Genomic DNA, 57,671 nt, shown 5'->3' on the forward strand with positions numbered 1-57,671 from the left:
CCAGACAGAATTTTCAGAAAGGTTGATTTACCAGCACCATTGGCACCAATCAAACCATAGCAGTTACCAGGGGTGAATTTTATGTTTACATCTTCGAAGAGAGCGCGTTTTCCGTAGCGGAGTGTTACGCCGCTTGTGCTAATCATTACGCATTACCATCCTTTTCACTTTAGGGTTTCGGCTCATTATAGCATAAAATCAGTGCAAAAATCCCGTGAAATAGGCATTTAAGCTGATCTCTCTCCTGCGAAACTTATTCCAGCTGTTTTACAGCGACAACTTTTAAGGAGGAATTTTTTCAATTATTCCCCAGATGTGCGATTCTCCTTTTGTACGACCAGTGTTTCTCCATAACCGAGTATACGAATTCTTTCCTCCGAAATCGCGTGTTTAACTCGGGCCTTCTCCATGCGATCCAGCGCTTCCCGGGCGGTATCATCAGCAAGTCTGAAGGTACCGTAATGCATCGGAATCATGGTCTCCGCCCCTACATCTAGGAAAGCTTGTATGGCTTCCTCAGGATTTACATGCTGAGAGGTCATGAACCATTCCGGTTCATAGGCCCCAATCGGCATAAGCGCGATATCGATCTTATAACGGTTTCCGATCTCCTTAAAGCCTGGGAAATAACCGCTGTCCCCAGCGAAATAAAGATTTGGAGAAGACTTCTGATTTCCGGAGTCAGCGGGCTCCAAGATGTACCCACCCCAATGAGAAGTATTCGTATCCCATGGCGTTCTCCGCGTCCAGTGCTGAGTAGGAACAAAACTAAGCTTGATCTTACCTAGCTTAATCTCCTGCCACCATTCCATTTCCACACAGTTGTGGAACCCTTTGCGAAGCATTTTACGCTTCAGACCAACAGGAACTACAAGCGTTGTCCCTGCCCGATATAATTTACGGATAGAGGCGATATGCAAATGGTCATAATGAGAGTGCGAAATCAGAATCAGGTCAATCGGTGGCACTTCGCTAAGTGGAATCCCAGGTTGTCCCAGTCTTTTTTCAAAGCCTAGCCTTCTCGCCCAGATGGGATCTGTAATGATATTCATCCCTTCATATTGAAGGAAAAATGTTGAATGCCCAATCCACGTAATGGTATTCTCCAATCGATTCTCAGACAGATAAGATACTTTGGGCGGCGTATTCGGTACAACATAAGAATAGTCCTTCTTCTTGCGACGACGCTCCTCACGCCACTGGCGAAATTCCTTTAATGATTTATCGGTACTTACATTATCGACGTTATGGTAACGAGTTTTAGGCATACAACACCTCTTCTTCAGAAGTTTACCGGGCAATCCTAGCTTTTGCGAATATACTACAACTATATTGAACAGCAGCGTATTTTGCAAAATATACAAATAGCATGATAAAGGTTCGCCCTTTTATTCCTCACAATGGCAGACTTTAGCGAAATAATAGAAGAGTTCTTTTGGTTTCACGCCAGAAATGAGATAATATGTGTATAAAGTATGGCGGTGCATATACCGTTCAAGGGGGAGCTACGTATGAAGATTACTTTTATTGAACCGACTCCAAGTCCAAATACGATGAAGCTACATTTGGACGAAAGTTTAGAACTCGGAATTCGCAAGACCTATACGCCAGAAAGTGAGCGTTCCGCACCTGCTTGGGCACGTGAAATGTTAACGATACCGGGCGTTACTAGCATTTATCATGCCGCTGACTTTGCAGCACTTGAGCGCAAAGGCAACGCCGATTGGGCGGCCATTCTAAGGGAAGTTCAAAGCCGCTTCGGGAGCAACGAAGGATTAACTGGAGATTGGAGTCTGGCTGACGAGAATGCCGGTGCGCATTTTGGGGAAGCGCAAGTCTTCGTCCAATTGTTCCGCGGAATTCCGATGCAAATCCGCGTAAAAACAGGCGCGAATGAAGAGCGCATATCCTTAGCTAACCGCTTTACTAAAGCGGTTATGGATGTGGCTAGCGCCGTAATGATCAAAGAGCGCAAGCTCACCGATTACGGCGTGCGTTATGGCGAGCCCGCGGACATTGCGCGCGAGGTCGAGCAAGAAATCGAGGCAGCGTATCCGCAGGAACGCCTCGACTCCCTCGTGCAGCAAGCTATTGCGCACGGAGCCGAAGGTGAGTTCGTCGAGCAGAGACGAACTCGCACGCAGGATGAGCTGCTGCGAGACCTGAAGCATGAGGATTGGCGCGTGCGGTACGCCGCGCTCGAGGATCTTACACCGACGGCGGAGCTCCTGCCGGAGCTTAAGGCAGCGCTACACGATCCCAAGCTGCATATTCGCAGGCTTGCTGTCGTGTATCTAGGCGACCTTCGCACACCTGAGGCGATGGAGCTGCTCTATGAGGCGATGGCTGACAGCGCCCCAGCCGTAAGACGTACGGCTGGCGATACGCTATCCGACATCGGCGATCCTGCCGCCACGCCAGTGATGACGGCAGCACTAACGGATAAGAGCAAGCTTGTCCGCTGGCGCGCAGCTCGTTTTCTTTACGAAGTTGGCACATCTGAAGCTCAAGATGCGCTTACACTTGCAGCGGATGATCCAGAGTTCGAGGTTGGCCTTCAAGCCAAGATGGCGTTGGAGCGTATCGCCTCAGGTGAAGCCGCAGCAGGTACTGTATGGCAACAGATGTCAGAGCGCCGCCGTAATTAACACGGAAGTACCTGATTTTGTCATTGCTTTGAGAAGTAAACTTGCTTTATACTAATTCCTGTTGTTTATAAATGAATGAAGTAAAGATAGCCTCGTCATACTAAGATGAGGTAGAGGTCGCGGATATAAAAAGTACGCGTGTGGAGACGTTAGAGCCGTCTATGAATCACGCCGAAAGGAATATCCGCCGAAGCTTGTGCTGTAGCTCTTACAGCGGTGCAGGCTGGGGCCGTTGCCGAAAGGCACGGAACTGTCACATTGTACAGCCTGCGTAAGTAGCAGACTGCAGTGTGTTGCGCTATCTTCACAGGGAGTATGATGCGGAGCTGTATAGATGGAAGCCGCAGACATAGTTTGCGGCTTCTTTGCGTTTACAGAATTTGTATGTTTCGTACAGTTATCCATAACCTTCTGGAATCACGAAGTATACCTCCCGCATTGCGGGAGTAAGCAGCTCAGCGCTCCCCGTTCATGAACAGTAAGATTAGATCATAAGGAGTGTCATATTCATGCAGGGCAATCAGCACAACCCAGCGCAAGGCAACATGAATCAGCCTGCGCTTAAAAAATCGTTCAAAGCAAGACATTTGACCATGATCGCACTAGGCGGATCTATTGGGACGGGTCTGTTTCTAGCCAGTGGCGGCGCGATCGCTTCAGCAGGACCTGGTGGAGCCCTTCTGGCTTATACCGCTGTGGGGGTAATGGTTTATTTTCTCATGACTAGTCTTGGAGAGCTCGCCACCTATTTACCGGACTCCGGGTCCTTCAGTACCTACGGCACTCGTTTTGTCAGCCCCGGCTTTGGTTTCGCCATCGGTTGGAACTTCTGGTATAACTGGGCGGTTACGATTGCAGCAGAGCTATCAGCGGCTACCCTTATCATCAAATATTGGTTCCCGGACAGTCCTTCCTTCCTCTGGAGTCTGGTGTTCCTTCTACTGATGTTCGGTCTGAATTTCCTATCTGCTCGTGGCTATGGGGAATCAGAATATTGGTTTGCTATTATCAAAATCATTACCGTTATCGCCTTCCTTATTGTCGGGGTGCTCATGATATTCGGCATTATGGGTGGAAAAGCTGTAGGCTTCAGTAACTTCCAAATGGGGGGCAGTTCCTTCAACGGCGGCTTCTTTGCCTTCGTCGGGGTATTTATGGCAGCCGGATTCTCCTTCCAGGGTACCGAGCTAATCGGCGTTGCTGCGGGTGAGAGCGAGAATCCACGCCGCAACGTCCCCATTGCGATCCGCCAAGTATTCTGGCGTATATTAATCTTTTATATCCTTGCTATATTTGTAATCGGAATGTTGATTCCTTATACGAATCCAGATCTGCTGCGTGGTGGCATCGATGACATCGGAGTCAGTCCGTTTACGATCGTGTTCAATAAAGCCGGGCTTGCCATTGCTGCATCCGTAATGAATGCCGTCATTCTCAGCTCTGTACTGTCGGCAGGGAACTCTGGAATGTATGCTTCCACCCGTGTCCTGTATGCAATGGCTAAGGATGGAATGGCTCCACGCGCACTGGGCAAGCTTAATCGCCGTGGTGTCCCTGTTGGCGCTTTGCTAGTAACTACGGCTGTCGGAATGCTCGCCTTTCTTGCTTCATTCTTTGGTGATGGTGCCGTATATAACTGGCTACTGAACGCCTCTGGGATGTGCGGATTTATTAACTGGCTAGGCATTGCAGTCTGCCACTACCGCTTCAGACGTGCCTTTATAGCACAAGGCCATTCCCTAGATGAACTACCTTACCGGGCCAGATGGTTCCCATTCGGACCTATTTTTGCCTTAGCACTTTGTATTGTAGCTATACTCGGTCAGAATATGGGCGCCTTCACAGGTGGAACGATCGATTGGTATGGTATCGCCGTTTCTTATATCAGCTTACCGCTGTTTCTCTTAATCTGGTTCGGCTATCGCTGGTTCCGAAAGAGCAGTATTATTCCTTTGGATAAATGCGATCTTAGTACTCACCCAGAATAAAATGACTTGAAAAAGTGGCTGTTTTGAGCAATCTGAGTAGTAAAACATTGTTTGAATGCAAATGAAGGAGCCTAGCAGTCTGTCAACGCTTAGCTCCTTCATTTTTGGCGTTCACTACAGCTAAGCTATGTGAAAGTAATTAGGGAAAATCACCCTAAAGATAGATAAAAAGCTCTTAAACTGAATGGAATTAGGGGATTTCTCCCTAATAATTGGGTTGAGTTCTATATTTACCAACGAATCAGGTGAATATCAGGGGGATTTTCCCTAATTGTTATCAGCGCTTCAGATTATAGGCATCATTGAAGTAATACACAAAGAGATTCGCGAATAAGAACCCGTAAAAAAAACAAAAAGGGATGTCCCGCAGCCATTCAGGCTTATGGGATGTCCCTTTCTTATATCCTTCTATTCCCAAGTCACAAACACTTTGAGATCGCCCGTATTGTCAAAAGCAGAACTGGAGTAAGATACATCCTCTAGTCCAAGCTTATATAGCTCCTGCAGGTCATTCTTAAGCTGAGTTCCACTCCCATGATAGCGGAATAATATAGACACCTCACCGGAGGCCATTGCCTTATTCGCTAGCCGAGTCAGATCTCCTACCGAACGTACAATTAGCTCCTCGGCATATAGCTCATAATTGAGATCCTTCTGAAGCTTTTTATACACAGCTGCACTCTGTCCTCCACGCTCCACAAGTGCAGACAAGGTCTTATGATAGCCTACCGACGCTGCCGGATAGGATTTCGTCCAGCTATGATCCTGACGCATCTGTGCATCTGTCCTCATGTAGTACGCCGTACTAATAACGCCAGCCTTATCCGGTGTCGGGTCATCCCAAGTCGTGTCGAGATGATACCACCGTCCATCTAATAACACTAGATTCCAGGCATGCAACTGACTACGTCCTCCCGGCTGCTTTGCTGTACCCTCAACGATTTTATTCGTGAATCCAGCTTCCTTTAACAGCTTATAGGTCAACAGCGAATACCCTTGGCAAACGGCGCTGCCACTCTTCAATCCTTCATAAGCCGTATATTTACGATACGAAGTATCATATTTCAGATGAAGCACAACCCAATCGTGGATCGCCTTCACCTTCTGATGATTGTTCATGCCCGGCGTTATGATCTTCTTCAGCGCTGCCTTCACTTCTTTGTTCACAAAAGCCGTCTGCTCCAGCGTCTCCAAATATTTCACTTCCACCGTAACTTTTACAGAGCTTGCGCTTCCTCGATAAGTATATCCGTAGCTGTCTATAATGTAATACAAATAAGGGTCACTAGCCATCGCTTGATCCAGGGCCGCTTGTATTTTCGTTTTCAAATTTGAACCTTTGCTCTCATAAGTAAAAGTAATGGTCTCCCTTCGGTTGTTCATTGCACCCGTTAGCTTCTGCGCTACTTCATTTACAGAACGAAGGGTGGGTGAACTCGAAGCCGCATAAGCATGACCCCAGCCCCAATAAATCATCGGTGGAATAGCAGCGAATATAATCACTCCTCCCAGAATGATCTTTACTAATGTGAAGCGTTTTTTCCACATATATATTCCGTTCCTCCGGCTCCTATAGTCTTATAACGAACCCTACCATTTAATAGATAATGAGCGTTTAGGCAAAAAAAGACTGCTCCCTGTAGAATAATTCTACTCTGAGAACAGTCTATATGCTAGAACGATGTGTTTTATTCGCTTTGTGGTGTAATGATATAGGTCTCTCCTATTACGGTTTCAAATTCCATCTCTAGCCCTATTCGTGAACCATCAGAACTTTGAATGAGCAAAGGCTGGTGACTATAAATTCTGCAGATTTGACCATGAGTCGAGGTCAGCTCCGCCTTCATTAAGCGTCCTTCACGCCATTCTATATTTGTGATAAAGCCGCCACGTGCTACTAAGCCTTTCACACTACCTTCAGACCATTCTTCTGGAAGAGCCGGTAATAATTCAAGCCCTTCCTGATGACTCTGCAAGAGCATTTCAGCAATTCCGGCCGTAGTTCCGAAGTTACCGTCAATCTGAAATGGAGGGTGATTACCGAATAAATTCGGCAGACTTGAATCTTGCAAAATACGACGTAAACAGCTATACGCACTCCCTCCATCCTTCAAACGTGCATATAGATTAAGCAGCCAGGCTGCACTCCAGCCCGTGTGTCCACCCCCGCCTTCCAAGCGCTTCTTAAGCGTTAACGCTGCTGCCTCCGCTAGCTCTGGTGTGGAGGAAGGACTAATTACATTTCCGGGATATAAATCATACAAATGAGAGACATGGCGGTGCCCAGGCTCTTGTTCAGCAAAATCCTCACTCCATTCACGAATACGTCCGTCCGGTGCAATCCCAGGATGAGCGAGTCGTTCCTGTTTCTGACTCAGCTCCTGCCTCAGCTGGGCATCGGTATTCAAAATCTCAGCAGCCCGAATGCAATGCTTGAACAGCTCATCGATCAGCGATAAATCCATAGCTGAGCCAGCTGAAACACTGCATGGCGTGCCATCAGCAGTCAAGAATACATTCTCCGGTGACGTAGACAGACCCGTTGTCCATCTTCCATCTGGCAGCTCTACCAGCCAATCCAGACAAAATAATGCGGCTCCCTTTAACAAAGGAAAAGCTGTGTTGCGCAAATATTCCTCATCTGGACGGAAAGCGTAACGTTCCCATAAATGGCGAGAGAGCCAAACGCCTCCCATTGGCCAAAATGCCCACATCGCCTTGCCGTCTGACGGAGATGTCATACGCCACAAATCTGTATTATGATGCACCGTCCAGCCACGTGCGCCATAATGAATATTAGCTGTACGACTGCCAGCCACACTAAGTTCAGTAATAAAATCGATTAAAGGTTCATGGCATTCACCCAACCCGCATAACTCGGCTGGCCAATAATTCATTTCAGTGTTTATATTGGTCGTATAATTACTGTTCCATGGCGGCTGGAGATAGGGATTCCAGATCCCTTGCAGATTCAGAGCTTGTGTACCCGGCCGTGAGCCAGCAATCATCAGGTACCGGCCATACTGGAACAGCAGCGCTTCTAGCGCAGAATCTGCCTGCCCCTCCTGGTACCGTTTTAGTCGCTCATCCGTGGGAAGCTCTATCCGGGAGGACGAAGATGCAAGCGTCAACTCCACGCGGCGGAACAAGGACTGATGATCCTCTAGATGGCGCTGCTTCAGCTTCGCATATCCAGTAGAAGATAAAGCCAATTGCTCTAGGCACAACTCCGAAGGTAGCTTACCGCCGCTTCCTGGCATCCGGTCATACCCGGCAAAATCGGTTGCTGCAGCTAGACGGATCGTAATGGAGCGCGCACCTGAAACCGACAATATACCGTTCTCAGCTCTACAATTACCGCCATCTGTACGGATCTCCATTGCAGCGGCAAAACTTATGCCGAGACCCTCTTCGTATAATACAGCACGCGGATGATCTCCTACATAATTATCAGCAACATGCGACGGGGCACGACCGGTCATTATCAGCATACCGTCAGGAGTAATCTCTGGTCGAGAAGGATGCGGCGAAGTTAGAGCCACCGAGAAATCCGGTAGAATGCCCACACCCTTTCTCCCCTCTGCATGGATATGAATGACTATAAGTTCATCTGGTCTGCTGGCCAAAACTTCGCGCACAATCCTTACATCCCCAGCAGTATAGGATACCGTAGCAAGCGCTTGATTCAAATCAAGCTCTCTCTGATAATCCTCTATAGGACTACCAAGATTGAACTTCATTCGCAAGTCTCCGAGCGGTTGATAGGATTCAGTCCGTCTGCCTAACATCTTGGAATCTACCAGTGCTTCCGCTTTCTTGTATTCCCCCTCTGCCACTAAATGTTTGGCCGGAGCCAAATGACGCAGCGCCTCATAATTAGCTGTATCCCGTGGAAAGCCCGACCATAAGGTGTCTTCATTTAGTTGAATCAGTTCTTCTTCCGTTCCGCCAAAGACCATGCCGCCCAGACGGCCGTTACCGACTGGCATTGCCTCTTCCCATACAGCCGCAGGCTGCTTATACCAGAGATCATGCCGCCCAGTGTTCTTACCTTCTCCCACGTATATTCCTCCTATCCTGTAATTACAGATGAAAAGAAATCGGCGGAAAGCCCGGACTTTCGTTCGGACTTCCCGCCATCTTCATGCTTTTATTTTATTAGCCGCGATTCAGTAATTACTCATTCCAAAGTTTCACGCGTTGTTTAACCAGCTCTTCACGTAAATCTTCAGCTTTCGTCACGTCAGCTTTATCCAGTTCAGCCATATAAGCATCCCAAACTTTGTCGAAATCAGCTGGTTTGGACAAGATGGCTTCAGGAATCCGTTTCCAACTGATATCCTTCAGCTTGTTGTCGAGAACGACAATTTCACTATCCCCAGGAATCGTGATGTTCCATGCCGCGCCCCAAGGTTTAACTTTGAATTCATCTTCATTTGGGAAGAGGTCTTTCCAAGTTGTTGCTTTATAAGCAGCAAGTGTTTCTTTTTCAACTGCATTGTAGCCTACAGTTACTTGCTCAGGGAAACGAGTTGTATAGTAATTTCCAGTTGGGTCCAATACGCCGTCACCATAGTGAGCGCTAAGCAGAGCATAGTTTGATCCGACATTGCCAAGTCCTGTTTCTTTTTGGAAATTGGTAGTGTCATTATATTTGCGGTTGTTCACATCTTCAGGAATGACACGTTTGCCGTCAACTACGTTATAATGCTTACCTTCAATACCCCAGTTAACCAATACTTGACCTTCATCGGAAGCTAAGTAGTCCAAGAATTTAATTGCACGTACTGGATCTTTAGCATCTACACTGATCCCAATACCGTTACCACCCATAAAGCCTGTAGGCCAGAAGGAAGTTTCTTTGTACTCTTCAGACAGGGTTACTGGATAGTGCCCGTATCCTTGATCCAGCTTACCTTCAGCTTTCAATGCTCTTTCTCCATCGCCATAACCCCAGTCTTGGTCAATCAAACCAATAACACGGCCGGTAGCGATTTTAGCTTTGTACTGATCATACTTTTGAACGAAGCTTTCCGGGTCAAGCAATCCGATATCATTCATATGGTTGAGCCAGCGGAAATATTCTTTCTCAGCAGGACGACGGAAGTGATAAGTTACCTCTTGTGTGTCGATATCGATTGCATATTCACCATCATCAGGAGAGCCTGTAGTAGTGAATGCTGGGTTAGTTACTGTAATGTACATGTACCAATCATCTGCATTTAGGGTCAGACCGATGTTTTTGTTACCATTTTCATCGGTGGGATGTTTTTCCAGGTAAGCCTTGATTACGTTCTCATAATCTTGGACCGTTTTAATTACAGGATATCCCGCTTCTTTAACAGCACGATGCTGTAGTTCAAATCCGCCACCAGCATCAAAGTATTTGTTATCCACACCTGCATACGTAGGAATAGCATAAATCGCGTGGTCATCATCACTGTAGCGTGAGCGTTTCATGCCTTCTTCGCCTAATACTTTTTTGATGTTCGGAGCATATTTTTCAATCAGATCTGTCAGATCAAGCATTGCGCCTGCATCCACCAGCTTGCTTACGTCGGTCTTGGCACTGATCAGATCCGGATAATCACCGCTCGCTGCGATCAACGCTACTTTTTGAGCAGGGTCACCAACCGCGTATTCAGCATTCAAGGTAACTCCTGTTTTTTCCGTAATCACTTTACCAACTTCGTCTTGCATGCCTGTCCAGTTCGGGTTAGGGTCAGCACTGAAGAAAGTCATCGTGAGCGGAGAAGTATCCTCAACCGCATTGGCCGAATTAGCCGCATTACCCTTATTTGTTGCATTTTTAGCTACATCTCCAGCTGCGTTATTGCCGTTATTTCCACCACAACCTGCGAGCATGCCGAGCATCATAATAGAAGTGAGTGTAAGTGCAGTTGCTTTAGCTTTTATTTTTCTATTATTCCCCATTACATAAACCCTCCTTAAAATTGTTTATCTATCGTATCACAGATAAATCCTGTTAATACTTATCCCAAAACTTCCCACAGGAAAAGAAAACGGATACAAAACACAATTAAAGTGCAGGGGAGACTAAGCTCCCCTGTAGCTGTGATTAGCTCTTCACAGCGCCAAGTGTCATACCTTGAACAAAGTACTTCTGAATGAACGGATACACCAACAAAATTGGTACGGTTACGACAATCGTAATCGCCATCTTGATAGACTCTGGCGAGACCTGATTCGAAGCTAGAGAAGCAATGTTGGAGCGGTAATCGCCACCATTACCACTGGTTGTACTCTGCAGAACCTTCATCAGTTCATATTGCAATGTCGTCAGCTGAGGGCTTGAACCATTATACAAATACGTATCAAACCATGCATTCCATTGACCTACCGCCAGGAACAGCGCGATTGTTGCTAGAGCCGGCTTCATCAGCGGCAGGATGACACGCCAGTAAATGGTAAAATCATTCGCTCCATCCAGTTTCGCCGATTCCTGCAGTGCATACGGCAGACCGTCAATAAAGGAGCGGATAACGAAGACATTAAAAGCACTAACTAATCCAGGCAATACGTAGACTGCAAAGCTGTTCATCATGTGCAGATCCTTGATCAGCATGTATATTGGAATCATCCCTCCAGAGATATACATGGTCATCGCCAAGAATGTGGAGACGAACTTGCGGCCTGCAAAGTCAGGACGACTGATCGTAAATGCTAGCATCGAGGCACTGATCAGTCCGAACAAAGTACCGATGACTGTCCGCAAAGCGGATATTTTGAACCCGGTCATTAGCCCTGCGAAACTGAAGATTTTCAAGTAATTGTCCCAGGTAAATTCCCGGGGATAAATGGTGATACCGCCGCGCACACTATCCACTGAATCATTCAGCGAGATCGCAAGCACATTCAGAAACGGATAGATCGTGATTACAACCACGAACAGTACTACGAAGTACACTATGAAGTCAAAGATCCGGTCTGACCACGACTTTCCGGTAATAGCTGTGTTCCCCACTGTAACGCTCTCCTTTCATGAAAAGGGCAATATTGCAGCCACGATTGGTAGAAGGTCTTCTGTGTTACAGAAGGCTCTCTTTAGTTGTACGCTTGAAGATTCCATTAATCGTAAACAGTAGGATTACACTGATCACTGAGTTGAATATATTGATCGCGGTACCGTAGGAATATCTCGCCATGCCTAGTCCGTATTTCAGAGAGTACAGATCCAGCACCTGAGAATAATCGGTAACGAGGTTGTTTCCAAGCAAGAATTGCTTCTCAAAGCCGATATTCAGCAAATTACCAATCGACATAATGAGTAGCACTGTAATGGTCGGCCGGATACCTGGAAGGGTAATATGCCATACTTGGCGAAGCCTGCTGGCTCCGTCTACCCGGGCCGCTTCGTACAGTTCAGGTCCGATACCCGAGATAGCTGCAAGGTAGATAATCGCATTCCACCCGGTTTCTTTCCACACATCTGATAAAGTAACGATTCCCCAGAAGAGATGGCCCTGAGCCATGAACTGAATAGGTGAGTCTATAAATCCAATTGTTAACAAGAGATCGTTTACAAGACCATTTTCACTAGATAACATTTTAGTTACAATTCCCGCTGCAACCACCCAAGATACAAAGTGGGGCAAATACGAGACCGTCTGAGCAAATCGTTTAAAAAATCCGAGGCGAACTTCGTTTAGCAATATTGCAAACGTTATCGGAAAGATAAAGCCTGCGATGAGACCCATTCCACTCATCGCCAGCGTATTACGCAGCGCCAGAAGGAATTGCGAGTCACTGAACAGTGTCTTAAAGTGTTCAAAACCTACCCATTCTTGTTCAAAAAAGCCACGTGCGGGCTTGTACTTTTGAAAAGCCATCGTCCAGCCCCATAAGGGGAGATAACTGAAAACGAATGCCCAGATGACAAAAGGTATCGACATCATCCACAAATACTTTTGATTCTTAAAGCTTCTCCAAAACCGTCCTCCTGAAGCAGGCTTTTTGTTGCGCATTCGGGTGTCCGGCGGGATTTGAGCAGTTACTGTGTCCGCTTTCATAAAGCCCCTCCTCTCTATGTCATAATTCTAAAACTTTGTAAGCGATTGCAGTACCCTATAAATTCGACTTAAAATCAGGTGAAAATTAGAGATTTTTGTCCGGGGTGAATTCTCTTTTCGCTCATCGACACAGGGGGGCTAATGCTGCTGGCGTTTGCATTATTCTTTGGATTGGACTTCTGGAAACACTCAGCTGGATGTTAGTCGCTACGCGGAATATTTGGACTTCCGATCGCTGTTATCCTCAGATTTCCTGATATGAACCGCTTCTCGCGGTAGAAATCCGAGGATAAAGGCGAGCGCTCCGCTTCTACAGTTCCAAATATTCCTCTTCACTCCTTTTCCAGCAGATTTCATTGAACCGAAATCAAAAGAAAATGCATTATATCTCCGCCTGCATAAGCTTAACCAGGTATCTATTTAACTGCATTAATACTTCACCACGTACAATTGGTGGGAGTAGGGAAAACAAAAAAAGACCCGTGGACTGAAGTTCGGAAAACCAACTGAACTCAGCCACGGGTATAACAGACAAGACAAGAACACCACACCATCCTTAGATACTTTTTCGATAAGAAGTTGGTGAGATTCCTACATATTTACGGAACTTAGCGTTGAAATAATCAGGGTTCATATACCCTACCTTCTCGGCCACCTCGTATACTTTCATCCCTTGCGTCAGAAATTCCTTAGCCTTCTCAATCCGCACTTTGTCCACGTACGTATTAAAGTATTCCCCCGTCGTGTTCTTGAACATTTTGCCTAGATAAGCGCTGTTGTAACAAAACAACTCGGACAAGGTCTCTAGCTTTAGGTTTTCATTGTAGCGGCGGTTGATTATTTCTATGATCTTCTTTATTTCATTTCCACGCCCACTGGTCATCTGACCCGCAATTTCTTCGAGAAATGAGACAGCTTGATCCTGAAGATCAGATATATAATAACTTTGATATAACTCCCCTATTGGAGGGGAATGCTCTGCTGCATAGCTACGTATTTCCGGATACGTAGGCTCCAGACGGGCCAGCACAGTACTAAGGAGTCTCACAAAGGTCTCTTTAATTCGCAATTCGTCGCTGCCTGCAGATACAAGCTCAGCACAGATGGTCTGCACGATCGGTCGGATCGCACCAAGACTTCCTGTCTCTACCGCAAGCAGCAGACGACTCTCTGTCTCTTGCGCGTCTTCACTCTCCTCTTTCATCTCCACCAGAAACCCTGAAGGATCTGCACTGATGATGATCCCTTTCTTGAAGAAGAAGGCGCGTCTTATTAGTTCACGTGCTGAATTAAACGATTCTCCCGCCATTTCAGGCCGAGGTACTACTCCCCCCGTTACTGCAATGAAGTCGTAACCCTTTGGTTCTATCACTGCAGATAACCCCTCATATAATTCTTCCCGTTTGCTTGTACTCTGGTCCGGATCCTTCATGAGAATGCCCAAATACTGGGATAGCGTAAAGAAAGAAGCATTAGGATGATTACTAAAATACTGTTCCATTACTATTTTGATTCCCCGGAGATCCTCATCATTTGCACCAGCTGTTTTTCTTAACGCAATGAGAATGACTTCATAATTCCCCTGATCGAGTCCTAGCGCATCCGCATGTCTGCTAAGGTCCTCCTCCAGTTCTTCCTCTGAAGTTGGCTGCAGAAGCGCACGAAGTAAAGTTTCCCTATTGCGAGCGGGCTCCTCCTCATTCCAGTCACTGAACCGCTGCTCCTGCTCGATCGTTTCATGTAGCTGTTCCAGACATACGATCATCTCATCCTCATCCACTGGCTTCAGCAAATAACCGTCAATCCGATAACCAATCGCCCGCTTAGCATATTCAAAATCCGCATGACCACTTAGAATAAGCACATGACTTTCTGAGCCTTCTTTTCGAAGCTCACTAATCATTTCTAGACCATCCATTCCAGGCATACGAATATCAGCAACGATCAGCTCCGGGTAGAAGGTATGATACTTTTCAAGTGCTTGCAAGCCATTAGCTGCTGTAGCTACCACCGTATAACCGAGTCTCTCCCATGGGATTAGACTCCGTAGTCCTTCCCGCAGCTTCGGCTCATCATCGACAATCATCACTTTTATCATAGATTGTTGTCCTCCATTGGTATGCAGAAGAAAATAACCGTTCCTACATTAGGTTTACTCTCAATCGTTAGCCCATACTCTGCGCCATAAGATAGTTTTAGCCGGTCATGGACATTACGAAGGCCAATTCGCTCACCTTCACGCTCTTCCTGGCGCTCAAGGGTATTCTGTAATTCCTCCAGCTTAATTGGAGATATCCCCACTCCATTATCTGTAATCGTAAATTTAGCATGATCTCCAACTTGTATAACTTCCACCGTCACAAATGCTCCCTCCATCGTATTATCCAGTCCATGGATTACTGCGTTCTCGACAAGCGGCTGAATAAGGAGTGGAGGCATGTAAAGGGTTTCAACGGCAGGGTCTACGGTAAATTGATATTTCAACCTCTCCTCATAACGGAATTGCTGAATATCCAAGTAACAGCGTACCACTTCTAATTCCTGACTAAGCAAAACTTTACTTCGTCCTACCTCCAGGCTACTGCGCATCATTTTACCCAAAAGACGTACTACGCGAGCAATTTCCACTTGCCCTTTCATGTGAGCTTCCATTCGAATTGCTTCTAGTGCATTGAACAAGAAATGCGGGTTAATCTGGCTTGCCAGCATTTTGAATCGTATATCATTCTGTTTCTGTTCTAAAAGACGGTTCTGAGCATTGGATTCCTGTACCTCATACATCAAATCATTAACGCTACGCACCATGGAATTGAATTGACGAGCTAACAGGGCGATTTCATCCTTGCCATCAATTTTTAATGTCGTATCAAAATCTCCGGTACTGACTCGGTTAATATGTCTGCTTAAATGCAGCAATCGTCGTGAGAACAACGAAGAGAAGCTATATATAATTAAAAAGGCTAGAAGAACACTTATCGCAACTACAGTAATCGAAAGCTTAATCACTTGATTGGGTTCTTTCACAATACTTTCAATGGAAAAGACAGATATAATTCGTAGTGCATTTCGGCTAGATTGTGGTTTAAGCTCCTCGATCACAATTTTGGAGGCTTCACCATCTACTACTGCTTCATAGCTTCCACTCCCCTGGCCCAAGAGCTTGGTGTCAAAAGAAACATCCGCTAGCTTTTTACCTGTTCGATCTTTCCGGTTCGCTGCAATGATATTGTCCTGATCATCGACGATCATCGTATCGAAAGACTCCTGGCTTAGTATGGATGCAAGCTGCTGACTGTTCACATTAATAACGAGAACACCGATTTTGCTGGAGCCCTCCAGCTCGATTTTGCGAACAAGACTTAAATAATTCCGCTTATCACGCTCATCTTCGATATATTCCCAACCGACAAAGCTATCGTACCGCTGTGCTCTCTGATACCACTCACTCTCCTTAATTGCAGGAGAAGGATTGATCAGCTCCCAGTTGTTAAGCAGCGTCGCATTGTCAGTGTATAAACGAATGTTAGATATATCTTTATACAACCTAAGGTACTCACGCATATCCGAGTAATCGCGGTAAGCTTCCACCACATCATAAGTGCTAACATACTGACGAATGGCAAGTCTTTTTAACCGTGCATCATTACTCAATCGATATGCAATATCTTGAGATACACCGATGACTTCCTCCGTTCTTTTTTTTACCCGATCTACGTTGATTGAAGCTTGTTCCAGTGCGCTCTGAAACGCCATGGTTCTCATCTCAAACGTAAGATACCCGCCTACCAGTAATACCGGAAGTAACGTGGTGAGTAAAAAAGCAAGCAACAGCTTATTGCGGATTTTGATGTCATTCAACAGCCTAACCATCCATTGGAACATGGCCTTCCGCCCCCCGAAACCTTCACTACCTCATGCAGAGCTTATCTCTGCCTAGAGATACCCATACTTTACAGAAGAAAAATAAGTACGGCAACAACTTCATGTTCATAAAAAGGTCCTCCGCCATATGCGAAAGACCTTTTTTATCAGACATATCAAGCATAAACCTTCGGCGTCCTTATTTATTGGCGGTATGCTGCCAGCTTGTTATTCAGTTCACGGGTCTGACCGTAGACTTCCTGATAGAGGTTAAATAAGCCGTCATAGATTGCCGCTTGCTTCGGATCTGGTTTATATACATCCGCAGGACGGATGAAAGCTTCTGCACATGCACTAAGAGAAGTGAACCAGCCGCTACCGTAAGCTGCCAACATCGCTGCTCCCATAGCCGGACCTTGCTCACTTTCAAGCTTCACGATGGATGCATTGAAAATATCTGCTTGCATCTGGAGCCAGGCCTCATTTTTAGCCCCGCCACCGATCGCAATGATTTCTGTAATCTCTTTGCCTGAATCACGTACAATCTCGATAGATTCACGTAGCGAAAAGGTAATGCCTTCTAATACGGAACGTATAAAATGAGTCAAAGTATGCCCTGAATCCATACCAATAAAGCTTCCACGAATATTCGCATCTGGATGAGGTGTACGTTCCCCTACGATATAAGGTGTAAAGAGCAGTCCGCCGCTACCCGCTGGAATGGAGGACACTCCACTTAGCAATTCATCAAAGCTCTTGTCCGCCGCAAAGGTTTCTTTGAACCATGTAAGGCTATGCCCAGCCGCTAGAGTAACGCCCATAATATAGTAGGCATCCTTTTCACCATGGTTGAAGAAATGGACTTTGCCTTCGAGGTTTAAATCTTTATTGCTCTCATAGGAAAGGACCACACCCGATGTACCAATACTGCACATCGTCCGTCCTTCACCAAGGACACCCGCTCCGAGTGCGCCGCATGCATTATCCGCGCCACCAGCAAATACCTTTGTGGATGATAAAAGACCTGATGCTTCCGCAATATCCGGCAATAACGTTCCTGTCTGTTCAAAGGACTCTACCAGTCTAGGACAAAGGGAAATCGGCAGTTCAAAAGCTTCAGCAATTTCAGCACTCCAAGTTTTAGAACCTACATCTAATAGAAGCGTTCCTGCAGCATCGGAATAATCCATCGCATAATCACCGGTCAACCGGAGACGCACATAGTCTTTGGGCAACAGGAACTGGTGCGCTTGTGATAATACCTCAGGTTCATTCTCTTGTACCCATAGAATTTTAGGGAGTGTGAAGCCTTCCAGCGCACGGTTTCTAGCAACCTCAATAAGCTTTGCTCCGAGCGTCTTCTCTATTCTTCTGCACTGTGCAGTAGTACGTGTATCATTCCAAAGAATGGCCGGACGAAGCACTTGTCCGTCCTTATCGACCAGAACTAATCCGTGCATTTGCCCGGAGAAGCTAAGACCGTCAACTTGTGATGGGTCTATGCCTGATACTTCAATCAAGCGACGAAGACTGACTAGCGTGCCTTTTACCCAGTCCTCAGGATTTTGTTCGCTCCAGTTTGGCTGTGGTCTGCTTAGCGGGTAGGACTCGGAATGCTCAAAAGCCACCTTGCCTTGTGGGTCCACTAAAACAGTCTTCACTGCGCTAGTGCCCAAATCTACACCTATAACGTATTTCATTTTTGACCTCCTAAAAGTTTTGTGAGCATAGGCTTCATTGAATTACTTCGAACAAAACTCACTTCGTAAGCATCGGCTTTAGTTTTGTGAGCATAGGCTTCATTGAATTACTTCGAACAAAACTCGCTTCGTAAGCATCGGCTTTAGTTTTGTGAGCATAGGCTTCATTGAATTACTTCGAACAAAACTCGCTTCGTAAGCATCCGCTTAGATTTATGAGCGCTTACTACGTTGAACTATATCGAATAAAACTCGCTTCGTAAGCATCCACTTAGTTTTGTGAGCGTTTCTAGAATTTCTTTGAACAAAAAGGGGACTGCCGAAGAATGCTCTCTTCAGCAACCCCCGTTGCATTTGTTCATAATGCGCTCAAGGCGTATGCCTTAAGCTCCCTATAAGCACTACTCAGCCAAGATGTATTGGTTAAGTGTAGCTCTCAGGTATTCTTGACGTCCGGATTGGTTAGGACGTGGGTTCTCATTGTTCAAAGCATATTCAGCCAAAGAAGCCAGAGTTGCTTTGCCGGACACGATATCCGCACCAACACCTTCATTGAAGCTGCTGTAGCGTTTGTCGACGAAATCTTCGAATACGCGGTCTTCGATCAATTTAGCAGCTACTTTCAAGCCTTTTGCATAAGTATCCATACCAGCGATATGTGCTAAGAACAGATCCTCAGGCTCGAAGGAAGGACGACGTACTTTAGAGTCAAAGTTGATTCCGCCTTTGCCAAGACCATCATTCTTGAGTACTTCATACAGTGTGAGTGTTGCATCGTAGATGTTCACTGGGAATTCATCAGTATCCCATCCGAGCAATGTATCCCCTTGGTTGGCATCAAGCGATCCAAGCATGCCGTTGATACGAGCTACACGAAGCTCATGTTCAAAGGTATGACCTGCAAGTGTAGCATGGTTAGCTTCTAGGTTCAGCTTGAAGTGCTTGTCGAGGTTGTATTTTTGTAAGAATGAGATCGTTGTTGCTGCATCAAAATCATATTGATGTTTCGTAGGCTCTTTTGGTTTAGGCTCGATCAGGAATTGACCGTCAAAGCCGATTTCCTTAGCGTAATCTACAGCCATGCTGAACAGACGAGCAATGTTGTCTTGTTCAAGACCCATATCTGTATTCAGCAATTCTTCGTAACCTTCACGACCGCCCCAGAATACATAGTTGCTAGCGCCCAGACGTTTACCTACTTCCAAACCTTTCTTCACTTGTGCTGCTGCGTGTGCAAAAACATCAGCATTAGGTGTAGAACCTGCACCGTGCATGTAACGTGGGTTAGTGAACATATTAGCTGTATTCCACAACAATTTCTTGCCGGAAGTCTTCATGCCTTGTTCTAGGATATCAACGATAGTGTCGATGTTGCTATAGAATTCACGCAAAGATGCGCCTTCAGGTGCGATATCTACATCATGGAAGCAGAAGTAAGGCAGATCCATCTTGTCCATAAATTCAAATGATGCTTCAGCGCGAGCCTTAGCTTTGTCCAGACCGTTCAATTTGTTCCAGCTGCGAATTGCTGTTTCAGCGCCAAACGGATCAGAACCGCCAGCAGTTAATGTATGCCAATAAGCCATTGCAAATTTCAGATGCTCTTCCATAGTTTTGCCGGCTACGACTTCTTTAGGATTGTAGAATTTAAATGCGAAAGGGTTGGTGGAACGGCTTCCCTCGTAAGAGATTTTGTTCACTGTCTCAAAATAAGCCATTGTGTAATCCTCCTCAATTTGTGCTTCGCCCGCAAGCGTTTACAGGATCATCTTAACACATCTTTTGGACTTTGTATATTGGTTAAACAAAGTTTTGAAAAGTTTTTTATATCCATTTTTTTGACCCTATCTAGCCTCCTCTCTCCGCTTCCCAAATATAGGAGAGCCCTGTTGGAAAATTCCCTCTAGACGCTATGTATTGCAATTTCCAGCACATCACTCTAGACTAAGTGGCATACAACAAATGGGAACAATGCCAAGCTAAAACGCCTTTAGCGTCCTTTTAAGGACGGTAAGCGTTTATGCGAGAATTATAAGGAGAAAGTATACCGTGAAGCTTATACTTTCTTATAATTTAAGAAGGATGTGTGATTTGTGAAGGTTACTGGAGACCAAGCACTGGTCAAAAAAATAAATAAATCGATTGTACTACATACCATTCGAAGACACTCTCCACTCTCGCGCGCGAAGGTCTCAGAGATGACCGGACTGAATAAAGCTACTGTGTCCAATCTGGTAGCCGAGCTGTGCACGCAAGAATTGGTAACTGAAGTCGGACCTGGGGAATCAAGCGGTGGCCGCAAACCATTAATGCTGCATTTCAACACGATGGCTGGTAGTGTAATCGGCATAGAATTGCGGGTAAAGCAACTAACAGCGGTCTTATGTGATCTGAGCGGGGGCATTCTTTACGAAAGCGATTTCTCCTTAGAAAACCATGATTTCCCTTACGTTCTGGAACAAATGAAAAAACTTATCTCAAGCTTGATTATCAACGCTCCAGAATCCCCTTACGGCATCGTCGGTATCGGAGTAGGTGTCCCCGGCATGGTGGATGAAAATGGTGTTGTACTCTTCGCTCCCAACCTTGGCTGGGAAATGGTCGAGCTGCGAGCGATACTGGAAGCTGAATTTTCCGTTCCTGTCACCATTGATAACGAAGCGAACGCAGGTGCACAGGGTGAACTCAACTTTGGTGCGGCACGAGAGGTAAGGCATCTCCTTTACATCAGTGCGGGATCAGGGATTGGATCTGGAATTATTATTGGTGGAGAGCTATACAAGGGTGCAAGAGGATATGCCGGCGAAACCGGACATATGACGATTGAAGCACAAGGCAAGCCTTGCAGTTGCGGGAGTCGTGGCTGTTGGGAGTTATATGCTTCTGAGAGAACTTATGATAATCCCGATCTCTCCCTCCCTGCACATACTACGCCAGAGCTGGTTCGATATGCAGCCAGCGGGCAAGAAGACGCTCTGCATCACTTCTCAACGATGGGCGAATATCTCGGTATCGGGGTGACCAATCTAATCAATAGCTTCAATCCCGAGCTTATTGTGATTGGTGGGGCATTGTCTGAGGCTGAAGAATGGCTAGGCGAACCGCTGCGCCGGGTTGTAGCTGAGCGTACTCTTCCTTACCATAAGCAGCAACTCGAAATTACATTCTCTAAGCTCGGCAGCCGTGGAACGATGATCGGCGCAGGTTTCTCTGCTGTTATGCATTTCCTGGGCGACATTCGAGTGACGCTATAGTCCATAACGGTAGGTGTTTTATGTGAGAAATATAAGAATAATTTATAGCGTGGAACATATACATTCTTATATTTTGAAATAATTGACGTAAAATTGACGCATTTGAGTGAATCAAAAGTGCAGTAAAAGGAACAGAAATCCTATATAATAAAGGTCAAGCTAGTGTGACATTTATCACTACAACCCCTTTTTTGAAATGGAGAGCGAGTCCATGACCTATGTTGATACGTCTGATATCTCGGCACAGATGTTCATCACTGTGTTGCTTTTTCTGCTCATTATTGCCCCTTTGATCAGCCTCGGTGTGCTCCGTTTTTTTCAAGCTAAAAAGAAATCAGGATTTATTCTTATTGGCAGCGGGGTTGCTGTATACGCGCTATTTCAGATCATTACATCTTTCACTCAAACCTAAATTCTACTTCTAGATCTACTTTCATAAAAATAGTCTGCGCACAGATGCGTCAGACTATTTTTTATATGCTAAAAGCTCACAACAAAAAAGACCGCCTCCTGACCGGAAGCGGTCTTTTACAATTCCCTTGCGGAAATCTTATTTAATTAAACAGTTGAAAGTGCTTTGTCGAACTGCGTTTTGTTCATGCCAACAATTTTATGCTCACCGATTACAGTTACAGGAATAGCTCTCACGCCCATGTCCCATACTTGCTGCGCAAAATCATCGCTCTGCTCGACATTGCGTTCTTCGTAGGACACGCCTTTTTCGCTTAAAAAGCTCTTCACCTGACGGCAATGCGGGCAATTTGTTGAGGTATATACAATTACTTTCTCCATGATATGACCTCCTATAAAAGATATACAGTGATGATATCAATGTAGCATTGAAGGCTTTTCAAACCCAATTATAGAATGACTGCACTGTGCTCCAAGCTTTCGATATATTTCTCAGCATCCATAGCTGCCATACATCCACTACCTGCTGCAGTAATCGCTTGTCTGTAACGAGTATCCTGCACATCACCACATGCGAAGACGCCTGGGATATTAGTTTCGGAAGTGCCTGGGTTCGTCATGATATAGCCATCCGCATTGGTTGTGATTTGTCCACCTAAGAAAGAGGTATTAGGATGGTGACCAATCGCAACAAACACACCGCTTGCTTCGATGATTTCTTCTTCTCCAGTCTCATTGTTAAGCACTTTTAGTCCATTGACGCCTCTTTCGCTCGAAGTCACTTCCAAAGGAGTACGGTTCAAGTTCCAGTCTACTTTAACATTTGCGCGTACACGATCCTGCATGATCTTCGAAGCACGCAATTCTCCACGACGGTGTACCAAAGTCACTTTGGAAGCAAAACGAGTCAAGAAACCCGCTTCCTCAAGTGCCGAATCTCCACCGCCAACAACCACGATTTCTTTATTACGGAAGAAAAATCCATCACAGGTAGCGCAAGTGCTAACACCACGTCCCACGTTATCTTGCTCCCCTGGGATACCGAGGTATTTTGCTGTAGCGCCTGTGGAAATGATCAATGTATCTGTAGTAAGAACACCCATTCCTTCAACATTCAGCTTAAAAGGACGCTCTCCAAGTTCTACACTGTTCACCCAGCCCGTACGGAATTCCGCACCAAAACGTTCAGCTTGTTTACGCATATTATCCATCAAGTCAGGGCCCATGATTCCTTCAGGAAATCCAGGGAAATTCTCCACTTCTGTAGTTGTGGTTAATTGTCCACCGGGTTGGGGTCCTTCGATTACTAGTGGGTTCAAATTGGCACGAGCCAAATAGATAGCGGCGGTTAATCCTGCCGGTCCAGTACCAACAATTATTGATTTATACATATCTATGTCCTCCTTGAGCTAAACGGCAATGACGTCGCTTCTTATTTAAAATAATTATAATGTAGTGTTAATTATGATAACTGAAAGCAAATATGTCAATATGCCAGACTCCCTCGTTTCAAAACTATTTTGTGAACAATTTAATTTTAAGAAATATTATCTCAATAACCTTAGTCCATTTAGAATCACTAATATTGTACTGCCTTCATGACCTATCACGCCAAAAGGAAGGGCGATCCCCTGCACAAAGTTACTAATCATAAGCACTGCAATCACAGTCACAGCAAAGATCATATTTTGTTTCACAATACGCTGCGAACGACGTGCCAATGATATCGTGGAAGCAATCTCTTCTATATTATCATTCATCAGCACTACATCGGCTATTTCGAGCGCTGCTCCGCTCCCTTTCATCCCCATCCCCATGCCTACGGTGGCTGTCGCCAAAGCCGGTGCATCATTTACACCATCACCTACCATAACGACGTGACCATACTTTTCACGCAATGCCTTGATATGCTTCACTTTATCCTCCGGCAATAGATCGGCAAATACCATATCTACGCCAGTTGTACCTGCAATAACCTGAGCCGTAGCCTCACGATCTCCGGTAAGCATTGCTACTTTAATCCCAAGCTCCTGCAGCTTCCGCACTGCGGCTTCTGCTTGTGGACGAACCGTATCCTGCAAGGCAATCATTCCTGCAATTTGCTCACCATCCAGCATGATGGAGACCGTCTTTCCTTCTTCAGCCAACTGCTGCCGCTTAAGTTTCCAATGTTCTACTTCAGGATTCATAGCAGATGGAGCCAGCTCATCAAGCAAATTAGACTTCCCGATTCTCCAGAGATGTCCATCGATTTGGCCTTCGATCCCCCAGCCTGTGATGGTCTTACTGTCCTCCACTCCCCGTAACTCCAGCCCTTCCTCTTGCGCTTTACGTACAATCGCTTCCGCCAGTGGATGACGAGACATATGCTCAATGGATGCGCTAACCGTTAGCAACTCGTGCCGACTGTAGCCTTCACCTGCAATAAAATCAGTTACCTGAGGAGTTCCCTCTGTAAGCGTCCCTGTCTTATCGAATGCCACAACCGTTGTACGTGCCATATTTTCCAAATGGACCCCGCCTTTAAACAGAACCCCTTTTCGCGCACTTTTGGAGATGGCTGACAGCATCGCCGGCATTATGGAAGAGACCAAAGCGCAAGGTGATGCTACTACTAGAAAGACCATCGCTTTATAGAAAGTTGCGCTCCAGCTCCAGTCCAGCAAAAACGGTGGAAGTATAATCAGTGCCACTGTCGAGGCAACGACAACCCGTGCATAGATGGCTTCTAGTCTTTTAATAAAACGCTGCGAGTTTGGAACTTCCGTTTCTGCCTCTTCTACCATTTTGATGATTTTAGCAAAAAGGGTATTCTCAGCTGCTTTCGTTACCTCAATATAAAGGGGACCTTCTCCATTCACAGTGCCTGCAAAAACTTCGCTACCAGCACGTTTCTCTACAGGAACCGATTCTCCCGTAATGGAAGCTTGATCTACTGCCGATTCTCCCCCATATACTTTACCGTCTGCAGGAATCAAATCTCCCGGGCGCACAAGCAACAGATCTCCGATCACCAGCTGGTCGATATTGACCTCATTCATACTTCCTTTTTCAATACGCATAGCCGTGGCCGGCTTGAGTGCCATCAGCGAGGAAATATCCTTTTTACTACGTTCCATCGTATAGCTCTCTAATGCTCCACTGAGAGCAAAAATGAAAATAAGCATAGCCCCTTCATTCCAGTACCCAATAGAGGCTGCGCCCAATGCGGCTGCAATCATTAATAGGTTCACATCAAGATCTCGCTCTTTGACGAGCGTTTCTACGCCTTCCTTTGCCTTGTTCCAGCCACCAATCGTATAAGAAATGACATAGAGCGCTATGGAAAGAATTTCTGACCAACCACCAACTGACCAAGCAAAAAGCATAAGCAGTCCGCTGCCCAGAGCAGCCTGCATTTCAGAATTGCTGAGCATGGCACGCGGATCGAACCGACGCTTTGGAGCGCCTGGCTTCTTCATACTGCCAGAGATAGATGACTGCTTGGGTAAATGTTTTGATGTTGCTTGCATAATAATCGCCGTCCTTTAAAGTTTTGTGAAGCTTAACTTCATTTGATTTCTCTTCGAAACAAAACTCTCTTCGTAAGCTTACGCTTTGTTTTGTGTAGCTTAGCTTCATGTGACTTTTCTTCGTAACAAAACTTGCTTCGTGAGCATACGCTTTGTTTTATGGAGTTTTGCTTCTGCCAAATGAGAATGAGAGCCATTATTAAGACCCCTAAAATGACACATGCTGCCCCGGCTTAGCCGGGACAGCATGATTGATAACTATGGGTAGTGAGAATGATAATCATTGTTGCAATAGTACAACTATATTTCCTTAGTGCAACTTATATTTTAATCATACCATCAGAAATGAAAAAGTAAAGCCTATCTATTCAACTAACCCAAGAGGTCTGACCGCCGTTATGGGCCAAGCACCACACGCCGGAAATCAATTTCAGCTACCCGCTAGTGGCGTATTTTTCTTAATAGCTGATCCTCAAGCTGTGCCTTCGTTTCACGGGTTTTGGACTTTTCTCCGGCGGGGAAAGAAAAAAGCTCCGCATGAAAACCGTTCTGAATCAGCTGTTCCAGTAAGGCTTGTCCATACAGCACTTCAACTTTGGAATCCGTAATTATCGCAAATTTGCTCACATTCTCTACGATTCCTTGTTTTAAGTCCTCTATTAATGAGTTAAATAAAGCTTCTCCGATCTCAATGTCGTAAGAATGGTCAACAATCTTCTTCAGGGCAACTCTAAAATTTGCGGACATGCGCAGCGCCTCTTTTCAGCAGGGTGCTAATAGATTCGATCCGCCTCTTCCATTATACTTTTTATGTAAATTAATAAGGGCCTGAAGGCAAATCGTCTGGAGCAAGACGATTTGACCCTGAAGACAGGATTTATAAATGAAACGCTCAACATGAAGAAGATCCCCCAACAATAAATTACAGTGAGCATTCAATAACGAAGAGCAGTGATCCTCTAATCATAAAGAGCAGTGATTCTCCAATAACGGCAGAATCCCTGCTCTCTTGTCTTTTTATCTTATTTAGAAGAAGAAGCGGCTTATGTGACAGCCGCTTCGTTGTTGTCCTACTGCCTTCCACCGGCGGCAGTGTCCAGTGTTTCCTGCTGCCTGGCGATCCAGATCAGACAGGCTGCTCTAAGCAGCGCTTCGGTCCGCTGGCCGGCGCTGCAAAAGATCCCGCTGAAGCCGATCTGATACAGATCGGCCAAAGCCGACGCCGCCGGAGTCCCCGCGGCGAGAACTACCGCCGCCGGCTTCACGCTCCGCACGGCGGCAAGGATCTCCCCCGCCGCCAGGGCAAAGCCCTCTGCGGCGGCCCCCTCCGGCGCGAGCTCGCTTGCTGCGCCGTCGAGCACTAGGAAATCGGCGATGCGCGCGATTTCCGCGGCGGCGGAGGGCGCCACATCGGGCGCGATCAGCGCCCCGATGCGGCACGCCGCCGCATAAGCGTGGCCGAGGGTCTGATCGGCCACGACCTCGATGAATTCGCGCTTTGCCGCGAATTCGGCTCCGCTTGCGGTGTAGGCGGCCAGCAGGTCCAGGCGGCAATCGCCGCCTTGCCGCTGGCTCTCCGCCACCGCAGTAAAAAGCGCTTCGAGCTGCGCGTCCTGAAGCGCGGTGAGCTTTGCGGGCTGCGTCGCAAGCTCCTCTGGATGCAGCAGCGTAACTGCTGCCCATTCACCATCCGGTGATTCCAGCAGCGCTGTCGTCGCTGCCTGCAATCGATAATAAATCCGCTGCAGCATTCGATTGGCCTGCAGCTCATCTTCACTGGATAACCAGTTCTCATAAAGACAGAACAATTCAGGTTCGAGCAGCCATTCCTCACTTCGTATCAGACAAGGGCCAGCTTGAACGGATCTTATTCCTTCCCTTGTTGCAGGGCGCTCTTCACGTTCTTCTCGTCCTTCACGCAGCACTAAGAAGGCCGACGGTTCCCCAGGCCGCTTAAAATAAGAACGGTTCAAAGGTTCTACGACATCCTTCTGCTCTACTCCGTTGATAAATTCTGCGGCAGCGGAGGCTACAGATCCGGCTTGGCTCATCTCCATCCCAACAGCCCGATCACTGGCCTTATACATGAACTTGAACGGGCGCTCTTCACTACTCCGAAAACCATCCTGCTGACGTTCACCCTTCATCTTCGCACCCACCCTTTATCTTTGGATTGCTGCCGGTACGCCTAGTACATAAACATCATGCCACCGACATCTTATTACCACACTTATAAATACGGGAACCTCACATGAAATATGCAAGCGTTGCCAAATCATATGAAGATTTAGCCTTATTAAATCACAAAAAAAAGGCATCGCCGCATAGCAGCAGATGCCTTCCTTGAACTTCATTGTTCTATTGTTGACTAGCGGCAATGGCCTGTTCCAGATCATAAATAATATCATCAATAGATTCCGTACCAATCGATAAGCGGAGCAATTCCGGGGTTACTCCCGCTGTGGTTTGCTCTTCTTCGGACAGCTGTGCATGTGTTGTACTTGCAGGGTGAATAATCAATGACTTGGAGTCACCGACATTCGCCAAATGCGAGAACAGCTTCACATTTTCAATCAGCTTGCGTCCCGCAGCACTTCCACCTTTAATACCGAAGGTAAGGATCGCTCCTTGACCTTTAGGTAAATACTTTTGCGCTAATTCATGAGATGGATGAGTAGGAAGTCCAGAATAACTTACCCATTCTACATCTGCATGTGCCTCCAAATATTGCGCAACCTTCAGCGCATTCTGGCTGTGACGCTCCATTCGCAAATGGAGTGTTTCTAGCCCTTGCAACAGCATCCAAGAGTTAAATGGTGAAATAGCAGCACCTAAATCGCGAAGTAATTGAACGCGGGCTTTGATAATATAAGCAATCGGTCCAACAGCTTCCGTATAAACAACGCCATGATAACTTGGGTCAGGCTCTGTAAGTCCTGGGAACTTACCGCTTGCCTTCCAGTCGAACTTACCACCGTCCACAATAATTCCACCGATGGATGTACCATGTCCTCCGATGAATTTGGTTGCCGAATGAACAACGATGTCAGCTCCATGCTCAATCGGACGCAGTAAATATGGACTTGGGAACGTATTATCCACAATGAGAGGAATTCCATGTTCATGTGCAATCGCTGCAATGGCTTCAATATCTAAGACATTCCCCTGTGGGTTACCAATGGTTTCTGCATACAAAGCTTTGGTTTTGTCATTGATCGCAGCACGGAAATTTTCTGGATTATCTGAATCCACAAAATGCACCTTAATGCCAAGCTTAGGCAGTGTTGTAGAAAAAAGATTATAAGTTCCACCGTATAGGCTTGCCGCAGATACAATTTCATCTCCAGCGCCCGCAATATTTAGAATGGAAAAAGAAATAGCCGCTGCCCCGGAAGCTGTAGCAAGTGCACCTGCTCCACCTTCTAGTGCTGCCAAGCGCTGTTCAAATACATCTGTGGTCGGATTCATCAGCCGAGTATAAATATTCCCAAATTCCTTGAGTGCAAACAGATCTGCTGCATGATCAGCATCACGGAACCCATAAGACGTGGTTTGATAAAGCGGTACAGCACGTGCGAAAGTAGTTGGATCAATTTCCTGGCCTGCATGAACAGTCAAAGTTTCAAATGACAGCTTACGGTCTTCTGACATTGGTATTTCCTCCCTTTATAAATAAGAATAGAAATCTTTAACAAATAATAATTGTACCCATTCTCTCATAAACGGCATCATTTGAAAAGAAAAAAATCTTATTATTCCGGTGTGAATTATTATATTTTGATTCATTCGAAGGAAACCCTGTCCGACAAAAATCAGATAACGCTTTCAATAAAAGTCTTTAAACTAAAAAAACTTATGAAAACCTATGTAGCTAGTACAGAATGTCTATGTAATTAAAAAGAATAGCGGCGAATAAAGCTTGTCCACCTCATCTCACCGCTACCGATTCACTTATCTTTTTATCTTCTATTAGTAATTGCTTTGGCTTGTTTCTCCCTTAGCAATCGCTACACCACCGCTAGTACCAATACGGCTTGCGCCTGCTTGTACCATTACTTGGGCATCTTCTGCACTACGAACACCACCAGAAGCCTTCACACCCACATTAGGTCCAACCGTTGCACGCATCAGCGCGATATCTTCCTTCGTTGCTCCACCTGTAGAGAATCCTGTGGATGTTTTTACGAAGTCTGCTCCAGCTTCAACAGAAAGCTTGCAGGCACGGACTTTTTCTTCCTCCGTTAATAAACAGGTCTCGATGATGACCTTAGTCAGTGCTTTACCGCGAGCTGCGTCTACAACTGCTGCAATATCACGTTTAACGAGCTCATCGTTACCATCTTTCAGTGCTCCGATGTTGATGACCATATCCACCTCACCCGCACCATTAGCGATTGCATTGGTGGTCTCGAATGCTTTGGTCTCTGTTGTCGAGGATCCAAGTGGGAAGCCGATAACTGTACATACTTTAACCTCAGGCGTATCCTTCAGCACTTCATGGGCAGTAGCTACCCAAGCAGGGTTTACACAGACCGAAGCAAACTTATAGGCTTTTGCTTCCTCTGCCAATTTAACGATATCTTCTTTCCGTGCATCTGCTTTAAGCAGTGTATGATCAATGATCCGCGATAGTGTAATTTCGCTCATTTTTGTCATTCCTCCATGATTTGGATAGTGAATTTTTTTCATCTCTGTAATCATACCAATAGAACTCTGCTTTGCAAAGTCGACTGGGTGATCAGAACCACCCTAACCTGGGTTAACTCATATAAATATATTTAAAGCAGGTCATTATTAACTCAATTATCTTTTCAAGTTAATTTTATAGCTTCTTGTATTTTTTAAAATATAAAGGATAATCCCCCTAAACTTTCCCATTAAAAAATACGATAATACCTATATAAATAGGTTTTTTAGCCTATTTATTGAATTTTTTCTTTTATCTACTTAGGAGGAGATTGATTTAAAATGGGAAACTTTAATTTCACCTCAAACGCTACAGCCCAAAAACTGAATGTACAAGTGGAAGGTTCTATGTCCACTGAGGACGCCGGGCGCTTCATTCAGGAGTACAATCAAATTGTAAGTACATTTGACCCGGCACAATACGAGATCATTTTAGATTGCAAGACATTAAACGTATCCTCGCCGGACACTCTTCCTATGCTTGAGCAATGCTACATACTGTATAAAGAATCAGGATTTAAAAAAGTAACCTTCATTATTGCCAAAAGCCCTGTCTTAAAAATGCAGCTAAGCCGAGTAGCACGGGCAACGAAATTAGAAAATTACGAAATTATTGAAGCATAGGAGGTTTCATTTGGGACATATAACCATCCGCCAAGCCGCTTATTACCATCCGGAGCATGTCGTATCTAATGATTATTATCTGGAGCATTTCCAGAGTATGGGCAAGGACATCAAGCGATTCCTAGAAGTCATGGGTCGTGACCGGAGGTACATCGTAAAGGAAAAGGATGAAAATGCCCTAACGATGGGACTAAAGGCCGCCCAAAAAGCGCTACAAGAAGCCAATTTACAAGGTGAAGATATGGATATGATCATGTTCGCTTCACAGACACCGGAATATACCTACCCTACCAATGCACTCCTGCTGCACCGTATGCTTCAAGGTAAACATCGGACCATTACGCAAGATTCCAATGCCAACTGTGCAGGAATGGTGTCTGCCGTGGAGCAGACAAGTCGTTATATGCAGGCTAATCCTAGCATCCGGTATGCGCTCGTCGTGGGAAGCGACTATAGCTCGGTGAACTGCAATACGGATGATGAAATTACTTACCCTAACTTCGGGGATGCCGCAGCAGCTGTCATTCTGGAGCGAAGTAGCGAGCAATCAGGCTTCATTGACTCCCTTTATTACACTGATTCTGAGGGATCTGAGAATATTATGTTCCCTGCTTGCGGTTTATCGAATATTTATCATGAGGACATTACACCGGAGCAAATCCGGATACGCTGGACACCCTTTGACGGTACAGTTTGTGTAAATGCGGCGGTTGCAGACATGAAGGAGCTTCTCTCAAGAAACGGCCTGACTACAGATGATATCTCTGCCTTCTGCCTTTCACAATTCTCTCTCAAAAATATCGAACTTATCCAAGAGGGTCTTGGACTAACTAATGAGAAATTCATCTATGTAGGTGACGAGTTCGGGTATACAGCTACAAGCAGTCCTTTTATCGCCTTTCAACGCGGCATCGAAGACGGACGAATCAAACGTGGCGATTATGTCTTCTTCTGGTCGGTTGGCGCGGGTTGGCAAATTCCTACAATGCTTTATCAATATTAATAGTAAAAAGAGCTCTTCTTCTATTGAAGGAGGGCTCTTCTATATTTTCATAATTTCAATCAAAATTTATTTAGTCAGGGATTGAATATCTACAAATGGAGTGGCTCCCCCTGTTACAGACGGCAGCACGCCATTCCATTTTTCTAACGCTTTCTCTTGGACCTCTATTTGCTTCAGCTGCACCAGCTCAGGAGTAACCTCTTGCTTCTTAAGTCTTAAGGATTCAGCCTCTGCTTGCGCCTGGGCGATTTTTTGCTTCGCTTCAATCTCGATCCGCCGGAGATCATTTTCAGCCTTCAGCGCCTGCTGCTGAGCGACCTGCTTCGCTTCAATCGACTGATTGAACGCCTCCGAGAATTTAAAGTTAACAATGTTAATATCGTTGACGATCAGGTCATATTTTGCCAGCCTAGCAGTTAAATGCTCACTGATCTCACTCGACACTACATCACGACGTGTTATCAAGTCCTCTGCTGGATATTTTGCCGTCACTTCCTTGACGATTTCCTGAATAGCCGGATTAATAATTACATTATCAAAATTACCTCCGATATTGTTCATCAGATTAAAGGCGGAAGCCTTATTTACGGAATAGTTCACCGCCACATGTGTGGATACGGGCTGAAGATCTTTTGAAGAGGCGGATGTATCGGTCTCCGCTTTCGTTACCTGCGTATTGACTTGAATCACCGTCTGAATAAACGGAACTTTAAAATGAATGCCAGGTGACAACGTATTGTCATTTAATTTACCAAAGGTTTTGTACAAACCTACATGCCCATATTCCACAGATACAAAAGAGTTCGCGCCAATCAACAATACAATGAGCACTGCTGCAACACCGCTAACTATTTTTCCCGGACGCAGCTGTTTCAATTTCGGATTCATTTGCATATTCATCCAATACCCCTCCTAGATTATGGATAATCATTTAAGCTTAATCGTCTATACGGAGTTTTGAGGGAATTGGTCGCAGGAAATATTTCAGCAGCAGTAGTCATGGCGTTACCGCTCTGGGATCAGTCCTTCTAGGGTCAATCGGAATCTTTTGCTCTGCTTGTCCCCGATATCAGAAGCTTCATATATTCCTTCATCTGTTAGCACCACGGAGTCCGCCTTCAAAGCATCATTAACGTAAGTTACCTCAGCGTGATCAACATTCCAGCGGTAAATGTAGGCACTCATCGGATTTCCATGTGCAGCTACACTCTCTATAGAGCCATCCCCATCAACATCCAGCTCTTTGGAATGTCCGGTATCTATTTGCAGCAAACCCAAGGGGTTACCGCTCTCGTCGATTAAATAATAGTTACTGAGCGAGTTATTTGCTCCTAGTCCTCCGGTGATTTTCAACACCTTTTCGTTAAACAGCCGCACTACTTCTACCTTGATATCCTCCGGTTGACGATAATTATAAGTTCCTATCGCCCCTAGACTGTATTGTCCTTGGGATGTAGAAATTCCGGCATACACATAGTCTTCGTCACTAGCCATCGTATACACACTCACTTGGATTCCTCCGAAATTATCCAGCTTCTTCTCTGTAATCAAAGTAGCGCCTGTGGGTGAAGCACTAAGTTGAGAGACTACGGGGATTGTATCCACCAGCTTCCACTCCAGCTTTATGAGGTTAGCAGCGGTGTCTGTTGGCTTCGGTCTTGAGGTGTGGTAGCCGTTAGCCGATTGAAGGGGGGATGGGTCAACCTGATGTTGGCAGCCTGCCAGCAAATTAATTAGAAGCAAGGCTGTCAGCGTAACGGATTTATGTAAAGGAAACATCTCTTGGTCACTTCCTATCCTCTTTTTAAAATTTAATCTTTCATTAATCATAGATGAAGTTAGAATTTCAAATGTTACTTTTAGGAGGCTGTAGGGTTAATTTATTGTCTTTTGAGGGTATGTATCGATCAAAAAGCTAAATTGGCATACAAAAAACCCGCATCAAATGCGGGTTTGAGAGGAAAGAATCAAGAGCCTAGCAGTTCACGCGCCAACAGTCGATAAACCTCTAGACGTTTCTCCTGCGAATGCGGAATGCTGCATATCATTGCTTCTTGGAATCCATAGTGTGCTTGTTCTTCTTGCAAACGTACAGCGATGTCTTTAACCGCACCAACCAAATGAATCTTGCGCCCTTCTTTGATTGACATCCGGTCAATTTCCGATAACGAAATGTTCTGAGCTTCTTCTGGTGTCAGCACCTGAGTAATCCGGCCCTTACTCATCATCAACCGAAAAATATCCTGCGGTAATGCTTCATACTCAGCTTCTTCCTTCGTTTCTGCTGTGGTCACCATATAGGATACACTGATCTCTGGTTTGTCCATAAAGATAGAAGGCTGGTAGTTATTCCGATAATGGTCCAAGATCTCATTACTCATCGCACCATTAAAAAATTGTGCGAAGGAGTATCCGACTCCCATTTGTGCAGCTTTTCGCGCACTATTGCCACTTGAGCCTAACAACCATACTTCAGGAAGCGCCACCTTCGTTGGAGCAGCGAGATTTTTGGCATATAGCTCATCTTCCGGAATCTGATCACTAAGCAGCTGCATAGTAATGCCAAGCTTGTCATACATATTATGCAGCATTAACTCGCGGCCTTCAGACAAAGCGTACATGGCGCTTGTATCGCCACCCGGAGCTCGCCCTACACCAAAATCAATTCTTCCCGGGGAAAAAGCACTTAACGTTTTAAATACTTCCGCCAGCTTAAGCGGAGAATAATGCATCATCATTACACCGCCGGTGCCGATTCGAATACGGTTGGTTTTGGCGGCTAAACGGGCAGCCGTTACTTCCGGAGCTGAGCTAGCAAATGTATTTCCGCCATGGTGCTCTGCCATCCACATTCTGCTATATCCCAGCTCATCTGCTAAAATAGCCAGTTCTTCTGCTTTATTCAAGGCACCTTCCGCAGTGTTACCGCTTGTCACGGGTGCCTGATCCAATATGCTTAATCTCATGCGAATACATCCCTTCTTTGGTTAGATGACCATTTTATTGCTGACCCATTCCTCTAAGGCTGCAATCTTATCTTTAAAGCGTTCACCACGCATTTCCTCCGACAACGAAGCAATGGTCTCCCGCTTTAATACAGCTTTCCAAGAGGATTCAGCTTCCTCCATCAGATTCGTTAACAGGCAGCAGCTATCTTCTTTTTCTAAATCCAACATGTCTACCAAAATACCATTGGATGAGTACAGCGACTGCTGGCCTTCCACTGCAAGGTAAACGTCATATACACGAATATCTTCAGGTCTTTTCTTTAATTTAAAGCCACCTTTAATGCCGGGAACAGACGTGATGATGTCTGCGGTTACCAGCTTTCTTAACAGTTTTTGAAAATAGGTCGCCGATGCTCCGAGCTGTTGGCTAATCGCTTCTCCAGGCAGCACCGCCTTGTCCGGCAGCATGTTAAGCAGAACCAGTGCGTACACCGACTGTTCTACCCCTGTTTTCATATGCATGTATAGCACCTCGATTTACGTAAATAGCTTGATTAAAAATGTAGATAGTACCGTCCGCGTATAAAGCGGATAAACATTATCCACTTTATATTTTATATTAGATTGTACCAAAAGTAAAACCTTGCCCGTCTTCTCTTACCGTTAATATCTGCTATAAAAAAAAAGATCACGCATATAGCGCAATCTTTTATCAGGGTATCCGTTATTTTCTTGTATGTCCTACTGTATAGATAACCCCACCCGCTGAACCAGCTGTGAGCTCTGATCATTAAGTCCGGTAATGGTGACTTTTTTGCCATGCTCAGCATATTTGCTCATTGTCTTCGCTATGGCATGAACTGCAGATTGGTCCCACACATGGGAGTGTGAAAAATCGATAATAATATGATCCGGATCGCTATCGTAGGCGAATTCATGAATGAAGTGGCTTGTCGTGCCGAAGAACAGCTGGCCGGACACCGCATATGTGTTGGAAGAGGTTGCTTCCTGAACCGTTAGGCGGATCGAAGCTATTTTCCAAGCAAACGTTAAAGCACTTAACAGAACCCCAAACAAAACTCCAATAGAAAGGTTGTCCGTAGCCACCACAGTAACCACCGTTACAATCATAACGAGTGCATCGCTTAGCGGGACACGGGTTAAAGTTTTGAGTGAGCCCCATTCAAAGGTGCTGATACAGACCATTATCATTACGCCGACGAGAGCGCCCATCGGGATCTGCTTCACCACATCGCCAAGTACAATAATTAGAAACAATAAAAAGATCCCTGACACAAACGTGGACAGACGCGTGCGTCCTCCTGACTTCATGTTAACCATCGACTGGCCAATCATCGCACAGCCTGCCATCCCTCCGAAAAAACCAGTGACTACATTCGCCAGCCCCTGTCCCTTCGCCTCTCTGTTCTTATCACTACCTGTGCCCGTAATATCGTCTATTAAGGTGGCAGTCATCAGGGATTCCAATAGCCCAACTACGGCCAGTGAGAGTGAATATGGCAAAATAATAAGCAGCGTATCCAGCGTGAACGGGATCTCAGGGAGATGGAATAGGGGCAAAGTTGCTGTAATATTCCCCATATCACCTACGGTTCTTACGTCCAGATGAAGAGCGATACTAAGAACAGAAACGATAACAATCGCTACAAGTGCTGAAGGTACGGCTTTGGTAAACCGAGGAACCGTGTAGATAATAAGCAAGGTCAGAGCTACCAGGCCGTACATTACCCAACCTTGTCCCTTAAAATGGGTAAGCTGCGCCATGAAAATCAGTATCGCCAGCGCGTTAACAAAACCCGTCATGACCGGCTGTGGCAAAAACGTAATAAATCGCCCCAGCTTTAGCATCCCCATCAATATCTGAAACACACCAGCCAATACCGTTGCCGCGAACAGATACTCAATTCCGTGTTCTAGTACAAGACTTCCGACTAATAGAGCCATAGCCCCCGTAGCTGCCGAGATCATTCCGGGTCTGCCCCCGGCAAGTGCGGTTACAATTGCAATACAGAAAGAGGCATATAAACCAACCATCGGACTTACTCCTGCCAGGATCGAAAAGGCAATCGCTTCAGGAATGAGTGCAACGGCTACGGTCATCCCCGATAAAATATCGGTCCGAGTGTTAGAAAACCACCCATTATTTAAGGTAAGCTGCTTCAAAATCTAATTTCCTCCTGTGACTAATAAGGTATATAGGCCTTTTTCAAAAAGACCCGGGGCCGGTGCAACGCTTATGTTCCTTATTGTACTCGACCCGCCTTCACCTTCACAAAAAGATTAGATAGACTTGTAAGCGCTTATTCACCTCATTTTCTAGCCAATCCTTGAAATATCATTTAAATTCTATATTTCTAGATTACCGGTATAGTCCGGAAGCTTTCACTTCATTAAAGAAGGTGTTGAACTCATCAATATTCAGCTGCTGCGCGGCATCGGACAACGCGGTTGCAGGATCAGGATGCACCTCGACCATAATACCATCGGCTCCGGCTGCGAGTGCGGCTTTCGCACATGGGATAAGAATATCTTTGCGTCCTGTGGAGTGAGTAACATCGACCAATACTGGCAGATGGCATTCCTGCTTGAGAATAGGCACCGCTGAGATATCGAGCGTGTTGCGGGTCGCTTTTTCATACGTGCGAATTCCGCGTTCAATCAACATAATTTGTGTGTTGCCACGAGACATAATGTATTCCGCTGCATGGATGAATTCATCGAGCGTGGCAGCCAATCCGCGTTTCAACAGCACTGGCTTATTAACTTCTCCGACCGCTTTTAGCAGCTCGAAATTATGCATGTTCCGTGCACCGATCTGGATGATATCTACATAGTCCAAGGACTCTTCAATATGTCTTGGATCTACAATCTCACTGATGGTCAGCAGGCCATAATCATTTGCTGCTTCACGTAGTATTCTTAGGCCATCCATGCCTAGACCTTGGAAGTCATAAGGGGAAGTCCGCGGCTTGAAGGCACCTCCACGCATTACACGTACGCCAGCTTTTTGCAGGGCTGCAGCTACGGTGCGGGTCTGTAGTTCGCTCTCCACAGAGCAAGGACCGGCTACCATCAGGGAAGAAGAACCGCCAACGGTCACATCTCCCGGCAGAACAATTACTGTGTCTTCTTTGTGACTCTTACGTGCGACTAGCAAAGTTTTTTTATGTTCATCGGATTGTAAGTCCAGAGATGCTGAAAAAATTTGTTTGAAGAGGCTGCGGATGGTCCCGTTAGTGAAAGGTCCTTGATTGCTCGCTACGAGCTGATCGAGCATTTTCTTTTCACGTTCTGGATCAAATTTAGGCACACCTTGCTTTTCTTTAACTACTCCAATCTCCTGCACAATCTTAGCCCGCTCGGAGATCAGCTCCAGCAATTGACCATTGATTTCATCCAGACGACCTCTAAGCACATCCAATTCCACGTTACTCATTACCCTTCCACTCCCTCTTGTTATTTATAATTTGAAACGCAAAAAGGCCCCCCGTCGCAAGGGACGAGGAGCCGTGGTACCACCCTTATTTAGAATTAACCTGAATACTAGCACAAAGGAATAGACAATCCGATTCCCTGGACTAAAGATTAACTCTGTCTTTCACCCGGTAACGCGGAGCGCGGGCCTCCCTACTCATACCTGTCACGACCTGTGACAATTACTTCAGGGGCCGACTCGGAAGTGAACTTCGGCATTCATCGTCTCATGAGGGTGCTCTCAGTCTCCGGCACGCCTTCCCTGTTAAGATCCGCTATAATGCTTACTCTCTTCGTCATTGTCTTTGATTATGTCAGCGCGTCTTTTACGCTGGTTTCTGCTATCTTAATCAAAAAATGTTGCCGACGCAAGATAATAATGTAACGCTGAGTAGCTTTAATGCATTAAAATTATTTGAAGTAAAGTTTTTCCTATATCAACTTGTTTGAATAGGCTTTGAAGATGAAATAACCCATATGCATACTATGATAGCAATGCCTTAAAGGTTCCTATCCCTTTCTATGTATGATGTTGACAGCGATATTTTGATTGTTTACAATTAAATCATTGAAAATATTTCCTTTTCTTATTCACTGACAGCTTTAACGTTTTGAATACACAACTGAAGGGATGTAACAGCATGAGCATTTATCCATATACAGCACGCAGTATTCGGGGAAAAGATATCGAACTAGAGCAATACAAAGGTAAAGTCCTTCTGATTGTGAATACAGCAAGTAAGTGCGGATTTACCCACCAATATTCCGACCTGCAAAAGCTCTATGAGAGATACGAAGATCGCGGCTTCCAAATTCTCGGATTCCCATCCAATCAATTTGGGGAGCAGGAACCTGGCAGCAATGAAGAAGTGAATGTATTTTGCCAAATCAATTACGGCGTTACGTTCCCTCTCTTTGAGAAGGTTGAAGTAAAGGGCGAAAATAAACATCCCCTCTTCACTCACCTTACTGAGCAGGCTGGATTTGAAGGTTTCGACATGAACCATTCTTCAGGAAAGCTGCTTCAAAGCATGCTTGAGAGCAAAGATCCGGAAGCATTGAACAATGATGAAATCAAATGGAATTTCACTAAATTCCTGATTGATCGCGAAGGCAATGTTATCACTAGATTCGAATCTACAGTAGACCCGTTGGATATTGAGCCAGCTATTGAAGCACTGCTATAGATTTTAACGTATCAAAAAGCCCCCCCTTTCGGGTGGCTTTTTTAGTTTTTGTACACTAGCACTTTCACGTACGGTACTGCTCCGTAAACACTTCAAAATAAGGGGTGGTATCCCTTTCCGCCATCGAGCCGTTAGCCTCTGGCCCCCAGCCGATCTCAGCCCTCCAGCTTCCTAGCACTCCCGTCCGAATTAACGCCTCCTCATTTACACCGATCAACCGATCTGCCTGCGGCGCTACATAAAGTGCATCTACAGGACAATAAGCTTCACACATGAAACAAGTCTGGCAATCTTCCTGACGCGCAATGACCGGAATCTTCCCCTTCATCTCGAATACGTTCGTTGGGCAAACCTTCGTACACAGTTTGCAGCCCACACAGCGTTCCAAGCTAATTAGTTCGATCATATCGCTTGCCCCTCCTTTAGTGGATTCAGTTCATGAGCATGGGGCACAGCCTCGGTACTGATCCTTATTTGCTCTATACCGGATACAATCAGCCGGTAGGTTTGACGCGGATCAAGCGCTGGATATTCCGCGAGCTTTTGCAGGCCGCGCGTCTCCTTGCGGGCGAGCGCGGCGGTGTACATCCACCTGCCGACCGCGAGCATTGCCGCGGCTTCACGCGATTGCACGATGCCCTGTACGGTGGAGGGAACCCGCCCGTTCAAGAAGGGCATCAAGGCATTCAGCCGCTTCAAGGCTGAAGAAATGCCCGGCTCGCTGCGGAAATAATTGATCTGCAGCGGCAAGATTTCACGCTGGATCGCCGCGACTAGCGGCTTCACCTCCAGCGTGTCCGAGGTGTTGGCGCCAGCCGCCAGACCGTAGCGTCCCGCTGCGGTGAGGTTGCGGCTGTTCGCCTGCCCTCGGCTGGACCGTGCATGCTGCGCGGCTCCCTGGCCTGCCCAGCTTCCGCTGCATATGGCCCAGGAAGCGTTATAAGCCCCGCCGCCGGAGATGGCGCCGGTCACTTTCTCGCGTGATGCGGCATCTCCGGCCGCATAAAGTCCGGGCACGGTCGTCCGGCAGTCCGTGCCCGTAAGGCGCAGACCCCCAGTGCCGCGCATCGTGCCCTCATAGCGCAGGGTGAGCGGGAATTTCTGCTTAAACGCATCAATTCCCGCCCGCTCCAGCGGCATAAAGAAAATCGGATGCGCTTTTCGCAGAAAATCCTGTTTCTCCGCTGTATCTGCCAGATCAAGCGAAGCATAAACCGGCCCCTTGAGCAGCATTTCAGGAATGCTGCCAAAAGTCCGATCCCCTTTATGCAGCGGATGACCGTCCGCGTCATAAAGGGTGGCCCAGGCCAGCATACGTCCACGTGTTACGGTTCCGTCTGCAAAGCTCGGCGCGTATTGGCGGCTGAATTCCATACCTGACAAATCGGCTCCCACTTCAGCGGACATCAGCAGCCCTTCGCCTGTCAGAACGTTGCAGCCAAGACCTTTGCTGAGAAAAGCACAGCCTCCGGTTGCCATCACAACGGCGTTAGCCTTCACTTCCCAGGTCTCTCCTGTCAAACGATTGATCCCGCGAGCCCCGCCAACCCCATGTTCATCATGAAGAAGTTCCAGCGCTGGCGACTGATCGAGGATCGTGACCCCCGCTTTGCGGACAACTCTTCGCATAATCCGCATGTATTCTGGTCCGTGCAGATGTGTGCGCAATGAGTTTCCTGCCTCATCTTTTGGAAAAGGATAACCCCACTGCTCGATTAAAGCCAGATTCTGTTCTACCTGATCCAGCACACGGTGAATCCAAGCATTCTCCGACAAATATCCACCGGATTTTAGCCTGGATTGTACCGCCTGCTCCCGCAGCTCAGCAATTGGAGGGATAACGAGCAGCGTCGTCCCTCCAGGCGCAGTTGCGCCGCTTGTGCCCAAGTAGCCCTTATCTGCAAGGACTACCTTTGCACCTTGTGACGCTGCACTCCATGCCGCCCAAGCTCCTGCAGGACCTCCGCCAAGCACGAGGACATCCACTGTCAGTTCCTTCTTAAGCTGCGACATTTGACTTCCTCCCCAAAAACTCGCTAGTACATGTTATTCTAGACAGCTTCAAATTCAGATTTTGCTTTCCAGCCATAGTTATTTCAGCTGCCAATCGCTAATATTAAAGTCTTTTTTCGCTAGTTTTTCTTCGACAAGGAAGTTCTTGGTACCCTCTAGTAGCTTGGTTCCTTCGTCAGTGAACGCGGTATCTTTGATATCACTGATTGGATTTACTTGCTTCGCCAGCTCTGGCGTTGTATCTCCGATTTCAGCCAGAAATTGATAATACTCATCCTCGTGCTGCTTCAGATCTGCTAAAGCTTTCTCACGAGCCTCGTTCCACACCTTCGGAAAATCAGGGAATTTCGCCAGATAGTCCTCAGACACAACAGTTGCACTGGTGCCAAGCAGATTCGGATGCTTCGAGGCATCATCTAAATGAGTGTAGCCTTGGTCAATTAACTTCAGCGCAGGAACACCAAGATTCGTTGTAGCCTCTACATCTCCACGGGCTAAAGCTGCGGTAGCATCCGGAATGAGCATATGCACGAGTTTGTAGTCAGTTACGCCTTCCTCCTGAAGTAATCCAACGACATAACGGTGCATAAAAGAGCCTTTTTGAATGGCAATAGTCTTCCCTTGCAGATCTTTCACCGTCTTTGGTCCATCTTTCTTACCGATTAGATAACCGATAGTGTTGGCTGAGGATTGTGAAATCAGACGTGTCTTGGCGCCAGAAGCATAAGCAATAATAGCAGGTGTATCCCCAAGGCTGCCGATATCTAATCGACCACTAATTAAGGATTCTGTCTGATCAGGACCGTTTGGAAAGCCCGTAAGCTTCACTTCAGTAATGCCATATTTCTTCAGCTCTTCTTGAATGATCCCTTTATAAAATCCCCAGCCCTCCGCGCCACCTGGCACATTCAACTTATTAGAGCCTATAAAACCAAAGTTCAGTACCGCTGGAACGTTACTTTCGGATTTGCCTCCAGATTTCTCTGTACTAGAGCCGCCGGATGCAGATGCTCCATTTCCTCCAGCGTTATTTCCGCAAGCCTGAAGTACCAGCATAACCATCATAATCGTAGTTAAAAGTGCAAATCGTATCCTTTTAGAACGTTTCCCTTGAATCTCTCTGTACGCTGGTTTCATTTCTTTCTCCCCCTAGATTTATGTTATTTATCTTAATCTTAATCAAGGTCAGAACCCTGCCCTCGATGCCAATTTGTACATAAAGTCATGACTTGCTACCGGTTGTCTGCCTTTGCCCCAGCCTACCTTTTCACGATAACCACCAAGTAATCCCTGCTCCTCTAGCCCTGCCTCTGTCACCCCAATCACTTTCTCTGAATCTGGAGCAACGTAGAGAGCATCCACAGGACAATACAGCTCACACATAAAGCAAGTCTGGCAATCGCTCTGCCGGGCAATAACAGGAATGCCATCCTCTACCCGTTCGAAGACATTGGTCGGGCAGACCGATACACATTGGTTGCACTCTACACATCTGGCAGCGCTGATCACCTCAATCACGATAGAACCCCCTCCTTGGCCACGGCTTCTGTCTTTACCCATACCTGATCCAATCCACCGCTAATTAAGCGATGATGCTGTTCTTGATCCGTTCCCTTAAAATCTTCACGCTTATGCATGCCCCTCGTCTCCGTACGGGCAAGCGCGGAATTGTACATCCAACGGGCAGTTGCAGTCATGGCTTCTGCTTCACGCGCTTTAACCCCTTCAGGGGTACGCTGAATCTCACGGCTACGCTGTTCTTTCCACAATTCATTCAGACGGCCTAATGAAGAGGTCAGCCCTTTGTCCGTACGGAATAAATTAATGTCATACGGCTTCACTTCAGCCTGCACAGCAGACACAACCTCTGACGTATGAGCTGATACTCCAGGCTTCACTTCTTGATGAACCAGTGGGGAAGATGATAATCCGACTGGATTACGGTACGCTGCATTCGAGCCAAGGCTCTGCGCATAGATAGCAGCCCCTTCTCCTGCAAAACTGCCGGATGACATAGCCCAAGCCGCATTATGGCTGCCACCACCAGTAAATCCCCCGCAAATTAGCTCACGAGTAGCTGCATCTCCTGCCGCATAAAGTCCGGGAACACCTGTGCCACAGCTTTCGTCTGTGATATGAATACCACCCGTCCCACGAACCGTTCCTTCGAGACGAAGCGTAACCGGAAAAGCATCCTTGAAAGGATCGATCCCTTGTCGATCAAAGGGTAGAAAAAAGTTCGTCTGCGCCACCCGCAGAAGAGGTCTTAAATCTTCTGGTGCTCCATCCAACTTGGCGTATACCTGATTGCCTGCTAGCAAATTCCGAGCGATAACTGAACGCCCTTTCTTGGAACCCGCCCCTTCCACAATGCTTCCATCCTCATAATAAAAGCTGGCATAGTTGTAATATGCTGTCTTGGTTACAGAGGAGAACGTAGGGCAGATCGCGTAGGCATTAGAGAATTCCATGCCGGACAAGTTCGCCCCAGCCTCAGCTGCAAATAGATAGCCATCACCAGTAAGCACGTTGCAACCAAGCGCCTTACTTAGGAAGGCACAACCCCCAGTAGCAATAACGACTGCCCCTGCTTGAACCGTCCAGGTATCACCACTCTGGGTATGGACCCCAGCCGCTCCAGCTACGCCATGCTCATCCGCAAGGAGCTCCATGGCTGGGCTATGATCTAAAATTTTAACGCCCGCCTTTTTCACCAGCTTACGCATTAATTTCATATATTCCGGTCCCTGAAGACTTTTACGATACTGGTTACCCTGCTCATCTACAGGGAATGGATATCCTGAAACGCCAAGTTTGTTCATATTGGCATAGGTACGGTCTAGCACTCGGTCCATCCAGCGGGATTCAGCCAACTGACCGCCCAATGTATAACGACTTGCTTTGGCCTCCTCCCGGAGCTTCTCATCCGGCTTCACATACCAGACTCCTGTTCCTGAGGGGGCCGTTGCACCGCTCGAACCGCAGTAGCCTTTATCTGCGAGGACAACTTTCGCACCCTTCGCTGAGGCCGTAAGGGCTGCCCATGTTCCTGCCGGTCCTCCACCTATAACAAGCACATCCGCCACCAAATTCAACGATCCTTTTTGTATCGATCCACGCATAGCTCAAGACCTCCTCAAATGATTTACCCTTCGTAACTATCGCGCCAGAACAGGAACTTACGTTCAATGATTCGGAACAATGAATCGATCAGCTTACCGACGATAGCGAATATAATAATGCCTACAAACACAACCTCTGTATTGGAATTCTGCTTCGCCTCATTGATCAGGAATCCGATCCCTGACTGTGATCCAATGAGTTCAGCTACAACAAGACCGATCCATGCTACAGCCAAAGACAGCCGTAATCCTAACAAAATTCCGGGCAATGCTGCTGGCAAAATCAGCCTGCGCAGCTTTTGATAAGGGCTAAAACCTAACACCCGAGATACCTCGAACAGCTTATTGTCCACATTGCGTATGCCCATAAATGTATTAATATAGAGCGGAAAGAATGACCCTGTCAGAATGATCACTATTTTGGACATTTCCCCAAAGCCGAACCATAAAATGATCAGCGGTGCTATAGCTAGATGAGGAACAAGCCTAAGTACCTGTACACTGGGATCGAGCACATACTCCACACTGCGAAACAAGCCAGTCAGTACTCCAAATAAAAGGCCTAGAACGCCTCCGATAAGAAATCCAATTCCCGCCCTCCCCATACTGACACCTAGGTGATGAGTTAACTCTCCAGTCACCAATAGGTCTGTAAAAGCTCTGGCGATCGACAATGGAGTCGGCAGAAACTGCGCAGAGATCATTCCGGTGGTTCCTGCCAGCTGCCAAAGAATGAGCGTCACCACCGGAATGATAGCGCCCGTTCCCCAATCTGACAGTAGAGATTTCCATGCTATAGATACCGCCGATTTCTCCAATTTCTTAGTCGATAAAGGAGCAATATCACTGCTATCTAGCGATTCTCTTGCTCTTGTAGTATTATTTTTCAAAATAGCTTCTACTCCATCGCCCATGGTGTATCCCCCTTTCGTTTCATGCGCGTTTTCGGTTTATCCGCGATAGTTGTCCTGCCATCTCAGCAGCCGTCGTTCAATGTAGCGAACAAGAGAATCACTCACCAGTCCTGCAATGGCAAAAATAATAATTCCCACGAACACCACAGGTGTATCCGCGAATTGACGCGCGTCCGACATCATATACCCAATGCCTGAAGTGGAAGCAATCAGCTCTGCGACTACCAGACCTAACCAAGAGAGCCCCAAGGAAAGGCGCACTCCGAGAATAATATTCGGCAGCGCCGCTGGAAGTACTAATCTTGCAATTTGCTTTATAGGGCTAAATCCAAGCACTCGAGATACTTCAAACAGCTTGTTATCCACGCCGCGGATGCCCATGAACGTATTAATATACAGTGGGAAAAATGCCCCCTTAGCAATCAGTAACACCTTCGACTCCTCACCGATCCCGAACCATAAGATGAACAGCGGGACTACCGCCAGACTCGGGATCATACGAATCATTTGCAGGGATGGATCTAGCAATTTCTCTGATCTGCGGAACAGACCTACGAGAATGCCTAATAGCAGACCAAGTCCACCACCGAGCAGGAATCCGGAAAGGGCTCTGACCAAGCTGATCCTAAAGTTTGGCCATAAATCTCCTGAAGCGGCCAAGGCTACAAAAGATTCAGCAATGGTATACGGCGTCGGGAACAACATATCTGAGATCATTCCGTAGTGTCCAAGAGTCTGCCACAGAATCAGTACACTGCCCGGCAGCAGGAGACCCAGTCCCAAAGTTGTTACCTTTCCGGGGCGTCCGGAAGTTCTTACGGCCATCGCCCGATTTGTCATACTCTGCACCCACCTTTTTTAAGCTTTACCTTCACTTTAAATAACAAAAAGAGACCCTCGAATGTTAGTTCATTTCGAAAGTCTCCATCGGTATGGTCGACATCTTTATAGTCATTAAGCTACTTAAATTTGTGAATTCTATATTCCTGCCCCATCAATAAGCTCAAGCTCATCGACTTTTTCAAAATAATTCAATACCTTCAGGCGTAGCTCTTGAAAGGAAGACGTTGTTTTTTTACGTGGATACGGTAAATCTACCGGTACAATCTTACGTATTTTTCCGGGGCGGGGTTCTAGAATCACTACCCGATTACCTAGAAATACAGCCTCATCAATATCATGCGTTACAAAAATCATGGTTGTTTTGTTGGCCCTCCAAATGTCCAGCAAGACCGTCTGCATATGCGCTCTAGTGAATGCATCCAGTGCACCAAACGGTTCATCCAGCAACAGAATTTTTGGATTTCGCAGCAGCGCACGGGCTATCGCTACCCGTTGGGCCATCCCTCCCGATAACTCCCGGGGATAGGATTTCTCAAACCCATTTAGCTTGACGAGATCAATCAACTCATCGACCTTGCGTCTAATTTCCTTGTTGCCTAGCGTCAAATCGGAAGCAATATTCTTCTCTACGGTGAGCCAAGGAAATAGACGATGCTCTTGAAAAATAAACCCCTTATCGATGCCGGGACCTCCAATTTCCGTCCCTCCTAAGGTAACACTCCCCGTATATCCACTGTCCAAACCGGCCACGATGCGCAGCAGCGTGCTTTTTCCGCAGCCACTGGGCCCGATGACCGTAATGAATTCGCCCTCTTGCACATGGAGATCAACATTATACAGTGCCTGAACATGCCCTCCGGCAGACTCAAAACGTTTATTTAGATTTGAAATCGACAGCAACGCTTCTCCCATCGTGACCCCTCCTTCAATTCTGTATACAAAAAAAACAGAGGTATTGCGCTTTTACATTCGCAATACCTCTGTAGGAACAGTCGGTAATTATTATTCAAAGTAAATCAATTGGAATTATAATATTTAAAATATCATCCATTTGAAAAGCTGTCAACAATAAAACTTTTTCAGACACACTTGTTCACATTAGATATCTTAAATATAAATATACACTTGAGATCACAATGGACAGCAGCATTAAAGGGAAACCCACCTTCAAATACTTCATAAATGTAATCGGATAGCCCTCCTTTCCAGCTAGACCCGCAACGATCAGATTAGCACTGGCACCGATCAATGTACCATTGCCACCCAAGCAGGCACCCAAGGCTAGACTCCACCAGAGGGGCTCCAGATTGGTGATCCCCATCTGCCCCATCTCCTGTATTAAAGGAATCATCGTTGCTACAAAAGGAATGTTATCAAGAAACGCAGAAGCTATTGCACTGACCCATAAGATCATCATCGAGCTCATGAGCACATCCCCACCCGTTAAATCAATTGCTTTGGCAGCCAGCTCCGCGATGACACCTGTTTCGACGAGTCCTGATACCAACACAAACAGTCCGATAAAAAAGAAGATCGTAATCCATTCCACGCTGTGAAAAGCTTTTTCCAGCATGTGTTCTCCTCCAGTTAATAAGAGCAATAAAAAAGCCCCCGCTAAAGCAACTGTAGCGGACTCCAAATGTAATGCCTGATGTAAAAAGAACCCGGTAATAGTAATTCCGAGTACAACCAGGCATTTTCGCAGCAGCTTATGATCCGTAATCATTGCTTTCTCATCCATGTCCATGATACTCTGCTGCAATTCTGGTGTGGATTTAATTTGCTTCCCAAACATCAGTAATAGGAGCGGGATATACGCCAACATAATGATGATAATCACGGGTGCCAGATTGTTGATAAAAGACATAAACGTTAGCTCTTTCACAGCACTGCCAATCATAATATTCGGCGGATCTCCAATCAATGTTGCTGTTCCACCGACATTTGATGCGATAATTTGTGACATCAAAAAAGGCAGCGGATTTATGCGCAATTGCCTTGTAATACTGAAGGTAACGGGTACCATTAGCAGTACTGTTGTCACATTGTCCAAGAAAGCTGAAGCGAGTGCAGTAATAACAAACAAGGCAATCAGTATCCGTCTCGGCTTTCCTTTTGCTAACTTAGCTGATTTCACAGCCGCATATTTAAAGAGTCCTGTCTCTGCAGTAATCCCTACAATCATCATCATCCCCACAAGTAGTCCAAGGGTATTAAAATCAATATGATGCAGTGCCGTCTCCTGATCCACAATGCCCATCGCTACCATAACAATAGCGCCTAACATCGCTAAGATTGTACGGTGAATTTTTTCGGAAATAATCAGTCCATAAATCAGTAGAAAAATACCTATTGCCCAAATCGCTTGCTGTTCCATGTTATCCCCCGGTCCTTCTCTTTAATTTCGTTAATGTATAACCTACTCATTATATAACCTATTTATCATAAAATAGATTTGTTTTTTTCACACTGGAATTGTGGATATTCCATAAAAAAAACGACCCTACCGAAATTCTTCGGCGAGCCGCTTAGATGTTCTACTATTTCATCTTGAGAGCCTGCGGCTCCTTAAAAGCAGTTAACTTCCCTTTGCTCTGCACAATGATCATACCGCTTTCCAGCAGGGTTGGTCCAAATACTCTATCCGAAGTTTTGAGCTGCACCATCGGTTTTGCGGAAATCAAATCTATTGCGATTAATTTGCCGTCGGTCTGGGCGACATACATACCATGTCCCAGTAGATCGAAGCGGGCAATCGGATTGCTGATTCCACTATACTGAACCGCTGACTTATTCGCCATTTTAACACCATAAATGCTTTGTCCGTTGCTGAAGAGGATTCTTCCATCATAGGGACCCGCCGCGTAGGACAGCTTATCTCCAATGGATTCGTAGGAATAATTATCGCGTATTACGGTAGAAGGGTCAGCATTGACTGGGTAGCTGTAGACTCCTTTTTGTCCTGTTATAAAAATTCTGTCACCATCGCTCCAGGCACTGCCCCCCTTTGGTGCCTCGGGATCATTTGGGTCTATATTAGCAGGGTTATAAACGACTGTCTTCACTACTTTACCTGTCTTAACATCCAAACTATCGAGTGTAGTAAGAGGAAGAGCATCGAATAAGGTAGCCTTTCGTTGTGTGATAAGCGTTCCGTTAATCTCAGTAATCGGAAAATAATAATCTCTGTTATTCCAAAGTTCTTTACCCGTATTTCGATCAAAGGCATGTAGAATGTCATACGTATACGCTCCGGATTCTGAGTTTTGAGCTAATATCAGGTTTCCCTCAACCATGAACGGTTCATACAGCTTTTCACCGAAATTATCACGCCACTGCAATTTTCCATCCTTTAGATTGAAGGCATGAATATCCCCATTGGCGGCAAAAAGCTGATCTTTATCAATAACTAATTGGCTGATGCCTTTACTGTTTGCTGATGAACTCCATTTATTTTTTCCAGTAGCCGCGTTGACTGCGTAGATCGTACCCGCTTCTGAAGTCACATAGGCCACGCCATCTTGATAAAGTATCGGAGCCTTTAATTTGGAGCCGTATTTCCACATTACTTTTCCCGTCTGGGCGTTAATGGCTAAAAGCTGGCCCTTTTGAAGGATAAAAGCTTTACCTGTGCCGGCTGCAACAACGCCCTTACCCATGAGGTAGTCTGTCGATATATCTCCTAAAGTTGGTAAATCCATAGTGGTTGACCACTCAACCTTTGCAGCAGGCAGGTTTGCATAATAGTCATCAAAATTTGAGCCTATATACGAGGTATGTGAATCAACCGCAGCAGCTTGTACAGGATTTACCATAAACAATACTCCTAAACCAATAACTGTAGCACGAAGACATGATTTCAATAATGTTCCTCTCACGGCCCAACTCCTCCTCATATGTACCTCATTTCCCCATTTCAAAAAAGCTGTGTGTACGTGATTCCCCTCATTAGGATAGATTCTCAAAATCAAATATAATACTAATGAAGATGCGAATGTAAAAACATGGATTATTATTCCTCATTTTGCCATTAACAAAAGAAGAAATCAAAACATTTACTCATAAACTTACATTTTGTAAGTAATTGTGTTATAATAATCACATTCTTTCATAAAACGAACAAGATCCAACAAATATATGAATAACAAGGGGTTTGTTAACATGAGTAACGAGGTAACCACAGCATCAGCATCCGATTTTGAATTCGGTATCTACACTTTAGGAGACATTGTAGCGGATTGTCATACCGGTAATAAGATCAGCCCGAAACAACGACTCGACGAAGTGATAGCTGCGGCCAAGCTGGCAGATGAAGCAGGGCTTGATGTATTTGGTGTAGGTGAACATCACCGACTTGATTTTGCAATTTCTTCGGTTCCAGTCGTTCTGGCAGCCATCTCTCAGGTTACCCGTAGAATCAAGCTGACGAGCGCCACTACTGTATTAAGCACCATTGATCCTGTGCGCGTGTTCGAGGATTTCGCCACACTTGATTTACTGTCAAATGGCCGCGCAGAGATTATTGCCGGACGTGGTGCTTTTGTGGAATCTTTTCCGCTCTTTGGATATGAACTTGAAGACTATCATAAGCTATTCGCCGAGAACATTAATCTGCTCTTGGAGCTGAATAAGCATGAAATTATGAATTGGGAGGGTTCCTTCCGCTCATCCTTGAAGGATTCTGAGATTGCACCACGCCCTCTTCAGCAAAGCCTTCCTGTATGGATTGGTGTAGGTGGTTCTCCTGAAAGCGCGGAGAAAGCTGGAGCACTCGGAACTGGAATGGCCATCGCCATTCTTAGCGGCAGTCCAGAACCTTTTCAAGAGCTTGCCGCCACTTATCGACGCGCTGGAATTCAGGCGGGGCATGCACCTGAAGCTTTAAAGATTGCGATTACTAGCCACGGCTACATTGCTGAAACCTCACAGCAGGCACTCGATGAATATTACCCGTACTACTATAGCTATCGTAATTCCATCAGCCCAAAACCTGGACAAGAATACAACGTCTCTCGTGACGACTTTGGACGATATGTATCTGCTGATAACACAATGGCTGTGGGCAGCCCGCAGCAAATTATTGAAAAAATCCTCTATCAGCATGAGCTGTTCGGCCATAGCCGCTTTATGACTCAGCTCGACATCGGCGGCCTTCCTTACGCCAAGGTAGCCAAAGCTATTGAACTATTGGCAACTGAGGTCGCCCCTGTTGTACGACGCGAGATTGCAAAGAAGAATAGCCGATAGAGCTGGAGGCTGTCTCAGTAAGCACAGTAGCGCTTCTCCTGTTAATGGAGAAGCGCTACTATGTGCTGCTGCAACATTGTTTGTGGCTTGGTTGCACTATGACTTGCTGCAACACGTTATGTAGAGCGCCCTCACAACGGCTGAGTTGATCCTACTCAAAAAACAAGGCTGAAGAATTGAAACGGAAGCTCATCTTAGGAATTAGGGAATATCTCCCTAATAATCGAAGGTTTCTGCTCATTAAACTAACAATTAGGGAATATCTCCCTATAATTGACCTGATTCGGTGATAAATATAGATATTGCTCTTATTTTTAGGGAGGAATTCCCTGATTCCGTTCATTTAGGGTAATTACCAACTATTTTCAGGGAGTTTTTCCCTAATTACTCTAAAAAAATCTTTCATTAGTCCTCGTCTCACATCACATCCCACAATGGACATATTATTTCCTCTATTTATCCATACCTATCGCTGATCTAGAGAAAGCCTGCAAATGCGCTGCTTTTTGTGCAAATATTCTCTTCATTAATCGATCCTTACATTTACGCAAAAAAAAGCTGCCCCCTAAGTAGATTCACTACTTTCGAGACAGCACTTATGCTCTTTACGCAAAGGATGGTTTATTGTTGTCTACCTTCCCGCTAATAAGCTTCTTATATTCATCGTCTCCACCATCTAAAGAAGGCGCAGTATAAATTTGAGCTGAAGCTGGTTGCTGAGCGGAATGGCTCGACCCTGTTTTGCTTGTGGTATTCTTATTATCTTCTGCACTCCTGCTTCCACCACTTGCAGAGCGGAGAACAGCACCCGATAAGTTGTTAATACCCTTTATTCGCTTCATGCTGAATCCTCCCCTACTAAATGATTGATGGTACGGAATAAATCCTGATTATTCGCAACTACCGCCTTAAGATCATCCGCAGATAATCCATCACTCCCTGAAAAGTGTACGGAAAGAACATACTTCTTACCTAGAGGATAGCATAGGATATATACCTCCGCAACTTCCGTGCGTTGAAAAAAAGTCCATTTGCTCGATAAAAATGCATCTACCACACTAGGCTGCTTCTCCTTCCCTTTCGTTACAGTCAAGGAATAGGAGTGCCCACGTCCGACATTTCCTCCCACCTGAACAAGCTGTTCTTTCTCTTGAGCCTGCCAGATCGCAGCACCGATCACACGACAATGCTTCGGAGGTAAGAAAGAATTGCGGATCGCCTCACTGAGTGCGTGATACTTCTCTCCATCCTCAGAGATGGTCACATTACTATTATATTGCCAAAAAAAATGAAGGATACTTTCTTTGCGCCTTAATTCCATCTTTAGCTGCTCTAAATCTTTCACCGGGTCACGGAATTTCCCAAACCCCTGGACACTATCAATAATCTTACCACAGCTCACATCCACAGCAGCCGTAGGATTATCATGGTGCATCTCATACTCTAAAGCTGTAATTCCCGACAAATCGGACAATAGATGATATTCTTCAACATTCTGTCCAGGGATTAAATCATCGCGGGCAGTCACCTGATCCGGCACTAAGCAAAAGACGCGGTTACGCCGTAATCTGGCCCAAAACAATCCCATTTCAAACCCCGTATTATCACGAGTCACATAATAAAATTTACCGCGTATTTTGGCAACATCATCTGGCGAGAACACAAATACGGCAAAATCACTCTCATCCAAATTTCTCTCCAATGCCTCCATCGTGTATTCATTCGCTCGAAAGGCATTGGCATACCAAGGATGTACTTCAGCATCCCTCTTCAGCTGCTCATGAATCGCTCTTGCATAACGTATGGATTCCCTGGAAGATCCAATGAATAGCTTTGGTTTAGTCACGGCAGTGCTCCTTCATCCTTCCCGATATGTAATAATTATACAAGTCTTTAGACCACCGGAAAAGAGGCCAAGTTCTCATAAATATCTCAAAAAATATTATTCTAAACCTCGTAAAATGGGTAAAAAATTACGACTACTTTGAAAAAGCGAGGATACTATGAAAAAAATGATAGGTGTCACATGGCTTGCAGCAAGCCTTATGGGTATAACAGCGTCACAGCCTGCTGAAGCTAAAACGGCAGCCGTTAGTTATACCGCTCAGGTATACGCGAACTCTTTAAATGTACGCAATGAGCCGGCAAAGAATGCAACTGTTGTAGGATCTATTAAGAACGGAGCAAAAGTAACTGTGACCGATGAACAGCACGGGTGGTTAAAGGTTAAGACGGGGAACACCTCTGGCTGGGTAGCCGGCTATTACCTTAAAAAGGTGAACAATAGCTCCAAGCCATCTGGCGCTTCTGGATCATCGGTAGCTTCCAAACCCAGCACTATTTCTTCCACCTCAACCAGCGCCTTGAGTAGTACCACAAAGGTTACAGTTACGGCAGATTCACTACGCGTACGAAGCGGTCCAGGCACACAATATAAGGTGCTCGGTTCTTTAAAAGCTAAGGATACAGCTACCCTCCTCCTTCATCAGAACGATTGGGCACGAATTCGAACAGCCAGCGGTGACATCGGTTGGGTCGCAGCGCAATATATCCGATCTGGAACCACGCCAAAAAGCACAAGCACTACAAGCAGTATTTCACGCACAGGGAATTTGCGAGGTAAATTAATCGTCGTAGATCCTGGTCATGGCGGCAGTGATCCGGGAATGCTTGGCACTACATATAACACCATGGAAAAGGATTTGAATCTGCAAACTGCAATTTATGTTCGTGATGCCCTTGTAGCTAAAGGTGCACGGGTAGAAATGACGCGTACCCGGGAGGATCAGAAGCCTACACTCGCTCGGCGTGTTCAGATGAGTGAGGCTCTGCGTGCAGATGCATTTGTAAGCATTCATTATAATTCTTCTCCGAAAAAGGTGTCCGGGACACTAACCTTCTTTTATTCCGAATCGGATGATCTGAAGCTCGCTCGGGCGATTGAAACCAGACTTGGGCAAGGCATTGGTCTAAAGAGCAACGGGTTGTCCTTTGGTGATTATCATATCCTTAGGGAGAATCGCATACCAGCTACCTTAGTTGAACTCGGATTTCTTACCAATCCTACAGACGAGTCTATTGTCCGTAAATCCTCCTATCAGAAAAAAGCAGCCAAAGCGATCGCTGAAGGATTGGCAGACTATTTCAAAAACTAATCAGACGTACAAATAATCAGTAAAGAAGCAGGCTAGGAAATTCCCTAGCCTGCTTTAAGTTTAGATTTGTATTTAGCCTTCGATTAATCCCTTCTTGATCAGGAAATTACGAGCTACATCCTCTTCCTTGAGCGCATCCACATCAACCTCTGCGTTCAACTGCTGCATTTCTTCGTCACTGATTTGTCCGCTCAATTGATTCAGGATACCTTCCAATTCAGGGTATTTATCTAGCGTATCCTGACGAATAATCGGTCCTGCATCATACGGTGGGAAGAACTCTTTATCATCTTGCAAAATCACCAGATCATGTACTTTAATTTGCGCATCCGTCGCATAGGCATTGGTTACATCGGTTTCCCCATCGTCGATCGAACGATACATGATACCATGGTCCATTCCTTTGCTCTGCTTGAAATCCATACCATAAAGTTTTTGGATACCAGGGTATCCGTCCTCACGATCCAAGAACTCGAACTCTACGCCAAGAACCATATCTCCAGATACTTTCGCCAAATCGCTAAAGGTCTTCAGATTGTACTTCTCAGCCGTTTCACGACTAACCGCTAAAGTATAGGTATTATTTATGCCGAATGGGTCCAGGAACGCCAATCCATCTTTTTCGAGCAGCTCTCTGGTTTTTGTCAACGACTCCTCAGAGTTTCCCGTCTCCTGCTGATAGTAATTGGCTACAATGGTACCGGTATAATCCGGATATAGCTGGATGTTATTATTCTCAAGTGCACTCCAAGCTACATTAGAGCCGCCTAAGTTCATCTGGCGCTTCACTTTAATATCGGTTTTATCTTCTATTAGATCTGCCATCATATGAGCGAGTAGAACATTCTCCGTGAAGTTTTTGGAGCCAATCGTAATTTCTCCACCGTTACCGGCAGCAGCTTTATTATTCCCGCCACCACATCCAGTAAGTAACGCCCCTATTAATACTGTAGTTAAAACGCCTGTCATTAATTTTGGAATTTTCATATAATATCTCCCCTTTTTATATTCTTTCGAGACCAGAGTTTTAGTTATACTTTTAATCCCTTTGGAGTCGTTACCCGTTCAAGCAAGCCGAGTAGATAATCCAGTATGAGTGCAAGAATCGCGGCTGGAATAGCGCCAAGCAAAGTTAGAGCTTCGATGTTCCGTTGAATACCGAGGAAAATAAATTCACCCAATCCGCCAGCACCGATAAAGGCTGCCAAGGTTGCTGTCCCAACATTAATAACTGCAGCAGTGCGGATCCCCGCCATAATTACACTTAAAGCTAAAGGGAGTTGAACCCTGAATAGAATCTGCCAGTTCTTCATCCCCATTCCTCGGGCCGCTTCCACGATAGACTGATCCACATCCGTAATTCCCGTGTAGGTGTTGCGGATAATTGGCAGTAGTGAATACAGAAATAATGCAACAACCGCCGTCTTCATTCCTATGCCAAATAGAGGAATCATAAATCCGAGCATCGCCAGACTAGGTATCGTCTGAAGAATCCCTGCCGCGCCAAGCGTAATGCCTTTCAGAGGTTTAACCCGGGTAATCATAATTCCAAGCGCAATGCCAACAATAATTGCAAATAACATGGACAAGAGCACAAGTTGCATATGCACTCCCATAGAATGAATCAAATCATCTCTACGTATATCTAATTGATAGATGAGTTGTTGCCATAACGATTGATCTCTCATACAGACACTTCCTCCTCCTTCACGCCTCCCCATTGTGCAGCAAACGCCGTCAGAAGACTGCCTCTTGTAACAATCCCGGCAATGTTCCCCTCAGCGGTTACGATCGGAATAATGCCGTAAGGAGCTTCCGTAATTAATGATAATGCGTCTCTTGCTGTTGCTGTATCCTGCAGCACCACCCCAGGTGGTGTCATAATTTCTTCGATAGTAAGACTTTGTTCCATTTTAGCGGTAACATCATAAGCGGAGACGATGCCAAGCAGCTTACCTTTTTCGTTTCCAACCAGTAAGGTATCCATTTTGCGTTGACGCATAAAGGTAAGAGCCTTACCCAGTGTGCGGCTTGGAAGGGATGTAGATGGATTGTCACGCATGACTTCTGTTACGGGGATATACTCAGGGTTTTGGTAAATACGGTTTTTGCCGATAAATGACTCTACAAAATCATTAGCAGGCCGGCTGAGTAGCTCATACGGTGTATCTAGTTGAACGATTTCACCATCTTTTAGGATAGCGATTTTATCTCCAAGCTTCAGTGCTTCATCCATATCATGTGTTACAAATACTATTGTCTTCTTCACTTCTTGTTGCATGCGTAGCAGTTCATCCTGCAGCTGCTCACGGGTAATAGGGTCCAAAGCACCAAATGGTTCATCCATCAATATAATCTCGGGATCAGCTGCCAATGCACGAGCTACACCTACACGCTGCTGCTGTCCACCTGATAATTGTTTCGGATAACGTTTAGCATATAAGACCGGATCAAGTCCGACTAGACGGAGCATTTCGAGCACCCGTTCTTTTTTCTTATTCACATCCCACCCCTTTAGGTCGGGAATCAGGCCTACATTGTCTTCTATGGTGTAATGCGGGAATAAACCAGCTTGTTGTATAACATAACCGATGTTCTTGCGGAGAGTTACGGGGTTCTCCTTGGTGATATCTTTGCCGTGGATATAAATATGGCCTGAAGTATGCGGAACAAGACGATTTATCATTTTCATCGTTGTTGTCTTTCCGCAACCGCTCGGGCCGATCAATACTAGTATTTCTCCAGCTGCGATTTCAAAACTAATATTCTTAACTGCTTCATAACCATTTGCATACTTCTTACCTACTCCTTCAAATTTCAGCATGGGTTTCCTCCTTCTAATAACTATCGTCAGATCATCTCTCCGGCGACTCTGTAAGTTAAACTATAACAAACAACTCCCAAACTGACAACCTATATACTAGATATAAGTTGTTTGTAAATAATTGTAATAATATAATTATAAAAAAAACTATCCAGTGATAAACCCTGCTGGATAGCCTTTTTCAATCTATTTTTATAAATGATTCT

The 57,671-nt window shown here is 45.8% G+C and carries 49 protein-coding genes and 1 riboswitch (2 of these 50 running past the window's edge); of the genes, 9 read left to right on the plus strand and 40 right to left on the minus strand.

All coding sequences use genetic code 11. From position 1 onward, the window contains the following. Positions 1–146, minus strand: the 5' end (the start) of a protein-coding gene (locus tag ACN6KS_RS26440; RefSeq protein WP_094872450.1) for an ABC-F family ATP-binding cassette domain-containing protein. 1,480 nt of this gene lie to the left of the window's left edge; only the first 146 of its 1,626 coding nucleotides appear in the window; the start codon lies at positions 144–146; its stop codon lies off the left edge, out of view. Positions 147–302: 156 nt separating this feature from the next. After that, positions 303–1,268, minus strand: coding sequence for an MBL fold metallo-hydrolase (locus tag ACN6KS_RS26445; RefSeq protein ID WP_440960820.1), 966 nt, complete (start codon positions 1,266–1,268; stop codon positions 303–305). Between the two features lie 243 nt (positions 1,269–1,511). Here ACN6KS_RS26445 and ACN6KS_RS26450 point away from each other — a divergent pair, with 243 nt between their 5' ends. Both ACN6KS_RS26450 and ACN6KS_RS26455 read left to right on the plus strand, forming a co-directional pair. Beyond that, positions 1,512–2,648, plus strand: a complete 1,137-nt coding sequence (locus tag ACN6KS_RS26450; protein WP_440962448.1) for a virulence factor — start codon at positions 1,512–1,514, stop codon at positions 2,646–2,648. 103 nt (positions 2,649–2,751) lie between these two features. Beyond that, positions 2,752–2,957, plus strand: a riboswitch (Lysine riboswitch). 200 nt (positions 2,958–3,157) lie between these two features. Beyond that, on the plus strand, positions 3,158–4,636 hold the full coding sequence (locus ACN6KS_RS26455; protein ID WP_373455899.1) for an amino acid permease: 1,479 nt from the start codon (positions 3,158–3,160) through the stop codon (positions 4,634–4,636). A 408-nt stretch (positions 4,637–5,044) separates the two neighbouring features. Here ACN6KS_RS26455 and ACN6KS_RS26460 read toward each other — a convergent pair whose 3' ends face one another. The 9 genes from ACN6KS_RS26460 to xylA all read right to left on the minus strand — a co-directional run bounded on the left by ACN6KS_RS26460 (position 5,045) and on the right by xylA (position 19,945). Continuing rightward, positions 5,045–6,184 carry a transglutaminase domain-containing protein gene (locus ACN6KS_RS26460; protein ID WP_094872455.1) on the minus strand — a complete coding sequence of 380 codons (1,140 nt, stop codon included), beginning with the start codon at positions 6,182–6,184 and terminating at the stop codon, positions 5,045–5,047. Between the two features lie 140 nt (positions 6,185–6,324). Further along, positions 6,325–8,697, minus strand: a complete 2,373-nt coding sequence (locus tag ACN6KS_RS26465; protein WP_341135756.1) for a glycoside hydrolase family 95 protein — start codon at positions 8,695–8,697, stop codon at positions 6,325–6,327. A gap of 115 nt (positions 8,698–8,812) precedes the next feature. Then, on the minus strand, positions 8,813–10,570 hold the full coding sequence (locus ACN6KS_RS26470) for an ABC transporter substrate-binding protein (protein ID WP_341135757.1): 1,758 nt from the start codon (positions 10,568–10,570) through the stop codon (positions 8,813–8,815). Positions 10,571–10,715: 145 nt separating this feature from the next. Further along, entirely contained in the window at positions 10,716–11,621 is a 906-nt protein-coding gene (locus tag ACN6KS_RS26475) for a carbohydrate ABC transporter permease (protein WP_094872458.1), read from the minus strand. Positions 11,622–11,685: 64 nt separating this feature from the next. Beyond that, on the minus strand, positions 11,686–12,621 hold the full coding sequence (locus ACN6KS_RS26480; RefSeq protein WP_256989940.1) for an ABC transporter permease: 936 nt from the start codon (positions 12,619–12,621) through the stop codon (positions 11,686–11,688). 601 nt (positions 12,622–13,222) lie between these two features. Next, complete coding sequence (locus ACN6KS_RS26485) at positions 13,223–14,764, minus strand: response regulator transcription factor (protein ID WP_341135758.1); 1,542 nt, start codon at positions 14,762–14,764, stop codon at positions 13,223–13,225. After that, a complete protein-coding gene (locus tag ACN6KS_RS26490) occupies positions 14,761–16,548 on the minus strand; it encodes a sensor histidine kinase (RefSeq protein WP_094870985.1) in 1,788 nt (595 codons plus the stop codon). The genes ACN6KS_RS26485 and ACN6KS_RS26490 overlap by 4 nt, the downstream gene beginning before the upstream one ends. Before the next feature lie 182 nt (positions 16,549–16,730). Then, on the minus strand, positions 16,731–18,227 hold the full coding sequence (gene xylB / locus ACN6KS_RS26495) for a xylulokinase (RefSeq protein WP_440960821.1): 1,497 nt from the start codon (positions 18,225–18,227) through the stop codon (positions 16,731–16,733). Between the two features lie 401 nt (positions 18,228–18,628). Next, the gene (xylA, locus tag ACN6KS_RS26500; protein ID WP_094870989.1) at positions 18,629–19,945 is read right to left on the minus strand and encodes a xylose isomerase; all 1,317 of its coding nucleotides are present in this window, start codon (positions 19,943–19,945) and stop codon (positions 18,629–18,631) included. Positions 19,946–20,320: 375 nt separating this feature from the next. Here xylA and ACN6KS_RS26505 point away from each other — a divergent pair, with 375 nt between their 5' ends. Then, entirely contained in the window at positions 20,321–21,481 is a 1,161-nt protein-coding gene (locus ACN6KS_RS26505) for an ROK family transcriptional regulator (protein WP_094870991.1), read from the plus strand. 211 nt (positions 21,482–21,692) lie between these two features. Then, positions 21,693–21,893: a hypothetical protein gene (locus ACN6KS_RS26510; RefSeq protein WP_094870992.1), complete on the plus strand. Its 201-nt coding sequence runs from the start codon at positions 21,693–21,695 to the stop codon at positions 21,891–21,893. A gap of 146 nt (positions 21,894–22,039) precedes the next feature. Here the strand turns inward: ACN6KS_RS26510 and ACN6KS_RS26515 are convergent, their stop codons facing one another. From ACN6KS_RS26515 to deoC, 7 genes are all read right to left on the minus strand, one after another. Beyond that, positions 22,040–22,273, minus strand: a complete 234-nt coding sequence (locus ACN6KS_RS26515) for a glutaredoxin family protein (RefSeq protein WP_094870993.1) — start codon at positions 22,271–22,273, stop codon at positions 22,040–22,042. 68 nt (positions 22,274–22,341) lie between these two features. Further along, entirely contained in the window at positions 22,342–23,283 is a 942-nt protein-coding gene (gene trxB, locus ACN6KS_RS26520) for a thioredoxin-disulfide reductase (RefSeq protein WP_042191901.1), read from the minus strand. A 156-nt stretch (positions 23,284–23,439) separates the two neighbouring features. Then, positions 23,440–25,404, minus strand: coding sequence for a heavy metal translocating P-type ATPase (locus ACN6KS_RS26525; protein ID WP_341135760.1), 1,965 nt, complete (start codon positions 25,402–25,404; stop codon positions 23,440–23,442). Positions 25,405–25,845: 441 nt separating this feature from the next. Continuing rightward, entirely contained in the window at positions 25,846–26,151 is a 306-nt protein-coding gene (locus tag ACN6KS_RS26530; RefSeq protein WP_341135761.1) for a hypothetical protein, read from the minus strand. Between the two features lie 323 nt (positions 26,152–26,474). After that, positions 26,475–27,551: a hypothetical protein gene (locus ACN6KS_RS26535; protein ID WP_094870999.1), complete on the minus strand. Its 1,077-nt coding sequence runs from the start codon at positions 27,549–27,551 to the stop codon at positions 26,475–26,477. A 211-nt stretch (positions 27,552–27,762) separates the two neighbouring features. After that, positions 27,763–29,055: a homocysteine synthase gene (locus ACN6KS_RS26540; RefSeq protein ID WP_094871001.1), complete on the minus strand. Its 1,293-nt coding sequence runs from the start codon at positions 29,053–29,055 to the stop codon at positions 27,763–27,765. Positions 29,056–29,373: 318 nt separating this feature from the next. Then, complete coding sequence (gene deoC / locus ACN6KS_RS26545; protein ID WP_094871003.1) at positions 29,374–30,051, minus strand: deoxyribose-phosphate aldolase; 678 nt, start codon at positions 30,049–30,051, stop codon at positions 29,374–29,376. Positions 30,052–30,372: 321 nt separating this feature from the next. Here deoC and ACN6KS_RS26550 point away from each other — a divergent pair, with 321 nt between their 5' ends. Both ACN6KS_RS26550 and ACN6KS_RS26555 read left to right on the plus strand, forming a co-directional pair. Further along, positions 30,373–30,714 carry a hypothetical protein gene (locus ACN6KS_RS26550; protein WP_094871005.1) on the plus strand — a complete coding sequence of 114 codons (342 nt, stop codon included), beginning with the start codon at positions 30,373–30,375 and terminating at the stop codon, positions 30,712–30,714. Positions 30,715–30,724: 10 nt separating this feature from the next. After that, positions 30,725–31,717, plus strand: a complete 993-nt coding sequence (locus tag ACN6KS_RS26555) for a ketoacyl-ACP synthase III (RefSeq protein ID WP_256989859.1) — start codon at positions 30,725–30,727, stop codon at positions 31,715–31,717. A 66-nt stretch (positions 31,718–31,783) separates the two neighbouring features. Here the strand turns inward: ACN6KS_RS26555 and ACN6KS_RS26560 are convergent, their stop codons facing one another. From ACN6KS_RS26560 to ACN6KS_RS26585, 6 genes are all read right to left on the minus strand, one after another. Beyond that, positions 31,784–32,617, minus strand: coding sequence for a prohibitin family protein (locus tag ACN6KS_RS26560; protein ID WP_256989860.1), 834 nt, complete (start codon positions 32,615–32,617; stop codon positions 31,784–31,786). A 105-nt stretch (positions 32,618–32,722) separates the two neighbouring features. Further along, a complete protein-coding gene (locus ACN6KS_RS26565; RefSeq protein WP_440960822.1) occupies positions 32,723–33,496 on the minus strand; it encodes a hypothetical protein in 774 nt (257 codons plus the stop codon). Positions 33,497–33,684: 188 nt separating this feature from the next. Beyond that, positions 33,685–34,683 carry an LLM class flavin-dependent oxidoreductase gene (locus tag ACN6KS_RS26570; RefSeq protein ID WP_094871008.1) on the minus strand — a complete coding sequence of 333 codons (999 nt, stop codon included), beginning with the start codon at positions 34,681–34,683 and terminating at the stop codon, positions 33,685–33,687. 21 nt (positions 34,684–34,704) lie between these two features. Next, a complete protein-coding gene (locus ACN6KS_RS26575) occupies positions 34,705–35,187 on the minus strand; it encodes an Rrf2 family transcriptional regulator (RefSeq protein WP_094871010.1) in 483 nt (160 codons plus the stop codon). 219 nt (positions 35,188–35,406) lie between these two features. Beyond that, entirely contained in the window at positions 35,407–36,852 is a 1,446-nt protein-coding gene (locus ACN6KS_RS26580) for a SulP family inorganic anion transporter (protein WP_440962449.1), read from the minus strand. 193 nt (positions 36,853–37,045) lie between these two features. Further along, positions 37,046–38,122, minus strand: coding sequence for a bifunctional 3-deoxy-7-phosphoheptulonate synthase/chorismate mutase (locus ACN6KS_RS26585; protein ID WP_094871014.1), 1,077 nt, complete (start codon positions 38,120–38,122; stop codon positions 37,046–37,048). 679 nt (positions 38,123–38,801) lie between these two features. On the opposite strand from ACN6KS_RS26585, the gene ACN6KS_RS26590 reads away from it, so the two are divergent. Further along, positions 38,802–39,347: a glutathione peroxidase gene (locus tag ACN6KS_RS26590; RefSeq protein ID WP_042131085.1), complete on the plus strand. Its 546-nt coding sequence runs from the start codon at positions 38,802–38,804 to the stop codon at positions 39,345–39,347. A 64-nt stretch (positions 39,348–39,411) separates the two neighbouring features. Here the strand turns inward: ACN6KS_RS26590 and ACN6KS_RS26595 are convergent, their stop codons facing one another. The 10 genes from ACN6KS_RS26595 to ACN6KS_RS26640 form a co-directional block, all read right to left on the minus strand. Further along, positions 39,412–39,753, minus strand: a complete 342-nt coding sequence (locus ACN6KS_RS26595) for a 4Fe-4S binding protein (RefSeq protein WP_280787932.1) — start codon at positions 39,751–39,753, stop codon at positions 39,412–39,414. Beyond that, positions 39,750–41,360, minus strand: a complete 1,611-nt coding sequence (locus tag ACN6KS_RS26600) for an FAD-binding protein (protein ID WP_094876901.1) — start codon at positions 41,358–41,360, stop codon at positions 39,750–39,752. The genes ACN6KS_RS26595 and ACN6KS_RS26600 overlap by 4 nt, the downstream gene beginning before the upstream one ends. Positions 41,361–41,438: 78 nt before the next feature. Further along, positions 41,439–42,497 (minus strand): ABC transporter substrate-binding protein, encoded by a 1,059-nt coding sequence (locus ACN6KS_RS26605; RefSeq protein ID WP_440960823.1) that lies wholly within the window; start codon positions 42,495–42,497, stop codon positions 41,439–41,441. A 48-nt stretch (positions 42,498–42,545) separates the two neighbouring features. Further along, on the minus strand, positions 42,546–42,878 hold the full coding sequence (locus ACN6KS_RS26610; RefSeq protein WP_076285505.1) for a 4Fe-4S dicluster domain-containing protein: 333 nt from the start codon (positions 42,876–42,878) through the stop codon (positions 42,546–42,548). Beyond that, complete coding sequence (locus ACN6KS_RS26615; protein ID WP_094871022.1) at positions 42,875–44,482, minus strand: FAD-dependent oxidoreductase; 1,608 nt, start codon at positions 44,480–44,482, stop codon at positions 42,875–42,877. Before ACN6KS_RS26615 ends, ACN6KS_RS26610 begins: the two co-directional genes overlap by 4 nt. Before the next feature lie 23 nt (positions 44,483–44,505). Beyond that, positions 44,506–45,396 (minus strand): ABC transporter permease, encoded by an 891-nt coding sequence (locus tag ACN6KS_RS26620; RefSeq protein ID WP_440960824.1) that lies wholly within the window; start codon positions 45,394–45,396, stop codon positions 44,506–44,508. Positions 45,397–45,432: 36 nt separating this feature from the next. Next, positions 45,433–46,236, minus strand: coding sequence for an ABC transporter permease (locus ACN6KS_RS26625; protein WP_440960825.1), 804 nt, complete (start codon positions 46,234–46,236; stop codon positions 45,433–45,435). Between the two features lie 138 nt (positions 46,237–46,374). Further along, on the minus strand, positions 46,375–47,151 hold the full coding sequence (locus tag ACN6KS_RS26630; RefSeq protein ID WP_094871028.1) for an ABC transporter ATP-binding protein: 777 nt from the start codon (positions 47,149–47,151) through the stop codon (positions 46,375–46,377). Positions 47,152–47,332: 181 nt separating this feature from the next. Then, positions 47,333–48,616, minus strand: a complete 1,284-nt coding sequence (locus tag ACN6KS_RS26635; protein WP_094871030.1) for an SLC13 family permease — start codon at positions 48,614–48,616, stop codon at positions 47,333–47,335. A 163-nt stretch (positions 48,617–48,779) separates the two neighbouring features. Next, positions 48,780–50,117, minus strand: coding sequence for a PQQ-binding-like beta-propeller repeat protein (locus ACN6KS_RS26640; RefSeq protein ID WP_341135772.1), 1,338 nt, complete (start codon positions 50,115–50,117; stop codon positions 48,780–48,782). A 283-nt stretch (positions 50,118–50,400) separates the two neighbouring features. On the opposite strand from ACN6KS_RS26640, the gene ACN6KS_RS26645 reads away from it, so the two are divergent. Further along, positions 50,401–51,486, plus strand: a complete 1,086-nt coding sequence (locus ACN6KS_RS26645; RefSeq protein ID WP_440960826.1) for an LLM class flavin-dependent oxidoreductase — start codon at positions 50,401–50,403, stop codon at positions 51,484–51,486. Positions 51,487–52,091: 605 nt separating this feature from the next. On the opposite strand, the gene ACN6KS_RS26650 is transcribed toward ACN6KS_RS26645, so the two are convergent. Next, positions 52,092–52,328, minus strand: a complete 237-nt coding sequence (locus tag ACN6KS_RS26650; RefSeq protein ID WP_076285512.1) for a hypothetical protein — start codon at positions 52,326–52,328, stop codon at positions 52,092–52,094. Beyond that, positions 52,325–53,332, minus strand: coding sequence for a TIR domain-containing protein (locus tag ACN6KS_RS26655; RefSeq protein WP_094871036.1), 1,008 nt, complete (start codon positions 53,330–53,332; stop codon positions 52,325–52,327). Before ACN6KS_RS26655 ends, ACN6KS_RS26650 begins: the two co-directional genes overlap by 4 nt. 157 nt (positions 53,333–53,489) lie before the next feature. Here ACN6KS_RS26655 and ACN6KS_RS26660 point away from each other — a divergent pair, with 157 nt between their 5' ends. Further along, positions 53,490–54,641, plus strand: a complete 1,152-nt coding sequence (locus tag ACN6KS_RS26660; protein ID WP_094876910.1) for an N-acetylmuramoyl-L-alanine amidase — start codon at positions 53,490–53,492, stop codon at positions 54,639–54,641. A gap of 72 nt (positions 54,642–54,713) precedes the next feature. Here ACN6KS_RS26660 and ACN6KS_RS26665 read toward each other — a convergent pair whose 3' ends face one another. The 4 genes from ACN6KS_RS26665 to ACN6KS_RS26680 all read right to left on the minus strand — a co-directional run. After that, positions 54,714–55,628 carry a glycine betaine ABC transporter substrate-binding protein gene (locus tag ACN6KS_RS26665; RefSeq protein WP_094871040.1) on the minus strand — a complete coding sequence of 305 codons (915 nt, stop codon included), beginning with the start codon at positions 55,626–55,628 and terminating at the stop codon, positions 54,714–54,716. Between the two features lie 44 nt (positions 55,629–55,672). Then, positions 55,673–56,329: an ABC transporter permease gene (locus ACN6KS_RS26670; RefSeq protein WP_094871042.1), complete on the minus strand. Its 657-nt coding sequence runs from the start codon at positions 56,327–56,329 to the stop codon at positions 55,673–55,675. Beyond that, complete coding sequence (locus ACN6KS_RS26675) at positions 56,326–57,465, minus strand: ABC transporter ATP-binding protein (RefSeq protein WP_094871044.1); 1,140 nt, start codon at positions 57,463–57,465, stop codon at positions 56,326–56,328. Before ACN6KS_RS26675 ends, ACN6KS_RS26670 begins: the two co-directional genes overlap by 4 nt. Before the next feature lie 192 nt (positions 57,466–57,657). Beyond that, a protein-coding gene (locus ACN6KS_RS26680; protein WP_256989861.1) for a TrkA C-terminal domain-containing protein crosses the window boundary here: on the minus strand, positions 57,658–57,671 show its end. It continues 622 nt past the right edge of the window; 14 of the gene's 636 nt are visible here — the last part of the coding sequence; the start codon falls outside the window, past its right edge — the gene reads right to left on this strand; its stop codon occupies positions 57,658–57,660.

Origin of the sequence: Paenibacillus nitricinens (genome assembly GCF_052056485.1) — a bacterium.
Lineage (GTDB): Bacteria > Bacillota > Bacilli > Paenibacillales > Paenibacillaceae > Paenibacillus_AQ > Paenibacillus_AQ nitricinens.

Coding starts and splice junctions, on each gene's coding strand:
- ACN6KS_RS26445 (WP_440960820.1), bottom strand. CDS start 1,268: ATGCCTAAAACTCGTTACCATAACGTCGATAATGTAAGTACCGATAAA.
- ACN6KS_RS26450 (WP_440962448.1), top strand. CDS start 1,512: ATGAAGATTACTTTTATTGAACCGACTCCAAGTCCAAATACGATGAAG.
- ACN6KS_RS26455 (WP_373455899.1), top strand. CDS start 3,158: ATGCAGGGCAATCAGCACAACCCAGCGCAAGGCAACATGAATCAGCCT.
- ACN6KS_RS26460 (WP_094872455.1), bottom strand. CDS start 6,184: ATGTGGAAAAAACGCTTCACATTAGTAAAGATCATTCTGGGAGGAGTG.
- ACN6KS_RS26470 (WP_341135757.1), bottom strand. CDS start 10,570: ATGGGGAATAATAGAAAAATAAAAGCTAAAGCAACTGCACTTACACTC.
- ACN6KS_RS26480 (WP_256989940.1), bottom strand. CDS start 12,621: ATGCGCAACAAAAAGCCTGCTTCAGGAGGACGGTTTTGGAGAAGCTTT.
- ACN6KS_RS26485 (WP_341135758.1), bottom strand. CDS start 14,764: ATGATAAAAGTGATGATTGTCGATGATGAGCCGAAGCTGCGGGAAGGA.
- ACN6KS_RS26490 (WP_094870985.1), bottom strand. CDS start 16,548: ATGTTCCAATGGATGGTTAGGCTGTTGAATGACATCAAAATCCGCAAT.
- xylB (WP_440960821.1), bottom strand. CDS start 18,227: ATGAAATACGTTATAGGTGTAGATTTGGGCACTAGCGCAGTGAAGACT.
- xylA (WP_094870989.1), bottom strand. CDS start 19,945: ATGGCTTATTTTGAGACAGTGAACAAAATCTCTTACGAGGGAAGCCGT.
- ACN6KS_RS26510 (WP_094870992.1), top strand. CDS start 21,693: ATGACCTATGTTGATACGTCTGATATCTCGGCACAGATGTTCATCACT.
- ACN6KS_RS26515 (WP_094870993.1), bottom strand. CDS start 22,273: ATGGAGAAAGTAATTGTATATACCTCAACAAATTGCCCGCATTGCCGT.
- trxB (WP_042191901.1), bottom strand. CDS start 23,283: ATGTATAAATCAATAATTGTTGGTACTGGACCGGCAGGATTAACCGCC.
- ACN6KS_RS26525 (WP_341135760.1), bottom strand. CDS start 25,404: ATGCAAGCAACATCAAAACATTTACCCAAGCAGTCATCTATCTCTGGC.
- ACN6KS_RS26530 (WP_341135761.1), bottom strand. CDS start 26,151: ATGTCCGCAAATTTTAGAGTTGCCCTGAAGAAGATTGTTGACCATTCT.
- ACN6KS_RS26535 (WP_094870999.1), bottom strand. CDS start 27,551: ATGAAGGGTGAACGTCAGCAGGATGGTTTTCGGAGTAGTGAAGAGCGC.
- ACN6KS_RS26540 (WP_094871001.1), bottom strand. CDS start 29,055: ATGTCAGAAGACCGTAAGCTGTCATTTGAAACTTTGACTGTTCATGCA.
- deoC (WP_094871003.1), bottom strand. CDS start 30,051: ATGAGCGAAATTACACTATCGCGGATCATTGATCATACACTGCTTAAA.
- ACN6KS_RS26550 (WP_094871005.1), top strand. CDS start 30,373: ATGGGAAACTTTAATTTCACCTCAAACGCTACAGCCCAAAAACTGAAT.
- ACN6KS_RS26560 (WP_256989860.1), bottom strand. CDS start 32,617: ATGAATATGCAAATGAATCCGAAATTGAAACAGCTGCGTCCGGGAAAA.
- ACN6KS_RS26565 (WP_440960822.1), bottom strand. CDS start 33,496: ATGTTTCCTTTACATAAATCCGTTACGCTGACAGCCTTGCTTCTAATT.
- ACN6KS_RS26570 (WP_094871008.1), bottom strand. CDS start 34,683: ATGAGATTAAGCATATTGGATCAGGCACCCGTGACAAGCGGTAACACT.
- ACN6KS_RS26575 (WP_094871010.1), bottom strand. CDS start 35,187: ATGCATATGAAAACAGGGGTAGAACAGTCGGTGTACGCACTGGTTCTG.
- ACN6KS_RS26585 (WP_094871014.1), bottom strand. CDS start 38,122: ATGAGTAACGTGGAATTGGATGTGCTTAGAGGTCGTCTGGATGAAATC.
- ACN6KS_RS26590 (WP_042131085.1), top strand. CDS start 38,802: ATGAGCATTTATCCATATACAGCACGCAGTATTCGGGGAAAAGATATC.
- ACN6KS_RS26595 (WP_280787932.1), bottom strand. CDS start 39,753: ATGATCGAACTAATTAGCTTGGAACGCTGTGTGGGCTGCAAACTGTGT.
- ACN6KS_RS26600 (WP_094876901.1), bottom strand. CDS start 41,360: ATGTCGCAGCTTAAGAAGGAACTGACAGTGGATGTCCTCGTGCTTGGC.
- ACN6KS_RS26605 (WP_440960823.1), bottom strand. CDS start 42,497: ATGAAACCAGCGTACAGAGAGATTCAAGGGAAACGTTCTAAAAGGATA.
- ACN6KS_RS26615 (WP_094871022.1), bottom strand. CDS start 44,482: ATGCGTGGATCGATACAAAAAGGATCGTTGAATTTGGTGGCGGATGTG.
- ACN6KS_RS26620 (WP_440960824.1), bottom strand. CDS start 45,396: ATGGGCGATGGAGTAGAAGCTATTTTGAAAAATAATACTACAAGAGCA.
- ACN6KS_RS26625 (WP_440960825.1), bottom strand. CDS start 46,236: ATGACAAATCGGGCGATGGCCGTAAGAACTTCCGGACGCCCCGGAAAG.
- ACN6KS_RS26630 (WP_094871028.1), bottom strand. CDS start 47,151: ATGGGAGAAGCGTTGCTGTCGATTTCAAATCTAAATAAACGTTTTGAG.
- ACN6KS_RS26635 (WP_094871030.1), bottom strand. CDS start 48,616: ATGGAACAGCAAGCGATTTGGGCAATAGGTATTTTTCTACTGATTTAT.
- ACN6KS_RS26645 (WP_440960826.1), top strand. CDS start 50,401: ATGAGTAACGAGGTAACCACAGCATCAGCATCCGATTTTGAATTCGGT.
- ACN6KS_RS26650 (WP_076285512.1), bottom strand. CDS start 52,328: ATGAAGCGAATAAAGGGTATTAACAACTTATCGGGTGCTGTTCTCCGC.
- ACN6KS_RS26660 (WP_094876910.1), top strand. CDS start 53,490: ATGAAAAAAATGATAGGTGTCACATGGCTTGCAGCAAGCCTTATGGGT.
- ACN6KS_RS26665 (WP_094871040.1), bottom strand. CDS start 55,628: ATGAAAATTCCAAAATTAATGACAGGCGTTTTAACTACAGTATTAATA.
- ACN6KS_RS26670 (WP_094871042.1), bottom strand. CDS start 56,329: ATGAGAGATCAATCGTTATGGCAACAACTCATCTATCAATTAGATATA.
- ACN6KS_RS26675 (WP_094871044.1), bottom strand. CDS start 57,465: ATGCTGAAATTTGAAGGAGTAGGTAAGAAGTATGCAAATGGTTATGAA.